Origin of the sequence: Frigoribacterium sp. PvP054 (assembly GCF_040547465.1) — a bacterium.
Taxonomy (GTDB): Bacteria; Actinomycetota; Actinomycetes; order Actinomycetales; family Microbacteriaceae; genus Frigoribacterium.
On the sequence record NZ_JBEPPU010000007.1, the window covers coordinates 57,525 to 112,929 of the forward strand.

Below are 55,405 nucleotides of genomic sequence, written 5' to 3' on the forward strand. Positions count from 1 at the left end.
TGGGCATGGAGTGCTCTCTTTCGTGGGGTCGGCGCCGAGGGGTGCCGGACGGGGTGGAGGGGGATGTGGTGGGTCAGTGGAGCTGGTCTACGGGGGCGGGCGCGTGGTCGGCCGACGCGACGGCGGCGGTCACGGCGGCGGTGTTGGCCCGGACGGCGGCGGCGAGCGCGGCGATGTCGGCCCGCAGCGCCTGGAGGTCGGTCAGTTCGAGGCCGGTCGCGCCGCAGATCTGGTCGGCGAAGCCGGCGGCCTGCTCGCGGAGGGCGGTGCCGGCGTCGGTCAGGGCGACGTCGACCGTGCGCTCGTCGGCCGCCGACCGGGTGCGCGTCAGCAGCCCGTGGGCCTCGAGCCGCTTGAGCAGGGGCGACAGGGTGCCCGACTCGAGCTGCAGCTGTCGACCGAGCTCGGTGACGGTGGTCGGCCCGCCCTGCCAGAGCACGAGCAGCACGAGGTACTGCGGGTAGGTCAGGCCGAGCGGGGTGAGCAGGTCGCGGTACCGGGCCGTGACGGCGCGCGAGGCGTTGTAGAGCGCGAAGCAGATCTGCTCGTCGAGCACGGGCGTGGGGCCCGGGGTCGTCGTCGCGGCTGCGGTGGTCATGTCGAGGACTGTAGCACGTCGCGCGCGATTGAGTTGTGCGCAACTCGTTTCGCGGACATCGGGCTGATCACCGAGACGCACCGCGTCAGTCGGCGTCGGCCCGGCGTTCGCGGAAGGCGACCATGTTGACCCGGTTGCCGCAGCGCACGCTGCAGAACCGCTTCGACCCGTTCCGCGACAGGTCGACGAAGACCCCCTCGCAGTCGTCCGCGGCGCAGGCCCGGAGCCGACCCGTCTCGTCGGTGCGGATCACGTCGACGAGGGCCAGCGCCGACTCGACGCGGATGCGGTCGGCGAGGGGCGCGTCGTCGCTCGTGGCGTGCAGGTGCCAGTCGAGAGCGTCGTGCCGCACGAGACGGGGCGACGACACGCTGTCGGCGAGCATGCGGTTGACCTCACCGGCCAGCAGGTCGCGCCCGAGCGTCCAGATGCGCCGCAGCTCGGCCCGCACCCCCTGCACCGCGGCCAGCTCGGCGTCGTCGCGGTCGAAGCGTCCGGAGAAGGCGAACGCGTCGAGCAGGGTCGTGAGCTCGGCACGGGTCGAGAGCTCGTCGTCGCCGGAACGACTGGCGCCGGCACCCGTGTTGACCAGGGCGACGTTGAACTCGAGGACGTCTTCGGTGTCAGGGGCGAAATGCAAGTTGACTCCTTGTTCTGGGCGGTCGTACGCTCACGACAGAGACGGCGCGTCACCACCCATTGTGCATGACGGCCCTGACAGAAGGACACCCCGTGAGCACTGGTGCGATCACGACCACGACGCCGACGACCCCCGTCGCCACGGGCCGCCCGGCCTCGACCACCGCAGGGCTGCTCGTCGCCCTGGTCGCAGCGGCCTCGTTCGGCTTCTCGGGCCCTTTCGTGAAGCCGCTGCTCGAGTCGGGCTGGAGCCCCGTGGCCGCGGTCACCGTCCGTGCCCTGATCGGCGGGGTGGTGCTCGCCCCCGTGGCGACGTTCGCCCTCCGGGGTCGGCTCGGTCCGATCTGGCGGGCCCGGTGGCGGGTGCTCGGCATGGCCGTGGTCGGCGTCGCCGGCACGCAGGTCTTCTACTTCGCCGCGGTCGTCCGCATCCCGGTCGGCACGGCGATCCTGATCGAGTACCTCGCCCCGCTGCTGCTCGTCGGGGTGGCGTGGGCGACCACGCGGCGCGTGCCGCAGGTCGTCGTGCTCGTGGGCTCCGTGATCGCCTTCGCGGGCCTCCTGCTCGTGGTCGCGCCGAGCGGCGGCGTGGCGCTCGACCCCGTCGGGCTGGCCCTCGCGGGGGCGGCCATGGTCTGCTGTGCGGCGTACTTCGTGATCGCCGCCCGCCCGAGCGGCGACCTGCCGCCGGTCGCCCTCGCGGCGTCGGGCCTGCTGGTCGGCTCGGGGTTGCTCGGGCTGCTCGGACTCACCGGTCTCGTGCCGTTCACCACGTCGGCGGCGGACGTGCCCCTCTTCGACGCGGTCGTGCCGTGGTGGGTGCCGATGCTCGTCGTCGGCGTCGTCGCCACCGCGCTCGCGTACGCCACGAGCATCACGGCCAGCAGCATGCTCGGCTCGCGCCTGGCGTCGTTCGTCGGCCTGCTCGAGGTCGCGGCGGCCGCCCTGTACGCCTGGCTGCTGCTCGACGAGGCCCTCACCCCGCTGCAGCTCGGCGGTGGCCTGCTGATCGTCGTCGGCATCGGGTTCGTCCGGGCCGAGCGCACCCGCGAGGCGGAGGTCGTGGGCGACGCGGTGGTGGTGGACGCGGCGGTCACCGACGGCCGTGGTGCGACCATGGGGTGATGGACTCCGTCGAGAACGCCGACCTGCACGCCCTGCCCCGCCCGCGGACGGCCCGCGAGGTCGCCGCGACGTTCGGTCGCCCCGTCTTCACGTTCGTCGACCAGCCACGCCTCGGTCTCACCCAGCCCGGCACGATCTCGCACGACGACGTGCTGCACACCGTCGCCCTGAACTACGTGTTCGTCGCCGACCCGTCCGACCCCGACGCCGCGTCGAACCTGGTCGAGGGGGTCGCCGAGATCGACACCCACGTCGCGAACGCCCTCGCAGCCGGACGACCGGACTGGTTCGTGGACGGGCTCCGGGCGTTCCGGCACCCGCTGCTCTGGGAGGCGGTGGTCACCATGGTCGCGCCCGCCGACCCGGCGCCGCCGGCCGTGCCCGCCACGGTGGCCGACCACCTCGCCCGGCACGTCGACCACGTGCTGGTCAACACCGCCGAGGGACGGAGCACCCGATCCGACGGCGCCGCGCCCGTCCTGGACGCCCCCGTGGCGGTCCACCACGCGCGGCCGGGAGCGGTGCTCGTCGTCGACGACGTCGAACGCGACGCCGTGCTGATCGACACCGACCCCGACGTCGTGGGCTGGGGCGCCGAGGTCGACGGCTCGATCGTGCTCGTGGTCGTGCCACGGGACCGGGTGCCGCTGCTCGACCTGCGGTTGACGTCCCTGTCGGGCTGACCCGCGCCTCCCGGGCGGGAACGTCGGGGGGCCGTGGCACGGGCGAAGGACGGGCATAGGGTCGGGGGGTGACCTCGACGACGCTGCCGCGCAGCACGCCCTCCGCCCAGGCCGTCGACGCGGCGGGAGTCTCCGCCTTCGTCGACGCCCTCGAGTCCACCGCCGGAGTCGAGCCGCACAGCATCATGCTGCTGCGCCACGGCCGGGTCGTCGCCGAGGGCTGGTGGGCCCCGTACTCGGCGGACCGCGTGCACCTGCTCTACTCGCTGAGCAAGAGCTTCACCTCGTCGGCGGTGGGCTTCGCCGTGGCCGAGGGCCTCATGAGCCTCGACGACACCGTGCTCAGCCACTTCCCCGAGCTCGACGCCGAGGTCACCGACCCGCGCAGCCGGTCGATGCGCGTCCGGCACGTGCTGGCGATGGCCAGCGGGCACCGGGCCGAGACGCTCGACCATGCACTGGCGATCGACCCCGTCGACGTGGTCCGCGGTTTCCTGCTCACCCCGCCCGACGACGAGCCCGGCACCGTCTTCGCCTACAACCAGCCCTGCACCTTCAGCGTGGGCGCCGTCGTGCAGCGGGTCACCGGGCAGTCCCTCACCGAGTACCTCCGCCCCCGACTGCTCGACCCGCTCGGCATCGGCGAGGTCGGTTGGCAGCGCGACGAGTCGGGCCGCGAGCTCGGCTACAGCGGACTCCACGCCACCACCCACGCGATCGCCGCCCTCGGGCAGCTGTACCTGCAGCAGGGCGAGTGGGACGGCGTCCAACTGCTGCCGCGCGAGTGGGTCGCCGAGGCCACCCGCGCTCACGTCTCGAACGCCGGGGAGGCGAACCCGGACTGGGCGCAGGGCTACGGGTTCCAGTTCTGGATCGCCCGGCACGGCTACCGCGGCGACGGCGCCTACGGTCAGTTCGCCGTCGTGCTGCCCGAACACGACGTCGTCCTCGCGCTCACCGGCCAATCGCTCGACATGCAGGCCGTGCTCGACGCCGCGTGGACGCACCTACTGCCCGCCTTCACGACGGACGCGTCACGGGTCGACGCCGGCGTCGACGGGCCGACGGCGGCCGACACCGCCCTGGCGACCCGCCTCGCCGGCCTGACGCTGCCCGGGGTGGCCGGTCCGACCGAGCACGACGCCGCCCCGGTCCGACCGTCGGCCGAGGAGGCGCGGGTCGGCGACCAGGACTCCCCCGGCACCGAGCGGCTCGTGTCGTTCACCGCGGCCGACGGCAACGACCAGCCCGGCCTGACCATGGTCGAACTGCGTGCCTCGCCCGACGCGGCGACCACGCTCACCCTCGTCGAGGGCGACGACCGCCTGGTGGCCCGGGTCGAGGCCGAGGACTGGGTCGTCACCGACGACACGAGCACGGGGACCGGCGCCGGGTCCGGGTCCGGCTCCGGAGGCGCCACCACCCCGGTCGCCACGAGCGCGACCCGGTCGGCCGACCTGCTGCACGTCGACCTCGTCTTCGTCGAGACGCCGCACCGCTTGCACCTGACGCTCGACGAGGCGGACGCCACCTTCACCGCCCTGTGGGAGACCCAGCCGCTGCACGCTCCCGCGCTGGCGCAGCTGCGGATGCCACGGAGCTGACGCACCCGCGGATGCCACCCGACCGACGCACCTGCGGACGCCGCGCGACCGACGCAGCTGCGGAAGGTACGCGACCGGCCCGGCCCGCGCCTCCTGCGGGGTCGTGTGGCCACGTACGACGGTGAACCCCTTTCGCGAAGACGAACCCCGATCTCTCGGGGTTCGTCTTCGCGTCCGGGGTTCGTCGGTCATCCGGTGCGAGGCGGCTCAGCCGAGGACGCCCGTGTGCTCGAGCACGATGTTCACGCCGATCAGGATGAGGATCACACCGCCGGCGATCTCGGCCGGCTTGCCGAACTTCGCGCCCACCCGGCGACCGACGAGCACGCCGACGAAGGTCAGCACGGCCGTCGTCACGCCGATCAGCAGGATCGCCCAGCCGATCGAGACGGGCAGGAACGCCAGCGTCACGCCGACCGCGAGCGCGTCGATGCTCGTCGCGATCGCGAGCACCGTCAGTTCGCGCAGGTTCAACCGGTCGGTGTCCTTCTCGTCGTCCTCGTGCGACGAGAACGCCTCGTAGAGCATCTTGCCGCCGATCAGGGCGAGCAGGCCGAACGCGACCCAGTGGTCGAAAGGAGCGATGTACTGCGCGAAGGTCGAGCCCAGCAGCCAGCCCAGCAGCGGCATGAGCGCCTGGAACGCTCCGAACGTGACGGCGATGACGAGCGCGTGCCGCGGGTTGAAGCGCGTCATGTGCAGGCCCTTGCCGAGGGCGACGGCGAAAGCGTCGGCGGAGACGCCGAGCGCGATGAGGAAGAGAGCCCAGAACGACATGGGGGCAGCGCCTTTCGAGACGGTCCGGTGGAGACGCCGTCGTCTCGGAACCTGACGATCCTGCCATGCCGAGCGCGCCTCCTGGACCGGAAAAGTGCTGATCAGAGGTATTCGGCGAGCCGAATCCGGGGTGTCGGCGGGCCGTCGCGCCGGGCGTCACGACCCGAACCGCCGCGACCCCCTGCACCGGCGCTCGACTATCTGCCTAGGCAGGGGGTTGACGCCGGTCGCGGGGGTGCGGCACGGGAACGCCCCGGCCACCCCCTGCACCGGCGCCCGACGATCTGCCTAGGCAGGGGGTCGGCGCCGGACGCGAGGGTGCGGCACGGGAACGCCCCGGCCACCCCCTGCACCGGCGCCCGACGATCTGCCTAGGCAGGGGGTCAGCGCCGGACGCGAGGGTGCGGCACGGGAACGCCCCGGCCACCCCCTACATCGGCGCTCGACGATCTGCCTAGGCAGGGGGTCAGCGCCGGACGCGAGGGTGCGGCACGGGGAACGCCTCGGCCACCCCCCGCATCGGCGCTCGACGATCTGCCTAGGCAGGGGGTCAGCGCCGATCGCGGGGGTGTGGGCACGACGCGCGGCGCGGGCAGGAGGCGCGGCGCCGGTCAGGCGGGGACGAGCACGTCGCGGGGCAGCACGGCGTGGACGCCCCAGGTGCGGTTCGCGACCTGCGTGACCCGCAGGTCGACGACCGTGCTCGCGAAGGCCAGCGCCGTGGCCGCGTCGAGCGAGTACAGCTGCTGCATCCACTCGACCATCGCGGCGAGCGCGTCACCGCTGGCGACGTTGAGGTCGGCGTCGAAGCCGAAGGTGATGCGGGCCTGGGGGGTCTCGGCGTGGATCGTCGAGAGCGGGCGGTCGGTGGCCAGGCCGACCCGCGCCTCCGTCGTCATGCCGGTCTCGATGGCGGTGCCGCCGACCTCGCCGTCGCCCTGGGCCGCGTGGCCGTCGCCGAGGTAGAGCAGGGCGTCGTCGACGGCGACGGGCAACCAGAGGGTGGTGCCCGCGACGAGGTCGCGGCAGTCGATGTTGCCGCCCACGGAGGCGCGGGGCGGGATGGTCGAGTGCTCGCCGGCCTCGGCGGGGGCGAGCCCCATGACGCCGAGGAACGGCGCGATCGGGCGGCGGAGGCCACGGCTCTCCGTGGCTGTGCCGGCCTCGCGGTCGATGCTCCAGAGCAACCAGGCGGCGTCGGCGTCGACCAGGCCGAGGTGGCGGGTGATCGGGGTGTCGGCGGCTGCGGCGACCGTGAAGCCCCAGTCGTCAGGGGTGAGCGAGAGCAGGTCGAGCTGCAGCATGTCGCCCGGGCGGGCCCCGCGGACGGCGATCGGGCCGGTCAGCGCGTGGCCGCGGCGGGTCGGGAAGAGGTACGGGGTCACCTCGCCGGGCACGGTCTGCGGCTCGAGGTGCCCCGACGCGTCGAGCGAGCGGACGACGACCGTGTCGCCGGGGTCGATCGTCAGCACGGGCGCGTGGTCGCGCGAGAAGACCTCGGCGGCGGTGTCGGTGCGGGGGTCGAGGCGGTGGGTCGTCATCGTCCGAGCGTAGGCGGCCCACCCCGCCCGCCGGGGATGCCACCCGGCGCGGACGCAGCCCGCCGGGGACGCGACCCGCCCAGGCTCGATCGGTACGATGGAGGCCCGTCGTGCCGACATCCCGCCGCACCCGATCACAGAGAGACCGACGCCGCCATGGTCCTGTTCTTCCACGTCCTCATCATCGCCATCACCGTCGTCGGCGCCGGGCTGATCACGGCCGCGTTCGTGGGGCTCGCCACCTCGAAGTGATCCGGGCCGCAGCGCCGACCGGCGTCGCCCGGGTCGGCCTCGACCCCCAAAGACCCGTTTGACGGTCGCCTGCGCGGCTTGCACGATGGCGGCATGTCCGCACTCGACGACCTCCGCGCCACGGCCCACCCGATCCGCCTGCGCCTGCTCTCGCTGCTGACCGGAGTGGCGATGAGCGCCGCCGAGGCCGGTCGCGAACTCGGGCTGTCACAGGCGACCGCGAGTTACCACCTGCGCGTGCTGGAACGGGTGGGACTGGTCGAGGTCACCGAGGTCGTCCGCATCCGGGGCGGCGAGGCGAAGCGCTACCGGCACCTGTCGTCGGCTCGACCGTTCGCGGTCGTGCCCGCCACGACCTCCGGCTCCGGCACCGGCGACGACTCGGACGACGGCGCCGCCGCCGACGAACGCGCCAGCTACGTCCAGGCCCTCGCCGACGAACTGTCGCGTCGCTCACCCCGGCGCACGACCGGGCCGCAGGTCTCGACCGACGCCGAGCTGTGGGTCGACGCCGAGACCTGGCACCGCGTGGTCCGTCACGTCGGCCACGCCTCGGCCTTGCTGCACGCCGCCGCGCGACGACCGCGTACGCCCGGGACGAGCCCGGTGTCGATGACCGCCGCGCTGTTCCCGATGAAGCGACCGTGACCCGGGACGCAGGAGGCGCCTCCACGGCCCGCGAGGCCGCTCACGACCGTCGCGGCCCCCTCGCGCACCGGGAGTTCCGCTGGCTGCTGTCGGCCCGGACGACCGGGGTGCTCGGCAATGCCGTCGCCCCGATCGCCCTCGCGTTCGCCGTGCTCGACCTGACGGGGTCCGCGGCGGACCTCGGGCTCGTGGTCGCGGCACGCTCGGTGGCCAACGTCGCCGTGCTGCTCGCCGGCGGAGTGCTCGCCGACCGCGTGCGGCGCGACGTCGTGCTGGTCGGGACGTCGGTGGCGGCGGCCGCGACGCAAGCCGTCGTCGCGGCGCTGGTCGTCACAGATACGGCGACGATCCCCCTGCTCGTGCTGCTCGGCGTGGTGAACGGGGCGGTGGCCGCCGTCAGCCTGCCCGCCGCGGCGGCCCTCGTACCCGAGACGGTGCCCCCCGACCTGCTGCGACCGGCGAACGCCCTGCTGCGGCTGGGACTGAACGGCGGCAGCGTCGTCGGCGCCTCGGCCGGCGCGGGCATCGTCGCGGTGGTCGGGCCCGGGTGGGGTCTGGCGATCGACGCGGCGGGCTTCGCCCTGGCGGGGGTGCTGTACTCGCGGTTGCGGCTCCCGGCCGGGCAGCGACCGGGCGCGGGCACGGGCGCGTCGGTCGGGTCGGGCTCGTCGGTGGTCGGCGACCTGCGAGAGGGCTGGCACGAGTTCACCCGTCGGTCGTGGGTGTGGATCGTCGTGGTGCAGTTCGCGGTGCTGAACGCCGCCTTCGTCGGGGCGACGACGGTGCTCGGCCCGGTCGTGGCCGACGGGTCGTTCGGACGGGCGGCCTGGGGGCTGGTCGTCGCGGCCCAGACCGTCGGCCTCGGCGCCGGGGCCGTCGTCGCCATGCGATGGCGGCCGCGGCGCGGTCTCGCCGTGGGCGTCGGACTCATGGTCGTGACGGCGGTGCCGGTGGCCACGCTCGGGCTGGCCCCCGTGGTGCCCGCGCTGGTGGTGGCTTTCCTGCTGGGCGGCATCGCCCTCGAGATCTTCGCCATCTCGTGGGACCAGTCGCTGCAGTCCCACGTGCCCCGCGCCTCCTTGGCTCGCGTGTACTCGTTCGACATGGTCGGTTCGTTCGTCGCCGTGCCGCTCGGCGAGGTCTTCGCCGGCCCGGCGTCGCAGCTGTTCGGCACGCGACCGACGCTGCTCGTCTGCGCCGCGGTCATCGTCGTGGCGACGACGGCGGCCGTGTCGACGCCGAGCGTGCGCGCCCTGACGACCGAGGAGGCGCGGCGGACGGCCTAGGGACCAGGCGCGTTCGACACGTCCTCCCCCGCGGCGCCCGACCGGACCATGACGTCGCGTGGCCGCGCGTCCGCCCTACCGGGCCTTCACCGTCGCCAGCTCGTCCCAGTGGGTGGTCGCGCGGGGCGAGACCATGTCGCGCTTCATCGACCAGCCGCGGCGGTGGCGGAGGCCTGCGACGCCGAGGCCGAGGGTGTCCTCGCCGAACTTGCCGGCGATGCGGTCGATGACCGCGCCGTAGGCCGGCGGCGTCGCGTCGCCGTCGCCGAAGACGTCGAGGCTGGCGTGCTCGTCGCGCGGGGTGAGCTCCATGAGGGTGACCCCGGCCCGGACGTAGCGCTTGCCGGCTTCGAGCTGTGGGCCGAGGGCGGCGATGGCCGAGCGGTACAACAGGGCGGCGTCGTCGGTGGGCTCGGGGAACGCCACCGACACCGAGTGGTTCGTGTGGGCGGCGCTGTCGGAGAAGGGCGACGTGGCCGTGAAGCAGCGCATCAGGCGCGTCAGCGAGCCCTGCTTCCGCAACCGCGCCGCGGCCCGCTGCGTGTAGACCGACAGCACCTCTTCGAGCTCGGTCACCGTCGTGATCGGCACCGCGAAGGACCGCGAGTGGTAGATCTGCTCGCGCTCGGGCTGCACCTGCTCGATCGGCAGGCAGTCGACCCCGCGCAGCTCGTGGACAACCCGGGCCTGCACGACGCCGAAGCGCGTGCGGATGCGGGCGGCGTCGGCGTCACGCAGGTCGGCCGCCGTGTGGACGCCGAGGGGCGCGAGCTTCTTCGCCGTCCGGCGGCCGATGCCCCAGACGTCGCCGACGTCGACGCTCGCCAGGATGGCGGTCTGCCGGTCGGGCGTGTAGCTGCCCAGGTTGCAGACGCCGGCCAGGGCGGCGTTCTGCTTCGAGCCGCGGTTGGCGAGCTTCGCCAGGGTCTTGGTCGGTGCGATGCCGATGCTGACCGGGAGGCCGATCAGCTTGCGCATCGCGCGTCGGATCTCGCGGGCCTGGGCGATCGTCTCGTCGAGCGTGCCGGTCAGCTCGATGAACGACTCGTCGATCGAGTAGACCTCTTGGTCGCTCGTGTACCGGCTCAGGATCTCGGCCGACCGCGCCGACATGTCCCCGTAGAGCTCGTAGTTGCTCGAGACCGCGACGACGCCCTGCATCGCCGCGATCGGGGCGATGCTGTGCCAGGGCGCCGCCATGTCGACGTTCAGGGCCTTCGCCTCTTGCGAGCGCGCGATGACGCAGCCGTCGTTGTTCGACAGCACGACCACCGGCTTGCCCTCGAGCGAGGGGTCGAACACGCGCTCGCACGAGACGTAGAAGTTGTTGGCGTCGACGATCGCGATGCTGCGCTCGGACGTCGTGGACCTAGACACGGTGCAGGCACCGCGTCACGACGCCCCAGATCGTGGCCTCGTCGAGCTCGGAGAGCACGATCTCGGGGTAGGCCGGGTTCTCGGGGCTCAGCACCATCTGCCCCTGCCGGTACGACAGGCGCTTGACCGTCAGCTCGGCGTTGACGACGGCGACGACCACGTTGCCGTCGTGGGCGTCGAGCCCGCGGTCGACGACGAGCTCGTCGCCGTCGAAGATGCCTGCGCCAGTCATGCTGTCGCCGCTCACCCGCACGAGGAACGTCGCGGTCGGGTCGCGCATCAGGTGGCGGTTGAGGTCGACCGGCCCGTTGTAGTACCCCTGGGCCGGCGACGGGAAGCCGGCGTGCACGGCCTCGGAGGCCTGCTGCGGCAGCAGGTGGTCGGGCCGTTCGTCGCCGCCGACGGGACCGACGACCACGGTCACGGCGCGACCACGCCGTCGGAGGCGGGCTCGGCGGAGCCCGAGGGGTCGCCGAGGAGGCGCGCGCCGGTTCGCGCGGTCGGCTGCCGGTGGTCTCTCATCACGCCTCCCACCGAGGACGCTACGTCACGCCACCGACATCGTCGGAGCCGGAACGGCTCACCGGGTGTGCGGGGGCCCGTCGGGACCGGCGACCGGGAGCACGGCTGCCAACCGCCCGAGCATCGAACCGACGAGCTCGAGCGTGACGTCGTCGTACTCGTCGAGTGCCGCCTCGAGGGCGGCCGCCGAGGGATCGAGGAAGACCGCCGCACGCTGCCGGGCCACCTCCGTGGTGCGGAGCGTGACGACACGGCGGTCGTCGCTCTCCCGACTCCGCGAGACGAGCCCCCGCGCCTCGAGCCTGTTGACGAGGGCGTTGGTCGCACCCGACGTGAGGCCCACGCGCGTCGAGAGTCGACCCGGTGAGAGCGCGGCTCCTTCGTGCTCGGCCCAGAGGATCTCGCCCAGGGCCGTGCCGTCCACCGTCGGAAGGTCCATCCGACGGGCGAGCTGACGGGTCGACTCCTGATAGCTGAGGGCGTAGTGCCGGAGCGCCTCGAGCAGGTGCCGTCTCGCGGTCGTCATGCTCGATCCTCTCATCGACGGGCGGCAGGCCGCGGCCCCGTCGGGCCTCAGGCCCGCAGGTGCGGGTAGTCCGCCAGGACCGGGACGTGCTTCTCGCTCGTCAGCAGGTTCGCCTGGAAGAACTTCCGGACCGGACTCGACGCCGCGACGCGGTGCGACACCCGGACCGCCGTCCGTCCCACGCCCGTCGAGGGGTGGAGCGCTCGGGCCCCGCCGCGCGGCAGGCCCTGGGCGCTGTCGGCGTAGCGGCGCAAGTGCCGTTCGTAGCTCGCGAAGGCCCGCTCGGGCTCGTCGGGGGTCGCCGCCAGCTCGCCCGCGAGGACGTGCGCGCCGACCAGCGACAGCGTCGTGCCCATGCCCGTCGGGCCCGACCCCCAGGCGGCGTCGCCGACGAGCGCGACCCGCCCCCTGCTCCAGGTCGACATGACGACCTGCTCCATCCGCTGCGTGTAGAACTCGTCGGGGCGCGCCGAGAAACCGTCGAGGATGCGCCCGGTCTGCCAGCCGGCACCTCGGAATCGTGCCCGGAGCAGGTGCAACTGGGCGTCGACGGGCAGGTTCTCGAAGCCCATGGGCTCGGACGCGAACGACATGCTCGCGCGGATCGTGCCCTCGTCGTCGGGCCTGACGGAGGCGACGCGCCCCCGCGTGCCCGTGAACCAGTCCCAGGTGTCGACGTCGTCGGGGTGCCGGTCGAGGGTGCCGTAGGTGATGCTGACGCCGAAGTCGCGCAGCTCGGTCTCGTCGGAGAAGAGGAGGCGCCGGGTGCGTGAGCTGCGCCCCTCGGCGACCAGCAGGAGGTCGAAGCGCTCCCGGGTGCCGCCGTCGAAGGTGACGTCCACGCCGGTCGCGTCCTGGTCGACGCCGCTCACGAAGTCGCCGTGGCGGCGCTCCACTTCGGCCGGGACGACGTCGACGAGGATGCCCGCGAGGCGGCCGCGCAGGATCTCGACCTCCGCGGTCGGGCCGTCCTGCCCCTCCTCGCGGGGGAACACGGCGTAGGGGCGTCCACCCTCGTCGACGAAGCGGGTCCCCTCCTCGCCGGTGAGGTTCGCGAGGACGACCTCCTCGACGCCCATGCGCGTCAGGATCTCGCGACCGAGGCCGCGCACGTCGATGTTCTGGCCCGTCTCGCGAGGGGTGGCGGACCTCTCGAGCAGGACGACGTCGAAGCCCGACTTCGCCAAACCCCAGGCGAGTGCGGGACCGGCGATGCTCGCGCCGGTGACGAGGACGCGAGGAGCGCGACGCGGGGTGGGACGCGGGGTGGGACGTCGGGTCGTGGACATGGGATGCCTTCCGTCGGTGGTGCCGTCCCGCCAACCTACCCCTTTAACTTCACCATGAAGTCACTTCACAGTGAATGAGGACTCGGTCAGCTCGTCACCGGCCACTCGTCGACGATCGGCGGGCAGGTCACCACCCGCCGGGCCGGTGGTGCTCAGCTCGCGAGCGCACCCCGGACGGCCGTCTCGTGCTCGGCCAGTCGGCCGGTCCGGGCGGGGCCCGCGGCGTCGTCGAGGCGCGCGATGAGGCGAAGCGCCGCCGCGAGCACGGCGGGCTGGTCGAGCGCGTAGGTGCGGACGGTGTCGAACAGCGAGTCGACGAGCTCGTCCACGGACGGCCACGAGACCAGGACGACCGGGGTGCCGTCGTCGCCGAGCAGGGCGGTGACCGGCTCGCCGCGGCGCCACAGCGGCACGAGCACCCCGGCCGACATGTCGAGCGCGCTGACGGCCGTGTACGGGTCGTTGCTGCCCGACGCCAGCCCGCGCACGGCGATCTCGACGAGCTGCTGCAGGGCGAAGGCGACGTCCTGGTGCGGCGTCCGGGCGGTGCCGAGCGTGACGGTGCGCCGGAGCTCACGGGCGGTGTCGGACCCCGGGGAGGCGCTGGTCACGACGAGCGGGTCGCCCACGATGACGTACCGGCCGGGCATCGCGACGACCTCGACCACGAGGCCGGCACGGAGGGCCACGCGGCGGAGCGCCTCCCACGCGACCGTCTGCACGTAGCCGTCGGCGTCGGCCCGGACGACCGCGCCGTCGGCCGGGACGGAACCGTCGCTCGCGAGGCCGGCCCGCGCCTCCTGGTCGACGTCGTCGGAGGGGCTCGTCGGGTAGACGAGCGCGGCGACGGCCCGGAGGTCGTCGAGCACCCTCGCCTGCAACGAGGTGATCTGCACCGACCCCGCGATGTGGTGGATGAAGAAGACCAGCACGCCGACGTCGAACACGCTCAGCAGCACCGCGACGTGGACGGCGATCACGGGGACGAAGGCGCTCGTGTCGTCGACCTCGGTGTGGACGGTGCGCATCACGACGATGCAGTAGAGGAAGGTCGAGGTGAAGGTGGCCAGCACGAACTGGTTGGCGCGATCGGCCATGAAGTTGCGGACCAGGCGGGGGCCGTAGGTCGACGAGGTCGTCGCGAGCACCGAGATCGTGATCGAGAACGACGTGCCGGCCACCGTCAGCATCGAGGTGCCGATGCCCGACAGCAGCGACCGCCCCCCGGAGGCGCTGAGGGCACCCAGCAGCGGCAGGCCCTCGGTCAGCGACGTCGGCAGGGTGCGATCGACGGTCACGAGGGCCTCGGCCAGCACGATCGCCACGAGGCCGAACACCGCGGGCAAGAACCAGAAGGACTCCCGCACGCGGGTCAAGGACAGCATGCCGCCGAGCGTAGACGGTGCCCCACGCTGCGACCCGCCCGGCCGCGCCCGGCCCGGCCGGGCCCGGTCGGACGGCGCGGACGGTCGGTCGGGGCGGGGTCAGCGGGCGGTCACCACGCGTCGCCCCAGCTCGGAGTCGAGCATGGTGTCCATGGCCGCGTCCACGAGGAGGTCGCCGGCCGAGCGATCGAGGCGACCGGAGGCGACGAGCGCCGCGATGCCCTGCATGGTCGCGGCGAAGAGCATCTTGAAGAGTTCGCGGGACTCGTCGGCGGCCCCGTCGGACACCGCAGGGCCGACGGCCGCGTCGAGCGTCGCGAAGAGGGTGGCGGCCGCCTCGCGCACGGTGCCCGGTTCGTCGGTCGTCTTCGCCTGGAACATGAGGTCCATCAGGGCGGCGTCGTCGACGGCGAAGTCGACGTAGGCGTGGGCGACGCGACGGAAGCGGTCCCTCAGCCCTCCTCCCCCGTCGAGAGCACGCCGGACGTCGGCGGTGAGCCTCTCGAAGCCGACCTCGGCGAGGGCGTCGAGGAGCGCCTGCCGGTGGACGAAGTGGCTTCGCGGCGCGCCGTGGCTCACCCCGGCCCGGCGCGCCAGGTCGCGGAGCGAGAGCCCGTCCACACCCGATTCGCGCACGACCGCGGCCGCCTCGTCCAGCAGGACGGCCCGGAGGTTCCCGTGGTGGAAGGGCCGCTGCGTCATGAACCCATCTTAGGCAGAAGTAGTCATTGCCTATTTAGTAGACATCGCCTAGTTTGGTGCCATGACGAATCGACGTTCCCTCCTGGTCTTCGGCGGCACGGGCCAGACCGGCCAGCACTTCACACGACTGGCGCTCGACGCCGGGCACCGGCTGCGCGTCCTGGCCCGCACGCCCGCGAAGGTCACCATCCAGCACGACGACCTCGAGGTCGTGCAGGGCGCCCTCGACGACGACCTCGACCTCGACGCCCTGCTCGACGGCGTCGACGCCGTGGTGATGATGCTCGGCGACGTCGCCGCGCAACGCGAGCGTCAGGTGAACACGGCGTTCGTCCGCGAGCTCGTCCCGGCCATGCGCCGCAGCGGCACCCGGCGACTGCTCTACCAGGCGGGCGGCCTGAGCGCGGCACCGGGCAAGCGACTCGCACTGCCGCTGCGGCTCGTCCGCAGCACGATCGCCCGGGGGTACGTCGGTCAGCACGAGGACAACGAGGCCGTCATGCGCTACCTGGACCAGCAGGCCCGAGACCTCGACTGGGTGGTCCACCGTGCCGGCATCGGCTCGGACGGCCCGTCGAAGGGAGAGCTGCACCGCTCGGCCTCGGTCATCAGCATCGGGACCTTCGTCGATTGTGCGACGTACAACCTGCGCCTGCTGTTCGACGACGCGGCGGTCCACACCTGCGACGGCAGCAGGTACCGCCGACGCTGATCCACCGCGAGCATGCCGCTCTTCGGTGCCTACGTCGGGTCGGCCGAGTCGGTCTGCTTCGCCCGCGACGTCTTACCCGTCGGGTCCGTCGGGTCCGTCGGGTCCGTCGATGCCGTCGATGCCGTCGGGCCTCGGGCTAGGGTTCGCACATGTCGACGCACAGCAACGAGCGGACCTACCTCCTCTGCGCCGCGGGCTTCGTCGTCGGCCTCGTCCTGCTGATCGTCCTCGACGGGTCGGCGGTCGTCTTCGCCTCCCTTCCCCTCGGCCTGTCGATCGGCATCGCCCTGCGGACCTGGTGGACTGCCCACGGCTGGAACCCGGGCATCACCGTCGTGGAGGACCGCCCTGACGACGAGACGCCCGACGGGCGCGACCAGAGCTGACCGGAGGAGGCGCGGTGCGGGTCCTCGAGGCCGGCACCGCGCCTCCTGCGCGTGCGCCCCGCGTGGGCCTGTCGGGTGGGGCCTGTGGGGTTGGCCCTCGTTCGGGGGTGAAGATCACGAGCGGATAACGAACCCGGGGTGCGACCCATCGTTCCGGGCCACGGCGGCGAACCCTGTACATCCCCACCGGGACCAACAGACAAGGAGCTTCACCATGAACGCCTTCACTCGCAAGCGCATCACGAAAGCCGCCTTCGGCATCGCCGCCTCGGGCGCCCTGATCTTCTCCCTCGCCGCCTGCTCGTCCAACTCGGGCACCGCGACCGACACCTCCTCGACCTCGACCTCCGCGTCGGCCGAGCCCACCGCCGAGGCCACCCCCCTGGCCACGATCGCCGACCTCAGCAACGGCGTCGACACCCAGGTCACCGTCGACGCGTCCTTCGTCGAAGCCCTCACCTCGCTCGGCCTCACCCCCGGCGTCGTCGGCTCGGCCACCTTCGACTCGGCCACGGGCACGTTCGCGTTCCCCATCACCGGCGGCAACGTCGACTACTACGACCCCAACGGCGACGTCCGCCCCTACGTCCAGGGCGAGATCGACCACGACGGCTCCGGCCTGTCGCTGACCGCCGGCGACACCGTCGTCGAACTCACCGACTTCCGCATCGACCCGGGCGAGAGCAAGCTCTACGGCACCGTCACCGCCAACGGCCAGGTCGCCGCCGAAGACGCCTACCTGTTCAACCTCTGGGGCGGCACCTTGAAGCCCATCCAGATGGAAGGCACCAACGCCGTCCTCGAGGGCACCACCGTCCACATCAGCCCCGACGCCGCAGCCCTGCTGAACCAGACCTTCAACACCGACGCCGTCCAGGACGAGATGCTCGTCGGCGTCGCGAAGATCACCGCCGCCACGGAGTAGTACCCGTCTGGCCGGCTCCGCCGGCCTGGCCCCCGGTTCACACCCTGCCCGCAGAGTGTGAACCCAGAACCCGGGTCGTCTCCGTGACGACGCACCGGCCCCGCCCCGCTCGGCGGGGCCGGCGATCCCGGTGGACCCCGCCTCGTGCCCCCGCACGAGGCGGGGTTTTCCCGTTCCCCCAGAACGACCCGACGCCCCGAACCCCGTTCACGAAGATGAACCCCGACAAAACGGGGTTCATCTTCGTGAACGGGGTTCTCGGCGAGCAGCGCGACCAGCCAGCAACTGATCCGGCACGTACCGGATCACCCCCGCCCGACCACCCCGCGCCTGCCCCGCGCCCCGCGCCCGGCGCCCGGCGCCCTGCGCCCCGCGCCCGGCGCCCCGCACCCCGCACCCCGCACCCCGCACCCCGCACCCCGACCAGTCTCGAACCCGGTTTCGAACGATGAACCCCGTTCCTTCTGGGTTCATCGTTCGAAACCGGGTTCATCGCGCGTCCGCACCGCGCCCGCATCCCGTTTCTGGCACCGGGCGCCCGGCACCCCACACCCCGTACCCGGTGACCCGAACCCCGTTCACGAAGACGAACCCCGAGAAAACGGGGTTCGACCTCGTGAACGGGGTTCTCGGTGAGGGTCACGACCGGAGGCGGAGGCGAGAACGGCGGCAGATCCGCGCCCTGTCCCCCGTTCTGGGGGCGACCACTTCGATTCAGACGCATACAGTCCAGGCAGTGCCGTCGGGGGCACGCCACCCGACCGCCGATCCACCTGGACGTCACTCCATGCCTCTCGCACCTCCGCTGCCCCCGGGTACCGAACGCTCCGACGACGACCTGCTCACCCTCGTCGCGGAGGGCGACCGCGACGCGTTCGCCCTCTTCTACGACCGCACGGCACCCCGCGTCGCTGGTCTGGTCCAGCGGGTCCTGGTCGACCCGGCGCAGTCCGAGGAGGTCACGCAGGAGGTCTTCCTGGAGGCCTGGCAGACCGCCCCCCGCTTCGACCGGGCACGCGGCAGGGCCACGTCGTGGTTGCTGACCATGGCACACCGCCGCGCCGTCGACCGGGTGCGCGCCTCCCAGTCCACCCGGGACAGGGACCTCCTCGTGGGCATCAGGGAGTTCGACGCCGACCGCGACGACGTCGCCGAGACCGCCGAGACCCGGGTCGAACTCGACCGCGTGACGAGAGCCATGCACGCCCTGACGGACCTGCAGCGACAAGCCCTCGAGTCGGTGTACTTCGGGGGGCTCACCCAGGGCGAGGCCGCACGCGACGCCGGCGTGGCGATCGGGACGATGAAGACCCGCATCCGCGGCGCCCTCGTCTCGCTCCGACGAGTGCTCGCCGAGACCGAGACCGAGGCGGCCTGACGGACGGGGGGCGGGCCGGACCCCGACGGCGCGTGGGCGACGGACCGCCGACCGTGGGTCAGCTGCCCGGGTCGTCGGGCACGAAACGGTAACCCATGCCCTGGACGGTCTGCAGGTAGCGGGGGCGGGCGGGCACGGCCTCGAGCTTCTTCCGCAGCTGGGACACGTAGAGGCGGAGGTAACCCCCGTCGCTGCTGTGCGCCGGGCCCCAGATGCGGGTGAGGATGTCCTCCCGGGTCACGAGCCGGCCGGGGTTCCGGACGAGGATCTCGAGGATGCGCCACTCGGTCGGCGTCAGCCGGACGGCCTCGTCCGGCTCGCGGACGACGCTCTTGGCGACGAAGTCGACGCGGATGTCGCCGAACGTCTCGGCCGGCTGGTCCGGCGTCGGCGACGTCCGACGGGTCAACGCCCGGAGACGCGCCAGGAGCTCGTCCATGGCGAACGGCTTGGTGATGTAGTCGTCGGCGCCGGCGTCGAGCGCCTCGACCTTGTCGGCGGCGCCGGCACGGCCCGAGACGACGAGCACGGGGACGTTCGACCATCCGCGGAGCCCCTCGATGACCTCGAGGCCGCCCACCAGGGGCATGCCGAGGTCGAGCATCACGACGTCCGGGTGCTCGTCGACGGCGGCACGGAGGGCCTCGGCCCCGTCGCCCGCCGTCGCGACGTCGTAGCCCACGGCGCCCAGGGTGAGAGTGAGCGCCCGGACGATCTGGGGGTCGTCGTCGGCGACGAGGATCTTCACGCGGACGCCCCTCCGGTCCGCACGCCGACCACCGGCAGTGCCACGACCACGGTGAGACCGCCTCCCGGGGTCTCCTCGGCGGTGAGGTGGCCACCCATCCCCTCGGTGAACCCCTTGGCTATGGCGAGCCCCAGGCCGAGGCCCGCCGTGTTGTCGGTGTCGCCCAGGCGTTGGAAGGGGACGAAGACGAGGTCGAGGCGGTCGGGGCTGATGCCCGGCCCCCGGTCGGCCACCCGGATCTCGACCACGGGGCCGAAGGTGCTGGCGGTGAGACGGACGGGCACGTCGGCGGGGGCGTACTCGACGGCGTTGTCGAGGAGGTTGACCAGGACGCGTTGCAAGAGGACCGGGTCCGCGGCGACCGGCGGCACCTCGCCGGCGATCTCGACGTCGAGTCGCCCCGGTCCGGGCTGCAGCTCGTCCACGGCGGCGAAGAGGACGTCACCGACGTCGAGCGCCTGACACGAGACCGCCAGGGCGCCGGCTTGCACGCGACTGACGTCGAGGAGGTTGGTGACCAGGCTCGAGAGTGCGTCGAGGCTCTCGCGGGCCGTCGTCAGCAGCTCGTCGCGATCGCGTTCGCCCCAGACGACTTCGGTCTGCTGCAGGCCGGTGACCGCGGCGGTGGCCGAGGCCAGGGGGCGTCGCAGGTCGTGTCCCACGGCCGCGAGCAGCGCGGTCCGCACCTGGTCGACCTGGGCCATGGGTCGGGCGGAGTCGGCCGTCGCGGTGAGCGCCCGGTGTTCGAGGGCGGTCTCGACCTGGGCCGCGATGACGGTCAGGAGGCGCCGTTCGGAGGCGGCGACGGGCGGCCCGACCATCTCGAGGCGCGCCCCGTCGCCCGCCGGGACGACCGTCGTCTCACCGTCACCGGCGGACGAGCCGTCCGACGGTCCCACGGTGTCGACGACGTCGCCGTCCCGTCCGACCACGCTGACGGACCGGAGGCGGAACGCCTCCCTCGTGCGGGACAGGAGGGCGTGCAGGGCGTCCTGCCCGCGGATGACGCCCCCGGCGACGGTCGCGAGCAGCTCGGACTCCGCGAGCGCCCGCGCGGCGGAACGGGACCTCCGGGCGGCCTGGTCCACCACGTAGCTGACGAGCAGGGCGATGACGACGTACAGGACGAGGGTCAGCAGGTGCAGGGGCCGGCCGACGGTGATGCTGTCGTAGGGCTCGACGAAGAAGTAGTCCAGCGTAACCCCCGAGAGCACGGCCGCGAAGAGGGCCGGCCAGATCCCGCCGACGAGGGCGACCACGACGACGAGCAGCTGGTAGACGAGCACGTCGCTCGTGAGCGACTCGTCGCTGCGGGACATCACGAGCAGCCACGTCACCAGCGGACCCAGCACGACGGCGAGGGCGGCGCCCAGCAGCCGACGCCGCAGCGTCAGGGCGCCTCCTGCCCGGGGCAGGGTGAAGCGGCCCCCGGCGGCGGAGTGGGTCACGATGTGCACGTCGATGTCACCCGACTCGCGGACGACCGTGGCGCCGATCCCCGGGCCGGTCAGGGCCGCGGCGACGCGGCTCCGACGACTGACCCCGATCACGAGCTGGGAGGCGTTCATCGCCTTCGCGAACTGGACCAGGGCGACGGGCACGTCGCCACCGACGACCTCGTGGTGGGTGCCTCCGAGCTTCTCGGTCAGGGCGCGCTGCGCGGAGAGGGCACCCGGGTGAGCGTCGCGGAGGCCGTCCTGGGCGATGACGTGCACGGTGACGAGTTCTCCCCCGGACGACCGGGCGGCGATGCGGGCACCACGACGGATGAGGGTCTCGCCCTCCGGTCCGCCGGTGAGGGCGACCACGACCCGTTCGCGCGCCTCCCACTTGCTGTCGATGCCGTGCTCGACCCGGTAGGCCTTGAGGGCGCTGTCGACCTCGTCGGCCAGCCACAGCAGGGCCAGCTCGCGCAACGCCGTGAGGTTGCCCAGGCGGAAGTAGTTCGACAGGGCGGCGTCGATGCGGGCCGCCGGGTAGACGTTCCCCTCGGCGAGACGGTCGCGCAGCGCCTGGGGGGCGAGGTCGACGACCTCGATCTGGTCGGCGCTCCGGAGCATGCTGTCCGGGACGGTCTCGCGCTGGGCGGCCCCGGTGATCTTCTCCACCACGTCGTTGAGCGACTCGATGTGTTGCACGTTGACGGTCGAGACGACGTCGATGCCCGCGTCGAGGAGGACCTGGACGTCCTGCCACCGTTTCTGCCGGACGGAGCCCGGCGCGTTGGTGTGGGCGAGCTCGTCGACGAGAGCGAGGTCGGGCCGCCTCGCGAGGACGGCGTCCACGTCCATCTCGGTCAGCTCGACGCCGCGGTGCAGGGTCGTCGTCCGCGGGACGATCTCGAGGTCGCCGAGCAGGGACGCCGTCGCCACGCGGCCGTGCGTCTCGACGACGGCGACGACGACGTCCTTGCCCTCGCGGGCGAGCCGTGCTCCCTCTTCGAGCATCGTGTAGGTCTTGCCGACGCCGGGGGCGGCGCCGAGCAGCACCCGGAGCCGCCCCCGTCTCACGGCCTCAGCGTCCCGTCTCGGCCAGGGCCGCGTTGAGCTCGAGCACGTTCACGGTGGGCTCGCCCAGGTAGCCGAGGTCACGGCCCTGGGTGTGCGCCTCCACGAGCGCCTCGACCCGGGCGACCGGGAGGTCTCGTGCCGCGGCGACGCGCTCGACCTGGATGCGCGCGTACTCGGGGCTGATGTGCGGGTCGAGCCCCGACGCGGACGCCGTCAGCGCGTCGACGGGGACGTCCTCCGGGTCGACGCCGTCGCTCTCGGCGATCGCGGCACGGCGTTCGTCGATCGCGGCGACGAGGTCGTCGTTCTCGGGTCCGAGGTTGCTGCCGCTCGACGCCGAGGCGTCGTAGCCGTCTCCGGCTGCGGAGGGCCGTGACTGGAACCACTCGGGCAGGGCGGCACCGTCGGCGTCGGTGAAGGACTGCCCGATGAGCGACGAGCCCACGACCTGCCCGTCGACGCTCACGGCGGAGCCGTCGGCCTCGCCGCGGAGGGCGAGCTGGCCGATCCCGGTGACGACCGCCGTGTAGGCCACGCCGAGGACGACGGTGAAGACGAGCATGGCGCGGAGGGCGACGCCGTACTGACGGAGGAGGGTGCGTGTGTTCATGGTCTCTTTCTCGCTTCCTGGTCGTCCGGCCTAGAAGCCGGGGATGACGCTGACGACGAGGTCGATGATCTTGATGCCGACGAAGGGGGCGACGACGCCGCCGAGCCCGTAGACGAGGAGGTTGCGCGACAGGATCGACGACGCCGAGGCCGCCCGGTACCTGACGCCCCGGAGGGCGAGCGGGATGAGCACGACGATGACGAGCGCGTTGAAGACGATCGCCGAGAGGATCGCCGACGCGGGCGAGCTCAGCTGCATGACGTTCAGCAGCCCCAGCCCCGGGAACACCCCGGCGAACATCGCGGGGATGATGGCGAAGTACTTCGCGACGTCGTTCGCGATCGAGAAGGTCGTCAACGCGCCGCGCGTGATGAGCAGCTGCTTGCCGATCCGGACGATGTCGATCAACTTGGTCGGATCGCTGTCGAGGTCGACCATGTTGCCGGCCTCCTTGGCGGCCGAGGTGCCCGTGTTCATGGCCACGCCCACGTCGGCCTGGGCGAGCGCCGGCGCGTCGTTCGTGCCGTCGCCGGTCATCGCGACGAGCGCGCCTCCTTCTTGCTCGCGGCGGATGAGGGCGAGCTTGTCCTCGGGGGTGGCCTCGGCGAGGTAGTCGTCGACGCCGGCCTCGGCCGCGATCGCCTTGGCGGTCAGCGGGTTGTCGCCGGTGATCATGACCGTGCGGATGCCCATGCTGCGCAGTTCGGCGAAGCGTTCGCGCAGACCGGTCTTGACGACGTCCTTGAGGTACACGACGCCGAGGACGCGGGCGTCGGCGGACGTGGTCTTGATCGCGACGACCAAGGGGGTCCCTCCGGCGTTCGAGATCTCGTCGATGCGGGTCTGCAGTTCGTCGTGCTCGGTGCTGGCGAGACGACGGTCCTCCTCGACCCAGGCGATGAGGGAGTTGCCGGCGCCCTTGCGGATCTGCGTGCCGTCGGGCAGGTCGAGTCCGCTCATGCGCGTCTGGGCGGTGAAGGGCACGATCTCGCCGTGCTGACCCTCGGCGTCGTGCCAGCCCGTCGTCAGGGCGAGGTCGACGATGGACTTGCCCTCGGGGGTCGGGTCGCTGAGCGACGACCGGGCGGCCGCGTCGACGAGTTCCGCCCGGGCGACGCCCTCGAGGGGCGTGAACTCGGCCGCCTGCCGGTTGCCGTAGGTGATGGTGCCGGTCTTGTCGAGCAGCAGCGTCGTCACGTCGCCGGCGGCCTCGACCGCGCGCCCCGACATGGCGAGCACGTTGCGCTGCACGAGGCGGTCCATGCCGGCGATGCCGATGGCGCTCAACAGGGCTCCGATGGTGGTCGGGATCAGGCAGACGAGCAGGGCGATCAGCACCGGGATGCTCACCGACGCGTCGCTGTAGGCCGCGATGGGGTTCAGCGTCAGCGTCACGACGACGAAGACGATCGACAGGCTGGCGAGCAGGATGTTCAGGGCGATCTCGTTCGGCGTCTTCTGCCGGGCCGCACCCTCGACGAGGCGGATCATGCGGTCGACGAACGTCTCGCCCGGCTTGCTCGTGATGCGCACCACCACCCGGTCGGAGAGCACGCGGGTGCCGCCGGTGACGGCGCTGCGGTCGCCGCCCGACTCGCGGATCACCGGGGCCGACTCGCCGGTGATGGCCGACTCGTCGACGCTCGCGATGCCCCAGACGATGTCGCCGTCGCCCGGGATCAACTCGCCGGCGGTCACGACGACCGTGTCGCCGAGCGTGAGGTCGGCCGACGAGACGGACTCCAGGGAGGCGCGCTCGGCACCCGCGTCGGACGTCGCGTCGTACGACGCCACGCGCTGGGCGGTGGTGCTGGTGCGGGTGGCCTTGAGGGTCTCGGCCTGCGCTTTGCCGCGGCCCTCGGCGACGGATTCGGCGAGGTTGGCGAAGACGACGGTGAGCCAGAGCCAGATCGCGATGGCCCAGGTGAAGGAGCCGGGGACGGGCGAGCCGCCCGAGGCCTCGGGACCGGTGAAGAGGCCGGCGATCGCGAGGATCGTCGTGTAGGCGGCGCCGAACTCGACGATGAACATGACGGGGTTGTGCCACATCTCGCGCGGGTCGAGCTTGCGGAGGGCGCCGGGCAGGGCCGCGACGAGCTGGGCTGCGCCGAACGCGCCGCCTCGGTTCGTCGGGGCGTGGTCGCCCTCGTGGTCGGTGGTGGGTGTGTCGGTGACGACGGACATGGTTACTGCAGCCCTTCAGCGAGCGGTCCCAGTGCGAGGACGGGGAAGTAGGTCAGCGCGGTGATGATCACCGAGACGCCGGTGAGCAGGCCCACGAACTGCGGGCGGTGGGTGGGCAGGGTGCCGGCGGTGGCGGGGACCTTGTCCTGAGCGGCGAACGAGCCGGCGAGGGCGAGCACGAGCACGATCGGCACGAACCGGCCGAGCAGCATCGCGACGCCGAGGGTGGTGTTGAACCACGGGGTGTTCGCGGTCAGTCCCGCGAAGGCGGAGCCGTTGTTGTTGGCGGCGGAGGTGAAGGCGTAGAGCACCTCGCCGAAGCCGTGGAGGCCCGCGTTCCAGATCGACGTGCCCTCGACGTCGGCGCGCACCGCGGGGATCGCGAAGCTCAGCGCGGTGAAGGCCAGCACGATCGTCGGCGTGACCAGGATGTACAGGCTGGCGAGCTTGATCTCGCGCGGCCCGATCTTCTTGCCGAGGTACTCGGGGGTGCGCCCCACGAGCAGGCCCGCGATGAACACGGTGATCACGGCGAGGACGAGCATCCCGTAGAGACCGGACCCGACACCGCCGGGGGCGATCTCGCCGAGCATCATGTTCAGCATCGCCATCATGCCGCCGAGGGCGGTGTACGAGTCGTGCATCGAGTTGACGGCACCCGTCGACGTCAGGGTCGAGGTGGAACCGAAGAGGGTCGATCCCCAGATGCCGAACCGCGCCTCCTTGCCCTCCATCGCGCCGCCGGCGAGCTGGGTCGCCGTGCCGGCGCCCCGCAGCTCGAACCACGTCATGGCGCTGAGCGAGACCGCGAAGATCGTCGTCATGACGGCGGCGATGGCGACGCCCTGCTTCGTCGAGCCGACCATGCGCCCGAAGGTGCGGGGCAGCGAGAACGGGATGACGAGCATGAGCAGGACCTGGAGGACGTTCGTCCAGGGGGTCGGGTTCTCGAACGGGTGCGCGCTGTTCGCGTTGAAGAAGCCACCGCCGTTCGTGCCGAGCAGCTTGATCGCCTCCTGCGAGGCCGTGGGCCCGCCGGGGATCGTCGCGGTGCCACCGGTGAGGGTCGTGACGTCGGTGAAGCCCGCGACGTTCTGGATGACGCCTCCGGCGAGGAGGACGACGGCCGCGATGACGGCGAGCGGAAGGAGCAGCCGCGTGATCGACCGGGTCAGGTCGACCCAGAAGTTGCCGAGCGTGCCGCTCTTCGCCCGGGCGAGCCCGCGGATCAGGGCGACGGCCACGGCGATGCCGACGGCCGCCGAGACGAAGTTCTGGACGACGAGGCCGAGGACCTGCACGGCGTAGCCCATCGTCACGTCGGGCGAGTACGACTGCCAGTTGGTGTTGGCCACGAACGAGGCGGCGGTGTTGAACGAGAGCCCCTCGGGGACGGCCGGGAAGCCCAGCGAGTACGGCAGGAACGCCTGGAGGCGCTGGATCGCGTAGACGAAGAGGACCCCGACGAGCGAGAAGGTCAGGACGCCGCGCAGGTAGGCGGGCCAGGTCTGCTCGGACGCGGGATCGACCCCGACGAGCCGGTAGAAGCCGCGTTCGACGCGGGCGTCCCTCGCGGTCGTGAAGATGCGGGCCATGTGGTCGCCGAGCGGCCGGTACACGACGACCAGCACGACGACGACCGTGAGGATCTGGAGGACGCCGGACAACGCGTCCATCAGAACTCCTCGGGCTTCACGAGCGCGTACACGAGGTACGCCAGGGCGGCCACGGCGAGGACGGCGGCCCCGATGCTGAAGACGATCACAGCTTCTCGACCCCCTTCGCGACGAGGGACACCACTGCGAACACAGCGATGACGGCGAGCACGTACACGATGTCGAGCACTACGACTCCAAGAGGAAGGACGATCGGCGGGCCGAGCGGCCCGGTGCCCCTCATGGGCACAGCGAGTCAGTAGACACCCCGGTGGGGGCCGTCCCGGCGCTCCTCACGACTTCCTCACGCTCGACGCGCCGATCCTCACGGACACCACACGGGTGCCCGCCCCGAGGTCGTCGAGCGGCGGTCGAGCGGCGACCGTCAGTCGCGCTTGGCGCAGGTGACCTGGTCGGCGGACTGGCCGGTCACGCTGTCGGGCAGCGCGGCCGCGGTCGGGGCCGGCGTGCCGGTCGCCGTGTCACCGGTCGCGTCGCCGGTCGGCGTCGTGGGCTCGTCGGTCGGTTCGTCGGTCGGCGTCGCCGACGGGCTGCTCGGGGCCGACGACGCCGGTGCGTCGGGGTCGAGCACCGCCGAGCGGCCCAGGCTGTCGGCCGACAGGGTCAGCGGCAGGTTGCGCTGCAGGGCGTCGTTCAGCACCGCCGCCGGACCCTCGTCGGGGATCACCTTGTTGCGGTTCCACGGGGCGTCGACCGCCGGGTACTGCACGAACACCATGTTCGACAGCCCGACCGTGTTGACGGCGAGGCCGAGCTTGGCCAGCGTCGCCGCGTCGGCCAGCGTGTCGCTGAGGGTCATGTTCGCGAACGCGACCCGGGCGATCGCCAGCACCTTCGTCGGGTCGGTCAGGGTGCCCGCCGACACGGTCTGCCTCGCCAGCGCCGACAGGAAGGTCTGCTGGTTGCTGATGCGCCCGAGGTCGCTCGCGTCGCCGACCCCGTGCCGCGAGCGCAGGAACGACCCGGCCTCGGCGCCGGTCAGGTTGACGGTGCCCGCCTCGAGGTCGAGGGCCGGCACGACGTCGTCGTCCTTGATGGGCGTCGCGAGGCACACGTCGACGCCGCCCACCGCGTCGGCCATGGCCACCACGCCGTCGAACTTGATGGCCCCCGCGTAGTCCACCTGGACGCCGGTGAGCTCCGAGATCGTCCGGGCGACGCACGAGAGGCCGTTCTGCTCGCCGCCGCGCCGCAACGCCTCGTTGAGCGGTGCCGCGTCCGTCGCCGGCGTCACGCTGCCGTCGTCGCCCTCGCACGCGGGGATGGGCACGATCAGGTCGCGGGGGAAGCTCACGACGGCCATGTTGGTGTGGTCCTCGGAGATGTGGACGAGCAGGTTCGCGTCGTTGTTGCCGACGCCGCTGCTGGCCTGCAGGTTGGCCGGGTCGTCGAAGCCGGCGCCCTGGCCCTCGCGGGTGTCGGTGGCGATGAGCAGCAGGTTGACCTCGCCGGTCTGCGCCGTCAGCTGCGGCACGGGGGTCGCCGTCGACCCGTCGGGGCCGGTCAACGAGACGGTCGGTGCCGCGGTCTGCAGCACCTGCCAGGTCGCGATGGCGGCGACGGACGTGGTGCTCACCAGCACGACGGCCAGCGCCGCGGCCGTCACCTTCGCGGCGAAGGCCACGGGGTGCCCCCGGCGGAGGCGACCGTGGCGGGCGATGCCGCCGGCCCGCACCGCGCCTCCGTCGTCGGGAGCGTCGTCGAGCGCGGGGCCCCGTCGTGCGTCGTCCGCCATCGTCACTCCCTCGGTGGGCGGTGGCCCGGCCGGCCCCCGTCGTCAAGCATCCTAGGAGGCGCGGGCCACGAGGACCCGGAGGTCGCGTCGCCGGCGACCCCGGTCGGGTGCGCTCAGCCGGCCTCGCCGAGGGTGACGGGTGCGACCGCGGGCAGAACGTCCTCGGTCCAGTCGACCCGCAGCGACCCGGACCCCGACCAGCCCCGCAGCTCGGCACCGACCGTGTCGCGGAACGTCTCGGCCTCGGCACGGTCGCCCACGACGACGTCGAGGCGCAGCCGGGCGAGCTGCTCGGTGACCCGGACGGGCAGGCCCCAGGCCTGCAGCACGAGCACCTCGGACGCGGCGCTCAGCGCCGGGAAGTGCCGCCGGAGCTTCTGCTCGACGACGTGCAGCACGGCCACCTCGTCGGTGGGGCGGATCACTCCGGTCAGCGAGATCATGTCTGATGGTCCGCCCGGCAGGTTACGGGAGTGTGGCCACGCGCTGTGAAAGCACCTCGGGCACGTCTCGCCCCCACCCACGGCTGTCCCCCGGTCGGTCCCCCGTCGCCGGGGTCGTGTTGGCAGATCGACGTGGGGTGGGCATGATCGTCCCATGGCGAAAAAGCTCAAGACGGCCCACCGCGACCTCGTCGAGGCGCTCGACCACCACCGCAAGGTCATGCAAGAGAAACCGTTGTCGAGCAAGCGCGCCGGGCGGGCCACCGCCAAGCTGCGACTCGCCGTGTCGGCGTACTCCGCCGTCGTCGCCGACAAGACGGGCCAGCCCGACCCGTTCGTCGACTACGACGCCCTCGATCCGGCCACGGTCGCGTCGCTCGCCGCCGAACGCGACGCGATCGCCCACAAGAAGTCGTCGGACCAGGGCAAGCTCGACTGACGCGCCGGCGGGTGCGTCCCCACGGTCAGCGCTGACCTACGGGTGCGTCCCGCACGGTCAGCGCGGGACGCCCGGCCCGTCGACGAGGGCCCAGCCCCCGTCGTCGGTGCGGCGCACGGCACCCTCGCGCTCGAACGCCTCGAGCCAACCGCCCATGGGCCACTCGCCCCACCGCTCGGCGAACAGCCCTCCGTTGCGGACGACGTCGGGCAGGTGCCGCCACGGCGGCGACGAGGTCGGATGGTGCTGGTGGTACGCATGGGCGCCGCCGACCCAGACGAGCGGCACGTCGAGCGAGCGGGCCGTGTAGGCGAAGTCGGTGTCCTCGCCACCGTAGCCCTCGTAGCGCTCGTCGAAGCCGCCGATCCTCGCCCACGTGGCCGGTGTGACGGCGAACGACAGCGACCAGAAGAGCGGGTAGTCGTCGGCCCCGGCGACCACCGTCGAACCCGCGGGAGGCGCGGGCCGCGCCGCGTGCGGCGCCGTCGCCTCGTCGAGGCCCTCACCCGTGCCGAGCACGAAGCCCTCGGGCAGGTAGGTGACCGGACCGCTCAGCAGCGCGCCGGGGTGCGCGTCGGCGGCGCGCTCGTAGAGGGGGAACAGGTCGTCGCCCGGCACGCAGTCGGCGTCGAGGAAGACCACCAGGGTCGCGCCGCGTCCGATCGCCGTGTCGGCCCCGCGGTTGCGGCCGGCGGCGAGGCGGAGCCCCTCGGGGCCCGGGGGCACGTGCAGCGTGGTGACCCCGGCGAGGGCCGGGACGTCGGGGGCCGGCGTCTCGTCGAGCCAGACCACCACGTGGCCGGCGTCGGGGGCGACCCGACGGACGAAGCGGATCTGGTTGGCGACGTGCTTCATGCGGGTGGCCGAGGCGAGGGTCACGACGACGACGGTCACGAGAGGGCTCCGGCCAGGGCGTCGGGGTGGGCGACGGGGTCGCCGGCGGGTCGTGCCGCGTCGCGCCCGGCGACCTCGGCGACGACGGCCGCCGCCCGGGCGGCCGCACCGTCCACCTGCCACGTCGACCAGTCGGGGCGCAGCCCGCGGGCGCGCTCGATCAGGGCCGGCCACTCGTCGTCGGCGGGCCACGACGAGGCGACGACGGCGAGCCCGGCGCGGTCGAGCGCCCGGGCGGTGGTGAGCTGTTCGTCGAAAGGACGGCTCTGCGGCACGACGACGGCCCGGGCCCCGAGGGCGGCGAGGTCGGCGACGGTGTTCTGTCCGGCCCAGGTCACGATCACCTCGGCCGCGGCCATCTCGGCCCGGGGGTCGTCGACCCACCGGTCCAGCCCGAGGGTGGACCAGGTCGTGCCGGGAGTCGCGCGGGCGGCCCGGGCGAGCGACGCCGCGAGGTCGTCGTGGTCGCTGCCGCCGGCGCCGCCGACGAAGAGCACGCTGCCGGGCACCACCGACGACGATCCCGACTCCTCGGCCCCGCGCCCGTCCTGCCGCGAGATGCCGCCCACCCAGCGCACCTTCAGGGCGAGGCGGTCGAGGGCGGTCGAGTCGTGCGAGCCGGCGGGCCAGGGCGCGATCACGCGCGAGGCGGCGTCGTAGGCCAGGCGGTGCGGCTCGTCGGTCCGGTCGCCGGGCTGCGACACGACGACGACCTCGACGCCGAGCAGACGGGCGAAGACAGTCACCTCGACCGAGACGTCGACGACCATCGCGTCGAAGGGGCGGCCGTCGGCGGCGGCACCGGCGACGGCAGCCGCGATGCGGCCGAGGCGGGCGGTGTGGCCGGGGTGGGCGACGGGGGCCCAGTGCAGCAGGCCGCCCACGGTCGGCGAGGCGTCGGCGGGGTGACGCACCACCCCGTCGGCGCCCGTGGTCGGGGCGTCGTCGCGCTCGAGCTCGACCCAGGTCGTGTCGTCCGGCAGGGCGGCCGGGGCCCCGAGCGAGCTGAAGACCACGACGTCCGCGTCGAGGTGGGGTCGGACGGCCGAGAACCGGGTGCGGTGGCCGGCACCGTGGTGGTGCACGTACCAACCGACCAGCGGGCGGGCGGTCACGCCGTCACCACGCGTCGGCCCGATCCCACCGGCCGGACGGTGGACAGTCCGCCGGCGAGGGACGAGGAGGCGCGCTGCCGGCCCCCGACGGTCGTCGCGTCCGTCGGCACCCCGGCCGCTGTCACGACCCCGGGCACCCGGACGTCCGAGGCCACGACGTCGGCGTACAGGCCCTCGAGCACGGCCGCGCGGGCCCGGAGCGAGAACCGGTCGACGGCGTCCTGCCGCACCGTGCGGCGGGCGGCGGCGTCCGTCCCGACGCGGCGCAGGAGGTCGTCGGCGGCACGGGCCATGCCGTCGAGGTCGCCGGCGGGGACGAGGGCGGCCCCGACCGAGCCCGCCACGACCTCGGGGACTCCCCCGACGGCGAACGAGACGACCGGCGTGCCGGTGACCAGCGCCTCCGCGATCACGAGGCCGAAGGGCTCTTCCCACACGGGCGTGACGAGGGCGCAGCCGCTGTGGCCGACGAGGGCCGCCAGCTCGGGCTGGCGCAGTTCGCCGACGTAGTGGGCGGTGACGCCGAGGTGCGGTGCGACCTCGGTCTCGAAGTAGTCGACGTCGCCGATGCGGCCGGCGATGACGAGTCGTCGTCCGGCGCGACGAGCGACCTCGAGGGCCAGGTGCAGGCCCTTCTCGGGGACGATGCGCCCCGACCAGACGAGGTCGTCGCCGCCCGGGCCGAAGCCCCAGCGGTCGGTGTCGACCCCGTTCGGCAGCACGGTCGCCTCGACGCCCTCGGTCGCCCAGGCGGCCGCGGTGTGGCCGCTGACGGCGACGAAGCGGCTGCGCGGCCCGTCGGACGAGCGGTGCGCGGCGAGCATGTCGGGCAGCGTCGGCGTGTGCAGGGTGCTGACCATCGGCACCCCGATGCGGTCGGCCCGGGCGAGCGGGACGCCGTGCAGGCTGTGGTTGTCGACCAGGTCGTAGTCGTCGGCGTGGTCGGCGACGTACTGCAGGGCCCGCTCGAGGGCGGGCAGGGCCCGCTCGAGGTACCCGGCCGGGTAGGTCGTGTCGGTCGCCTCGGCGGGGTCGTCGAAGACCACGGCGGGCAGCACGAACTCGGGCGGGCTCTGGTCGAGGTGGTCCGAGCCCTCGGTCGCGATCAGGGTCACGCGGTGGCCGCGCTCGCGCAGGGTGCGCACCTGGTGGTGGACGCTCGACTCGAGGCCGCCGGCGAACGGTTCGCGGATCGGGTAGCGCAGCGGCGCCACCACGACGATGCGCAGGGGCCGGGAGGCGCGGGTCACGCCGTCACCGCCGCGACCGTCGCGAGGGCGCGCTCGTACACCGCGAGGTGCGCGGCCGCCACGTCGTGCCGCTGCTGCCGTCGCAGCCGGCGGTGGCGTCGTCGCAGCTCGACCCGGTGAGCCGTGCCGCGGCGCGAGGCCGGGACGCGGGTCGGGTCGTCGTGGGCGTCGGCGGTCTCGTCGAGGGCCCGCGGGCTGACCAGGGCGATCACGGCGGCCGCCAGCGAGGCGGGGTCGCCGAGGTCGAACGACGCGGTCGCCCCGGCTTCGGGGTGCTGCGAGGCGGCGTGGCCGACGCGGGGCGCGGCGACCGGCACGGCGAGGTCCCAGCACAGTTCGACCCAGCCCGAGTGGGTGCCGTGGCGGTAGGGCAGCACCGAGACGTCGAGGTCGGCGAGCGAGCGCTCGAGTGCGGCGTCGTCGAGGCGGGGGTGCTCGACGAGGGTCGCCCCGGGGCCCGCGGCCCGGACGAGCTCGCGCACGCGCGCCGCCTGCTCGGGGTCTCGCACCCGCTCGTTCAGGTCGACCCGCGCCTCCACGGGGGCACCGGTGGCGCGCAGGGCGGCGACCGCGGCGAGCAGGGTGCGGACGGTCTCGTCGCCCGCGACGTTCGGCCGCAGGTCGCGCAGGTGGACGCCGACGACGATCTCGTCGCCCGGGGTGCCGACGGGCAGGTCGACGTCGGAGGCGTCGTCGAGCCCGGGGTCGACGATGGCCGGGTGGGCGATGACGGTGGGGCGGCGACCCCAGCGGGCCTCGACCTCGTCGGCCGCCGCGTCCGTCAGGGTGATCAGTTCGTCGGCGGCGGGCACGAGCACGTCGAGGTGCTCGAGGTGGGGCGCCTGGTCGACGAGCTGCGGGTTGGTCAGGTCGTGCACCGTGTACACCAGCGGCAGGCGCAGCTCGCGGAGGGCCTCGACGACGGCGACGAGGTGCCCGGTCGGGTACGACTCCGTGCCGAAGTGGACGTGCAGCAGGTCGACCTCGTCGGCGTGCGCCCGCAACCAGTCGGCGTCGAGCACGACCGGAGGCCACCAGCGGGTCGGCTCGGCGGGGTCGGGCAGCGGGTCGTCGAGGTGGACGACGCGGCCCGCGGCGTCGCCGGGGTCCAGCAGCGAGCGGACGTAGGGGTGGCCGGCGGGCACCGAGGCGACCCGGATCGGACCGGCGTGCGACGAGGCGACGCGGGGCCGCTCGGCGGCTGCCGTGGCCGTGGTCGACGGCGACATCGGGGCGTCGTGGGTCATCGGAGCCTCCTCGGCGTGATCAGGTCGCCCGCCGCGGCCCGACCCCGGCGCGCGGGGCCTGGACCGGAGGGACGACGAGCACCCGCGGCGATGCGGGCGGGGTGTGCCGGGGCTGGCGGCGGGAAAGGATGACGCGACCGGGGAAGTCGCTGTTGACTCAACATAGGCCCGCGCGACCCCCTTTGTCCGTTCCGAGTCCGGGCCGGAGGGAAGCATGTCCGAACAGCGAACCGAACCCGACGGCCGCACCCGCCACTACGGCGACTTCTACGGCCTGAGCGAGCCGGAGGGCGACGGCGCGATCGCCCTCGTGGTGGGCAACTGCCAGGCCGAGTCGCTGCGGATCTTCCTCGACGGGGCGGGGCTCACGACGGTGCGGACGCCCCCGGTCCACGAGCTGACGGCCGCCGACCTGCCGCAGCTCGCCCGGTGGCTCGGGCGCGCCGGCCTGCTCGTCTCGCAGCCGGTGCGCGACGATTACCACGGCCTGCCGCTCGGCACGTCCCAGCTGGCCGCGATGCTGCCCCGGGAGGCGCGGGTCGTCCGGGTGCCGGTCGTCCGGTTCGCGGGCCTCTACCCGGCGCACGTCATCGTCCGCCCGCCGAGCGACGTCTCGCTCGTGCCGCCCGTGGTCGAGTACCACGACGTCCGGCTGATCGCCGAGGCCGCCGGGCGGCCCCTCGCCGCCGACGCCCTGACCCCGGCCGTCGTGCGGTCGGTCGCCGAGCTGTCGCTGGCCGAGCTGCGGAAGCGCGAGGCGGCCCACGACACGGTCGTCGCGTCGGACCTGTTCGAGGTCGGCCCCGGCACGGGCGGGCCGGGCGACGACGGAACGGGCACGCCCCGCTTCGACCAGATGCGCACGCTGAACCACCCGGGCAACCCGGTCTGGACCGCCCTGGCCACGCGCGTGCGGGAGCGGCTCGGCCTGCCCGAGCACGTCGTCGACCCGGGCCGACCGGTGCTGTCGAGCGTCCACGCCCCCCGCGAGCAGGCCGTGATCGACGCCTGGGGCCTCGACGACGAGCCGACGGACCACTGGGTCGTCGGCGGCGAGCGCGTCGACGCCGACGAGGTCCGGCGGGCGCACCTCGCCTGGTACGCCGAGCACCCGGACGCGGTCGAGGCCGCCCTGGCCCGGCACGCCGACACGTTCGCCCTGTGGGGTGCGGCGTGAGCGTGGGGTCCGGCACGGGCGGCACGGGGGCCGGTCGTCCGGTGACCCACGACGTCGCCGGGGACCGCCACTCGGCCCGGTCCGCCGCGACCGGCGGCGCGGCGGCCACCCTCGACCTCGCCGAGCTGCCCGTGATCGTCACCCACGACGATCCCCAGCACGGGGTCTCGGCCTACGCGGCACGGATCGCCGCGACCGTCGAGGCGCGCACCGGTCGGCACCTCGCCCTCGACGTCGCCGACCTGCTCGACGTCGCCGAGCCGCACGACGGCCCCGAGGCCGGGTCGGCCACCCCGGTCGACCCGTACCTGCTCGACCCCGAGCTGCTGACGACCACGGCCCTGCCCCCGGTCGTCGGCGGCACACCGGCCGACCCGGCGCCCGTGGACGTCGTCGTGCCGCGGGCCCACCTGCAGTTCACGGACCGCCTCTGGGGGCCGTCGCCCGCGGCGGCCGCCGACGTCGTCGAGCACCTGGCCGACGGCACCGCCCTGACCGTGACCCTGCACGACCTGCCGCAACCGTCCGACGGCGAGCGCAACCTGAGGAGGCGCGGCGAGGCCTACGCCCGCGTGGTCGCCGTCGCCCGGGGCGTCGTCGTCAACAGCGAGCACGAGCGCGCCCTGCTGCGCGAGACGATCGGCTTCGAGGGCCCGGTCGAGGTGATCCCCCTGCCCGTCGACCCGCATCCGCTGCCCGCCGGACGGCCCGAACCGGACGGCGACGTCGCGGTCGTCGGGTTCTTCTACCCCGGCAAGGGGCACGCCGAGGTCGTCGCGGCCGTGGCGGGACTCGCGGCTGGTCGGCCCGCGGCCGAGGCCGGGCGGGTGGGCGACGACGCGACGCGACCGGTCGCGGACGTGACCGGCGTCGTGGCGCTCGGCCGCGCCTCCCCGGGTCACGAGGGCGAGCTCCGGCAGCTCGTCGACGAGGCCGCCGCACTGGGCGTGCCCTTCGGCGCGACCGGTTACCTCGACGACGCGACCCTCCTCGACCGGGCCCGCCGCGCGTCGGTGCCCGTGGCGGCGCACCAGCACGTCTCGGCCTCCGGGTCGATCGCGACCTGGGTCGCGGCCGGGCGGCGCCCGCTCGTGCCCGACACGCGCTACTCCCGCGAGATGGCGACGCTGAGGCCCGGCACGCTCACGCTCTACCCCGAGGGCGGGCTCGCGACGGCGATCGCCGCGGCTCTGGCAGACCCCGCGTCGACCTGGCTCGACGAGGACGCGGTCACCCGGCCGGGACTCGACGAGGTCGCCGACGCGTACGCCGCGTTGTGGACCGACGGGGTGCGCTGGTGAGCCGCGACGCCGGGTCGTCGGCGTCCGGCGTGACCGGCACCGCGCCTCCTGCGGGCGGGCGGTCCGTGGTCGGCAATTCGTGGGACGCGCTCGACGGGGTGTGGCCCGAGCTGCCGCCGCTCGTGTCGGTGATCGTGGTGCACTACCGCCAGCAGGCGGAGCTCGATCGGACGCTCGCGGCACTGGCACGACAGAGCTACCCCGCCGACCGGCTCGAGGTGATCGTGGTCGACGACGGGTCGCCGACGGCTCCCACCGTGCCCGACGGGGTGCGCCTGATCGTGCAGGAGGACCGCGGCTTCCGCCTGTCCGCCGCCCGCAACGTCGGCGTCGCCGCGTCGTCGGGGTCCGTGCTCTGCTTCGTCGACGCCGACACGTCGCCCGAGCCGGACTACGTGCTGCGCCTCACCCGACTGCCCGCGCTCGCTCCCGAGGCCGTCACGGTGGGTCAGCGGAAGCACGCGGACTTCGCCGGGGTGCTCGGCGACGGGGGCGGCCGGGGTGCCGGTGCCGGTGCGGGTGCCGGTGCCGCCGTGCCGGTGTCGGAGCCGGTCGAGGTGGCCGGGCCGGCGCACGAGCTCGAGCAGCCGCGCTGGCTGCGGCAGGCCTACGGCTGGTCGGCCGACCTGTTGCACGCGGACGACCGCTCGTACCGCCACCTGATCGGCGCCGTCACCTGCTGCACGCGCTGGTTCTTCGACGAGGTCGGCGGCTTCGACGAGTCGTTCACGACATACGGCGGCGAGGACTGGGAGTGGGCCCACCGGGCCTGGCTCGCCGGCGCCGTGTTCGCCCACGTGCCCGGCGCGGTGGCGTGGCACGACGGACCGGACTGGGCGGGGCGCGGGGTGGGTGGCGACGGCGGCACCGACTCGGAGTCGTCGCCGACCGCGCGGGCTGCTCGCGAGGCCGAGGAGGCGCGGCGCCAGGCCGAGAAGAACGTCGAGACCCTGCGCCTCGCCGACCTGATCGCGGTGCGCGGCTCTCGCGGCGTCGGGGTGCGCAGTCGGGCGGTCGACGTGTGCGTCGAGCTGGTGGCGTCGGCCGGGACTCCGATGTCGACGGGTGCGGCGTTCGTCTCCGTGGACAGCGTCTTGGCCTCCGCGCCGGACGTGACCGTCGTGGTGCCGGACGACGTCGCGTCGGCGTTCACGGCCGACGCCCGGGTGCTCGGTCGGTCGACGGACGCCGCCGAGGCCGCACTCGCCGAGGCCCGGGTGGTCGTGACGGTCGACGGTCCCGTGCGGGTGCTGCCCCCGGTCGACACCGGCGGCTCGGACGACGCCCCGGCACGGTCCCTGGCCGCGGCGGTCGGGCTCGGCGACGACGTCGCGCGTGACCTCCGCGCGGCGACCGACGCGGTCGGCGTCGGGTCGCTCGGCACCGTCGAGCTGCTCGGCCCGTCGGACCGCGTGCTCGTCACCGTCGAGTCGCGTCGGGCCCGTCTCCGCGCGCGCCGCTGGGGGGCGGGCGTCGCGTTCGTCTCGCACCGCGCCTCCGTGGACTGGCTGACCCCCGTGGTGGGCGAGCCCAGCGTCGCCGCCTACCTCGGCGGCTGGGGCTGACCCCGGCGGCCCGGGCCGCATCCGACGCCTCGGTGGTGGCTCGGCGCCGGTCGAGCCGCCGCCGAGTGGGCGGAAGGTGCTCTCCGTCCAGCGACGAACGACATCATCCGCCCACTCGACCGCCGTCAGACATCCCGGTCGAGCGCCCCATCGACCCGTCCGGCGTCGAGTGGTCCCGAATCGTCCTTCGACGACCGTCGAAAGACGGTTCGGGACCACTCGATCGTCGTTCAGGGGGTCGGGGCGACGAGGGTGAGCCAGGTCTCGTCGACGACGTAACCGAGGGTCGCATTGGCCGCGATGATCGCCGGGTTGTCAGCGGAACCGCCCGTGCGGAAGCGGACGACACCCGCGTCGAGCAGAGCCAGCACCGACGCGGACTTGACGGCCGCTGCGAGACCCCGACCTCGATGGTCCGGGTGGACGACGGTGACGTCCGTCTCGGCGACGCGCTCGCCGAGGTCGACGAACGTGAGGGCGACGAGACGCTCCGTCGACGTCCGAGCGCCCCAGGCCCTGCGAGTCGGCCATGGCGTCGCCGACGACCGGTCGAAGGGCTCGTGACGCGTCGCGACGCTGCCCGGGTAGTCCGCGGCGGTCATCGAGTCGAGGGCGAGGACGTCGTCAACGTCGTCCGGGCAGAGCTCACGGATCGTGACGTCGGACGGTCCGGCGACTGCCAGGGCCCGGAGCCGGGCGCGGTCGACGTGGTCGGCCTCTAACAGGGCACCGAACGACCGGGCCTCGACGGTCCATCCTTCGACGAGGAGGGCGGCGGCCTCGGGTGAATCCTGACGGAGGACGACCGTGGTCTGCACGGGACGATCTTACGACGGGGGACTCGTGGCGCATCCGTGATCCCAGGGGCACCGTTGGCGTCGATAGGGTGACAGGGTCGCGGTGGGCGGCACGGACGAGGGGGATCTCATGACCGATCGGAACGACGGGGCGGAACGGCAGGGCGGGGCGGTGCCGCCGTACGGGCAGCCGGAGGGGCAGGCGACTCCTCCGCCCTACGGCCAGCAGCCGCCCTACGGCCAGCCGATCCCTCCGCCCCACGGCCAGCAGCCGTACGGTCACCAGCCGTCCGGCGGCCAGTACCCGCCGTACGCCCAGCCACCCCAGGGCCCGCCCTACGGCTCGGGCGGGGTGGTCCCCCTCTGGGCTCCGCTGTACGGCGCGGGTCCGGTCGACGCGGTCAAGCGGTTCTTCCGGAAGTACGCCGACTTCTCGGGGCGGGCGAGCCGCAGCGAGTACTGGTGGGTGGTCCTGGCGAACGGCGTGCTGTTCTTCGCCCTCAGCATCGTCGGCTTCGCCGCGGGCTACCCCGGCAGCACCACCGACGTCGACGGCACGATGAACCCGGGGCCGGGTTTCATCCCGTTCGGAATCGTGCTCGCGATCTTGTTCTTCGGCACGTTCGTGCCGTTCCTGTCGCTCGGCGTCCGTCGACTGCACGACGTCGACCTCAGCGGCTGGCTGCTGCTCATCAGCCTCGTCCCCTACCTCGGCGGGTTCGTCATCTTCATCTTGTCGTTGCTCGGACCGAAGCCGCGCGGTGCTCGCTTCGACCGTCCGACGACCTGACGACACCTCGCCGCACCACCCGCCGGCGACTCAGGCGAGCAGCGCCTCGACCTGCTCGACGACGAGGTCTCACGGGACCTGGAGGGGCTGTCGCATCGAGCCCCGACAGCACGACCGCCGTGACGCCGCCGGTCGCGCCACGGTAGTTTCGCGAGCATGAGCGCTCCCGACGCCCGCCGACCCGACGACCGACGTGCCCTCGTGCAGCCCGAGCTGCGCCCCGGTGAGCGCCTGCTCTGGTCGGGTGGGCCGGACGAGGCCGTGACGTTCGGCCGCAACGACCTCTTCCTCGTGCCCTTCAGCCTGCTCTGGTGCGGGTTCGCGATCTTCTGGGAGGTCTCGGTGCTCCGCGAGGGCGCCTCCGTGTTCTTCGTCCTGTTCGGCGGCGTCTTCGTCGCGATCGGGCTCTTCTTCGTCGTCGGCCGGTTCCTGCTGAAGCGGGCGCGGAAGGCGAAGACGGGTTACGCCGTCACCGACCAGCGGTCGTTCCTCGTGGTCGGGTCGACCGTCCACCAGGCGCCCGCGAAGCAGCAGAAGACCGAGGTGTCGTGGTCGCGCGACCGCACTCACGTCAGCGTCGACTGGACTGACTCGACCACCGGCGCCATCCCGTTCGGCGCGCGGCAGCGCGGTCTCACCAACACGGGTCTCGACGGCGTCATGTCTCCCCTGCCGATGACCTTCGTCGACGTGCGCGACGGCGAGGCGCTGCTGCGCGCCCTCGACGAGGCGGGCCGTCCGGAGGCGCGGTGAGGGCCTCCGACGGAGCCCGACGTCCCCGAGGCGCGGACTCGGGAGAGCCCCGCCGCAGCCAGGCCTGGCGGGACCTCGTCGACCGGGTGCTCGTCGAGCTGAACGCCCTCGACCCGTACGGGCTCGAGCCCGGCACCGAGGGCGGCGCCCCGTGGGACGAGTACGAGCTCGAGGCCGTCCCGATGGTCGGCCGGCTCGTGAGGTCCGGCGCGATCAGCGCCGCCGAGGTCGACGCGATCTGGACGAGGTGGTTCGGCGAGACGCTGAGCGGGCGCACCGACCCGGCCCGGTTCGAGGCCTTCCTCGCCCGGCTGGACGACCTGAGCCCTGCCTGATCCGGCACGAACCGGATCAGCGCGGGGGCGACATCTGCTGCTGGGCGGGCGACCGGAGTTCGTCGAGGGTGTCGCTCAGCGTGCGGACGCGAGCAGCGTGGTGATCGCCGTCCAGGCCCGGGCGCCGAGCTCGCGATCCGCGGCCTCGGTGCCACCGCGGCGCATGGTCGTGCCTCCTCGCACCACCGACTCCCCCGGCAGCACCGCCCGGTGCCCGGCGTCCGCCCCCGCGACCACGACGGTCTCGACCCCGTGCTCCGCCCGTCGGCGCCTGACGTTCTCGGCGTGCACCGTGCTCGGCCAGACCTCGTCGTCGCCGCCCGCGACCACGACGACGCGCGCGATGCGCTCGACCTCGATCGTCGCCGGTCCCACCCGGTCGGCGAACGTCAGCCGGGACCGTTCGTGGACGGGCGAGAACCGCGGAGGCGCCTCGGTCGGCCAGCCGTCCGGGTCGATCGGCACGAACGGCAGGGGCACCCCGCCCCACGTCCAGTGCGAACGTTCGGCACCCGTCCGGTCGTAGCCGGCCCAGACGACGTCCGACGGGGCGAAGGCGACCACTCCCGCCACCCCGGGGGCCCGGGCCGCGGTGGCCAGCGCCGCCTCGGCCCCGAAGGACGTGCCGACGATCCAGACCCGGTCGCACTCGCCGGCCAGGGCGTCCAGGCGGTCCGTGAAGGTCTCGAGCGGCACCTCCCACGGCCCGGCGCTCTGCCCGTCACCACCGAACCAGCGGACGGACTCGGCCAGGCAACCGTGGCCGGCGAACAGACGGGCGCGCTCGTCGTCGATCCGCCCGCTCGACCCCGCCAGCACGAGGACGCCGTCGCCGGAGTGCCGCGTCGGCAGCCACCGCGCGCCCTCGGGCCGGACGAGGTCGACGCGCCGCACACCGTGTCCGGGTCCGGCGGCTCCTGCGTGCACGACCGTCACAGCCGGGCGAACCCGTCCAGCGCGGCGCTGAGCGCCTCGACCTGGCGGGGGCCGCCGTGCCCCTCGTCCTCGACGACGGTCAGGGTGCTGGCCGGCCAGGCCCGGTGCAACCGCCACGGCGTGACGGCCGGACCGCTCACGTCACGGCGACCGTGCACGAGGGCGGCGGGGATGTGCGTGATCCGAGGCAGCCGGGACACGATCGCGCGCTCACCCGCCAGGAACCCGTCGTTGCTCCAGTAGTGGGTGACGAGCGTGGCGAACGCCTCCCGCCGCTCCGGGCCCAGGTGGCCCCGCCCGCGCGAGTCGGGGTCGTCGAGGCTGACGTGGACGCCCTCCCACCGGTCCCAGCTCGCCGCGGCGGCCTCACGATCGGCCACGTCGTCGGACGCCAGCCGTCTCGCGTACGCGTCGACCGGTCTCTCGTCGACGCGCCTCCTGCTGTCGTGGTCGAAGACGGCCCACTCCTCGGGGAAGAGCCGCCCGACCCCCTCGGTGATCCAGTCGACCTCGTCGCGGCTCGTGGTCGTGACCGCCATCAGCGCCAGGGCGCGGACGCGGTCGGGGTGCTCCTCGGCGTAGGCGAGCGCGAGCGTCGTGCCCCACGACACGCCGCCGACGACCCAGGTCTCGATGCCGAGCCGGTCACGGACCTCCTCGAGGTCGGCCACCAACCGCTGTGTCGTGTGCCGCCCCAAGCCGGTCAGGTCGTCCACGACGTTCGGGGTGCTCCGGCCCGAACCGCGCTGGTCGACGCCGACCAGCCGGTAGGCCCGCGGGTCGAACGCGCGTCGGTAGCCGCCCCGGCCGAGCGAACCACCGGGCCCGCCGTGCAACCAGAGGGCGGGGACGCCGTCGGGACGGCCGGACTCCTCGACGTACAGGGAAGGGAGGCACCGTCCTCCGTCTCGAGGAAGCCCGTCCGGTACGGGTCGTGCGCGGGGTGGGTCATGCGGCCACCGTAGTCAGCAGCCCGCCGCGAGCGTGGCAAGCCCCGCGCAGCCCTGTGCGGAAGCGACTCGTGCACCCGGAGCGGAGACCCGAGCGGGCGATTCCTGCTTCCCGTCGCGGGCGGGGCCGCCCCACGCCGATCTCGGCACCCGGCCGCAGCACCAGCCCGGAATTGCCGACGCGCGCACCAGCCTCGACACCCGCCTCCCTCCTCGGGCGCCCCGCCGAGCTCCACGCGACGCACGGCACCCGCCCGCACAGCGCCTGCCCTGTCGGACCCCACCCCCGAGCGGGCAATTCCTTGTTCTCGACGCGGGCGGGGCCGCCCCACGCCGATCTCGGCACCCGGCCGCGGCACCAGCCCGGAATTGCCGACACCCGCACCAGCCTCGGCACCCGCCACCCTCCTCGGGCCGACGCGACGCACGGCACCCGCCCGCGCACCGCCCGCCCTGTCGGTCCCCACCCCCGAGCGGGCAATTCCTGGTTCCCGACGCAGGCGGGGCCGCACCACGCCGATCTCGGCACCCGGCGCAGCACCAGCCCGGAATTGCCGACACCCGCACCAGCCTCGGCACCCGCCACCCTCCTCGGGCGCCCCACCGAGCTCGACGCGACGCACGGCACCCGCCCGCACTCCGTCCGCCCTGTCGGACCCCACCCCCGAGCGGGCAACTCCTTGTTCTCGACGCGAGCGGGGCCGCCCCACGCCGATCTCGGCACCCGGCCGCGGCACCAGCCCTGAATTGCCGACGCGGACGCGGACGGCAAGGCCGGGACCGACAGCGACGGCGACGGCGACGGCGACAGCGACGGTGACCGCGACCGCGACCGCGACGGCGACGGCGACCGCGTCAGTGACGGCGTCGGCGACAGTGACGGCGACGGCGACGGCGACCGCGTCAGCGACGGCGTCGGCGACGGCGACAGCGACGGCGACAGCGCGGGCGGGACGCGGCGGAGGGTCACATCAGCAGGAGAGGCAGGGCCGCGTAGGCGACGACGAGCACGACCGACAGGACGACGACCGACCCGGCCGCGACGACGGGGACCCACGGGGGTGCTGACCTCCGGGTGCCGACCGTGCCCCGGACGAGGAACGCCGCGCCGAGCACCATCTGCAGCACCCACCAGACGTCCTGCAGGCCCTGGCCGAGGACGACGAGCCCGTAGAGCCCCTCGCCGACGAGCACCGTCGACAGGGGCGCGACCGCGAGGGTCCGCCAGGTGGGCGACGACGAACGGACGAGGGCGGCGCTGACGCCGATGACCGGGCCCACGAGCAGTCCGATGACCGTGAACTCGTTCTGGAAGGGCTCGTCGTAGTAGAAGCCTCGCCACCCCGACACCATGCGGTAGCCCTCGACGAGCAGCACGAAGGCGACGGCCCCGAGCACGGCCGACAGGGCGGGGCGGCTGCGCACGGCCCAGACCATCGCGAAGACGAGGATCGACCAGCCACCGGACGAGTTCGCGAACCCCCCGATCCACTGAGGCAGGAGGGTCTGTGCCGGGCTCGTGAGACCACCGAGCACGAGGGCTGCGGCCGCCACGACGGCCGTGCGGCCCGCGGCGCGAGCGACGATGGCGGCCACCGACGGGGTGGGCACGGCTCCGGGGGACGGACGGGTGGGAGGGGCGAGTCGGGTCTCGGTCACGGTGGGTCTCCTTCGACGGGGAGCCAGCGTACGAACGGGCGGCGGCGCGCCGCGTCCTCCCCCGGTCGCGGGCCGTGCCCCGGGAGGATGACGCCCGACCCCGCCCGACGCCCGACCCCGCCCGACGCCGGCCTCACCCGACGTCGAGCACGACGGCACCCGGTCGCGCGGGGCCACCCGGGGCACCGACCGACAGGACGCACGCCCCCTCGGCCCGGGCGTCGTCGACCACCGACCAGACCACCTCGGCGCTGGCCGGGTCCAGCTCGCTCGTCGGGTCGTCGAGGCAGAGCACCGAAGGCCGCGTCACGAGGGCCCGCGCCACGGCGACCCGCTGCTGCTGCCCGCCCGAGAGCTGCTCGAGCAGGTTGTGCCGACTCGCCTCGGGGACGCCGAGCCGCCCGAGCAGCGCGTCGACCTCCGACCAGTCGCCCAGCCGGGCCCGCCCGCGGTCCGGTCGAGCGAGCAACGGCACCGCCACGTTCTCGGCGGCCGTGAGCGACCCGAGCAGTTCGTGCTGGCGGGTCACCGAACCGACCGTCGGGTCGGTCGCACCGAACGACACCCGCCCGGACACCGGGTGCTCGAGCCCGGCGACGACGCGCAGCACCGCGGACGGCACGCCGTCCGGCTCGCCGCGCAGCTCGGCCGCGCCACCCGCCGGCACGACGAGGTCGAGGGGCGCCGAGGGCGAGCCGTCGGGCCGACGCACCACGAGACCGACGAGACGCAGCCCGGGCGAGGCGACCCGCGCCTCCTCGTCCCGTCCCCCGCCGCCGGCCACGGCCTCACCCTCAGCCACGGACGCCGCCCTCGTCGTCGGTCACGCGACGCACCCGCAGCTCGCCCGGTGCGACCTCGTCGACCGACACGAGCGCCCCGTCGGGCCAGTCGGTGCGCAGGCCCTGTGGCAGCTGCAGCGAGCCGTCCGTGCCGAGGACCGACCAGCGCCCCTCGGCGGTGGCCTCCTCGCCGACGCGACCGTCGCGCAGGTGCACCATGCGCTGCATGCGGGCGGCGACGGCGTCGTCGTGCGTCACGACGAGCACGGCGGTGCCCGCGGCGTCCGCCGTGTCGACCAGCAGGTCGAGCAGCGCGTCGCGGGCCGTCTCGCCCAGGCGGCTGGTCGGCTCGTCGGCGAGCAGCAGGCGGGGCCGGGGCGCGAGGGCGACGGCGAGGGCCACGACCTGCTGCTCGGTCGGGGTCAACCGGCCCACGGGGCGTCGATCGCCCAGCACGCCGCCCGCGCGCAGCACCCGGCGCCCCACCCGCACGGCCTCCCGCGAGCCGCCGACCGCCCGGTCGAGGTTGCCCGCGGCGTCCTCGTGGGCCAGCAGGTTCGCCGGCGCGCCCTGCATCATCAGCCCGAGGGTGCCCCGGCGCAGGCGTCGCACGTCGGCGGGCCGGGCGGTCGCGAGATCGGTGCCGAACACCTCGGCACGCCCCGCCGACGGCCTCGTCACCCCGGCCACGATCGAGAGCAGCGTCGACTTGCCCGACCCGGACGGCCCGAGCACGGCGACGCGCTGGGCGGCGGGCACGACGAGGTCGACCCCACGCAGGGCGGCGACGTCGGTGCCGGCCTCGCGGTAGACGTGCACGAGGCCCTGGCAGAACAGGGCGAGGTCGCTCATCGGGGGCCCACCGTCCGGTCGGCCGCCCGGGCCTCGAGCCGGGTCGCGACGCCGACGATGCCGGCGAGCAGGGCGAGCGTCCCGACGCCGAGGGCCAGCAGGGGCCAGGCCGACGGGGCCAGGTCGGGCGGCGGCGTCCGGCCGGCCCCGACGACGAGGGGCAGCCCGGGCACGGTCAGCAGGTAGGCCAGGAGGCCGGCACCGACGCCGAGCACGACCCCGGCCGCCGGGGGCAGGAACGCTTCGAGCAGCGCGACCCGACGCAGGCGCCCGGGCGTGATGCCGGCCGTCGCGAGGGCCCGTCGGTCCTCGCGCCGCCCGGTCGCGGACACCGCCCGCAGCGCCGCGGTGGCGGCGAGGGTGAGCAGCAGCGCCGCGGCCGCCACCACGAGCGTGGCCGAGGAGGCGCGGGTCGTCTCCGAGCGCCGGTACCCGTCGGCCACCGTGGCGAGCGACCGGGAGGCGACCACCTCGACGCCCCGACGGGACAGGTCGTCGACGACCCGCGCCTCCTCGGCTGCGCTCATCGGGGCGAGCCACACCTCGTGGCTCGCCTCGGAGCGGGCCGGGTCGGTCACCCGGTCGAGCACGCCGAGGTCGACGAGCACGCCCTCGCCGCCGACCCGCGGCAGGACGCGCGCCGCGCCGACCCGGGCGAGGGCGCGTTCGCTGAGGTCGGGTCCGAGCCCGACGATGCCGTCGCGGACGCCGGCCAGCGGGGTCACCGGGGTGCCCCGGGCGACGAGGGCGGGGATCGGTTCGGGGGTGTCGAGCGGCGCGATCGACGCCGTGCCCGCCCCCTGTTCGTCGATCAGGACGAGCGCGAGGCCCCGACCGTCCGAGAGGTCGGCCAGGGTCGCCCGTGCGGGCCGCTGCGGGTCGACGCCGTCGCCGATGCGGTCGCGCCAGCGGTCGGCCGAGACCCACCCCGCGAGCTCGTCGGCGGGCTGGCGGTCGGTCGAGAGCGAGGTGACGGTCAGCCGCAGGCCGAAGGGGGGCGTCGTCGCCCGCGAGCTCGTCGCCCCGAACCAGACCACGCGGCACCCGTCCGCGCACGGGAACCGGCCGGGGACGCTCGTCAGGGTGCCGTCGCGGGGCTCACCGAGGTCGACCGTGTGCCAGCCGTCGTCGGCCTGCACGACCAGTCGCACCGACACGTCGGCGAGGTCGGTCGTGAAGTCCTCGGCCGAGAAGCCCTCGGGCACGGTCGTGGCGACGTCGGCCAGGTCGATCGAGACGCTCGTCCCCGTGAGGGTCAGGGCCTCGCCGCCCCGGGGTGCGAGGGCCCGGGCGAGCCGGTCCGCGTCGCCGAGGTCGCTCCAGGCGGGCGACCAGGACGAGACGGCCCCGAGACGCGACGCGTCGACGGCGACGAGCCGCCCGACGCCCTGGCCGCGGGTGTAGACGTCGGCCGCCATCGCCCGGCGACCGTCGGGGTCGGCCGCCCGGACCGCGTCGACGAACGGCACGTCGGAGGGCACGCTGACCGTCAGGGCGGTCGAGGCCCCCACGGAGGCGCGGGCCCGGTCCACCTGCAGGCGGTCGGCGGTCACGGCCACCTGGGTCGACCACGAGGCGAGGGCGACGCCGACGCAGACGAGCACCGCCGCCGTGAGGACCGACGGGGTCCGACCGAGCCGACGGGCGACGAGCAGGGACGACAGCGACCGGGGCGGACGTCGGGTCGACCGCCCGACGGCGAGGGCGGCGACCCGGAGGGCGACGACGCCGACCAGCACGGCGACGAGTCCCGGTGCGAGCAGGGCCAGGCCGGGGCCGGTCACCTCGCCCTGGGTGACGGCGGCCACGAGCACGGTCACGGTCACGAGCGCGAGCCCGGACTGCACGACGACCGCGAGGCGGCCGAGGCGGCGGGGCTCGGCGGTGCGGGCGAGCAGCTGGTCGAGCGGCACGACGGCGGAGCGGACGCTCGCGGCGACGAGGGCGACGACCGAACCGACGAGGGCCAGCGCGGCCGAGGCGACGACGACGGGATGGGTCGGCTCGACGGGGACCGACGGTCCGAGGGCCGACCGGACGACGGCCGCCGCGATCGCCCAGCCCGCCGACCCGCCCGCCACGCCGCCGACGACCACGGCCAGCACGGGCTCCGTGAAGACGACGGCGAGCCACCGCCCGCGGGTGGCCCCGCGCAGGCGCGCGAGTCCCCACTCGGCCGACCGCACCCGGGCGAGCCGTTGCACCACCAGCGCCACCACGAACCAGGCCAGGGCGAGCGCCTGAAGGGCCGTCACCGCGGCCAGCACGGTCGCCGCGTCGCCCTGCCGCCCGACCCGGTCGAGCACGCCGGGCAGGCCGGTGCGCAGCTCGACGTCGGACTCGGCCCCCGCCGTCCCGAGGGCGGACTCACGGGCCGTGGCGACGTCCGTCAGGGCGGTGTCGACGTCGTCCAGGGCCAGGGGGCCGCTCAACACGAGCGCGCCGTAGGCCTTCGACGTCAGCAGCAGGGCGTCGAACCCGTCCGACGACACGACGAGGTCGTCGGTCGTGGGCACGTCGACGCTGACCGCGCGCGAGGGCGCGGCGAAGAACCGACCGTCGCCCTGCCGGGGGTCGTACCGGCCGACGACCGTCGCCTCGACGACGGAGCTGCCGGTGTCGAGGTCGAGCAGGTCACCGGTGGCGACGCCCTCGATCGTCGACGGCACCATCACCTCCGCCGCCGCGGCAGGGCAGCGTCCGTCGACGGGGACGACGTCCCCGCAGTCGTTGCCGTAGAGGCCCGCGACCCGAGCGCTGCCGGTGACGTCGGGGTCGGCCGGCGAGACCCAGGTCGTGTCGCCGCCGCTCTCGGCCGCCGTCACGGGGGCCCGCCACAGCGAGGCCCCGCCGGCGTCGTGCGCGGAGTCGACCGACTGCACCACCGAGCGGACGTCGGACGCGGCGACGAGCATCCGCCCCGGCTCGACGTCGGCGATGCTCACGACCGCGGTGTCGTCGAGGTGTGACCGCCCCGTCGCCTCGGCGAGTCCCACCTGCTCGACGGCCCGCAGCAGCAAGGGGGCGAGCACCGACACGAGCACGGCGAGCGCCGAGAGCAGCACGAGCGAGACCGCCCCGGCGGGCCGGCGGCGGACGCTGGTCAGCCAGGCGGGCCGGACGCGGGCGGGCCGCGCGCCGTCGCCGCGCCGGGCGTGGTCGGCGTGCTCGGCCCGCCCGCCAGGGGGGCGCACGCGATCGGTGCGCCCACGGGCACGATGCGCCATCGCACCTCCTCGTGCCGGTCGTCTGTGCAGACAGTAGCGCCGATCGACCGCCCGGACGGGCACTCGACGCGACGCGACGCGAGTCGGCGTCGGGGCGGCCGGGCCGTCCGGCCGGGTCCGGTCAGAAGGTGGCGAGCGCGCTGACCGTCATCTGCTGCACGGCCGCGTTCGAGCAGGCGTCGAAGATCGTGCCGGACGTCGGGACGAAGATCGACTCGAGCGAACCGGGTGGGTAGACCCGGAAGCCGTCCGTCGCCTGGGGCGAGCACTCGTCCGCGGGGTAGTTCGCGGCCTGGGCGAGCCGCACGATCGTCTGCACCTCACCACCGGGGGCGAGGGTGTGGCTCTCGTGCGGGGTCGACCGGTCGAGCGCCGCCGAGGCGCCGATCTGAGTCCCGTTCCCGTCGCCGACGAACGAGACGCCCGGCCAGCCCTGCAGGGTGCACGAGCGCTGCCCGCCGTTCGTCAGGATGATCGCGACGCCGTAGCTACCGGCTGCGCCCCCGCCCCCGTCGGCGATCTCGGCCGTGAGCTCGTCCACGGTGCACCTCGACGAGGCCGCGCCCGTGGCGCCGTCGCCGAGGTCGCCTCCACCGCCCGACGCACCGTCCGGCCCCGGGGTCGCCGTCGGCGTGGACGTGCTCGACGGCGAGGCCGTGACGGTCACGGTGGGGGTGGTCGCCGCCTCCGTGTCGCCGGGTGACGAACAACCCGAGAGCACGACGGCGGCGGACGCCGCGAGGGCGGCGACGGTGACCAGGGACGAGACGGAACGCTTCATGCCTCCACCGAAGCACCGCCGATGAAAACGTGCACACTCTGCACGAATCCCTCGAGTCGGCCGGGGCGTCGCCCCCCGGTGGCGCGACGAAGGGCCCGGCATCCGTGGATGCCGGGCCCTTCGTGGATCGACGCCGGGGTCAGTTGCCGCCGAGGTCGTCCTTGGCCTTCTCGGTCTCGAGGCGCTCCTCGCTCATGTGCTGGTCCTTGTGGCCCTGCTTCGTGAGCTCCTCGTCGTCCGTGCGCTTGCCGACGGCCTCTTCGGCCTTGCCGGCTGCCTTCTGGACGAAATCTTTTGCCTTGTCTCCGACGGACATGCCGTACCTCCTGGTTGTGGTCGACCGGAAGGGCCCGGTACCAGGCACACGGTAGGCCGCACTCCTCGACCGGGTCGATGTTCACAGGCTGTTCCGGGTCGCGGCCCCATCCTGTGTGCCCCGCCCGACGGCGGCAGGCGCTGCGCGTAGCGTCCACGACATGGACACCACCCCCCAGACCAGCCCCATCATGGACGGCAGCGACGACGCCACGAACGCCGAGCGGCTCGCCGGCCTGCAGCAGCAGGTCGACAGCGACCTGGCGGGCGCGACCGACGACGAGAAGGCGGAGCACCTGCGGGTCCGCATGGCCGAGACGGACGTCCAGGACGAGCCCGACGCCGAGCGACCGGACGCCCCCGCCGCCGAGGTCGACCCCGGCCGCTGACCCGGCCGCCGACGTGACGGCCGGCCGGTCGGCCCGGGTCGAGACCGATCGGTCTCGACCCGGCCGACGGCACCCCCTAGGATCATCGCCAGGGGGGCACCATGGCACGGCACACACCAGGGGCGGACGACGACGACGGTCTGACGCCCGGGCACGAGTTGTTCGCTCCATCTCCGCCGCCGCAGGATTCGGCGACGGCCTCCGAGTCGAGCACCGACGCCGACACCGGGCCCCGACTCGTCGCCTGGACCCACCGCGACGCCCGCACCGACGACGAGGGCCCCTCGGCGGTCGACGGGGCCGACGGGACCGACGGCGACGACACCGCACGCTCCGGGCGCCGGCGGTTCGCCGTCGTCGGGGCCGTCGTCGCGGGCGCCGCCCTCGTCTCCGTCGTCGTGAGCGCCGTCCTGTTCACGACCGGTTCGTCCCCGTTCGCGGCCGGCTCCCCCACCGACGCACCCCGCCCGACCACGGTCGCCCGGACGTCGACGCCCAGCGCCAGCGCGTCCCCGTCCCCGTCCCCCCTGCCGACCGCCTCGCCGACGCCCTCGCCCCGCGCCGCGACCCCACCGCCGCAGGACGCGTCCGTGCCCGCCCCGTTCGTCACCCCGGTCGCGGCCGGCACCGTGGTCGCCGAGGCCGACGTCGCATCGCCCAAGGGCAGCGTCCACTTCCACTACCGCGTCGTGGCCGTCGGCGACGACACGTACTCGGCCGAACTGACGGACGCCACGTCGAGCCTGCCGGTCCCGGTGACCGCCGCGTTCTTCGAGATCGCCCCCTCGGTGGGCGACGGCATCACCTACGGCGGCGACGGCGTCGTCAGCATCCCCGGCCTGACCTCGACGCCGACCTCGGCGTCGGGCGGCTTCGGGTCCCTCAGCCAGCCCTCGTACCTCTCGACCCTCGTCGTCTACTCGGCCAGCACCTCCTCGGACGTCCCCGTCGAGCTCGCGACCGGCAAGGTCCTCGCGGTCGCGCCCGTCGCCTGGTCGGTGCCCCCGCGCCAGACGAACATCGCCCCGGTCGACTCGGGTGCGACGACCTTCGCCACGGGCACGCTCGAGGCGACGACGGCTCGCGGGGCCCCCAAGCGCTACACCGTGGCGCCCGACGACCTGATCGACGTCGTGGCCCGGCGCTTCGGCATCTCGGTCTCGGCCCTGCTCTACATGAACCAGGGGCTGCAGGTCATCGACGACGAGCAACACCTGTTCGCGGGCACGACGCTCGTGCTCGACCCCGACAGCATCTGACCCGGCGCACCGGCGACCCCGACGCCTAAGGTCGAGGGATGCCCTCGATCGACCCCCGGCGGCTCGTCCGTCACGCCGTCTGGTGGCTCGAGGACTACGCCTACGCCGCCGTCTGGCAGGTGCGGGCCGTGACGAGCCCCCGCGACCCCGAGCGCTACCTGGGCGGTGCCGGTCGACCGGTGCTGGTGATCCCCGGCGTCTGGGAGACCTGGTCGTTCCTCCGACCGATGATCGAACGCCTGCACGCCGAGGGGCACCCCGTCCACGTGCTCGACGACCTGCGGTGGAACAGCCGACCGGTCGAGGCCACGGCCCGGGACGTCGCGGCCTACCTCGCGACGCACGGACTCGGCGACGTCGTCATCGTCGCCCACAGCAAGGGCGGCCTCATCGGCAAGTACGTCATGGCCCTGCTCGACGAGACGCGTCGCGTGCGGTCGATGGTCGCCGTGTGCTCGCCGTTCTCGGGCTCGCGGTACGCCACCTGGCTGGTGCTGCCCGCCCTCCGGGCCTTCTCGCCGCGCGACGCGACGACGATGCTGCTGGGCCGAGACGCGTCGGTCAACGGACGCATCACCTCGGTCTACGGCGAGTTCGACCCGCACATCCCCGAGGGCAGCGAACTGCCCGGCGCCGTGAACGTCCGGCTGCACGCCGGCGGCCACTTCCGCGTGCTGGCCCACCCCCGCACGATCGCCACCGTGCTGGCGGCGGCCGCCGAGCCCGACGAGACGGCCCGACCCGACGACGCCGGCCCCGCCTGACGCCTGCCCCGCCTGACGTCGGCCCCGCCCGACGCCGGCCCCGCCTGACCTCGGCCCCGGCCGCCGCCGCCCCCGACCGACGGCTCGCTGCAGGTCAGGCCGGCGTCAGCAGCTCGTGGGCCAGCACGTCCGCGACGGCCAGCACCTTGTAGCCCTCGCTCTCGAAGAACACCGTCATGCGGTCGTCGTCCGTGCTCATCACCGTGCCCGCGCCCCAGGTCGCGTGCGTGACGCGGGCCCCGTTCGCGAACGCGGGAGGCGCGGTGTCGGTGCGGTCGTCCTGCCCACCCTCGCGCCCCTCCTCGGTGTGCTCGGCCGCCCGGCAGCCGTCGCAGTTGCCGCAGCGCTCGGGCGAGTCCTCGCCGAAGTAGCCGAGCAGGAAGTGCCGGCGGCAACCGGGAGCCTCGGCGAAGGTGCGCATCATCTCGATGCGGGAGTGCTCGACGCGCTCCCGGGTCTCGGCCACCCGACGTGCGGCCTCGGCCGCCGCCTTCGCGTCGAACGAGTCGACGGGCTCGAACCCCTTCGACGACTCGGTCAGCGTCCCCGCCTCGAGCAACAGGTCGATCAGGCGGGAGACCGTCCGGGCCCCGAGCGAGAGCTGGTCGGCGACCTCCGACCGCCGCACCGGCCGACCCGCCGCCGAGAGCGCCGTGAACACGCCGCGCAGGTCGGCCCGCCCCGGCAGCCCCGAGGCGAAGAACGACCGCAGCGACAGGTCTTCCGGGCGGTAGTGCAGCGTCGCGGAGGCCGGGTCGCCGTCGCGTCCCGCACGGCCGATCTCCTGGTAGTACGAGTCGAGCGAGTCGGGCACGTCGGCGTGCACGACGAACCGCACGTCGGGCTTGTCGATGCCCATGCCGAAGGCGCTCGTCGCCACGACCACGTCGACCTCGCCCGCGTGGAACCGCTCGTGCAGCTCACCGCGTTCGGCGGAGCGCTGGCCGCCGTGGTAGCCGACGACCGTGCGGTCGGGGCACCGCTCGGCGATGGCGCGGGCGTAGTCCTCGGTCGCCTTGCGCGTGGCGACGTAGACGATGCCGGGGGTGGTCAGGGCCGCGACCTGGTCGACGACGGCGCGGGCCTTCTCGTCGTCGTCCTCGTGCCGGACGACCTCGAGCGAGAGGTTCGGCCGGTCGAAGCCGTGACTCAGCACGAGGGGGTCGTCGAGCCGCAGGCGCTCGACGACCTCGTCGCGCACGGGGCCGGAACCGGTCGCGGTCAGCGCCAGCACCGTGGGCCCGCCGAGGCGTTCGACGACCTCGCCCAGGTGCAGGTAGTCGGGCCGGAAGTCGTGGCCCCACGACGAGACGCAGTGCGCCTCGTCGACGACGAACAGGGCGACGCCGGCGTCGCGCAGGCGCTCGACGGTCTCGTCGCGGGCGAGCTGCTCCGGGGCGAGGAACACGTAGGTGACCTCCCGCTCGGCCAGTCGTCGCCAGCCCTCGTCGTTCTCGGCGTCGGTGTGGCCCGAGTTGATCGCGACGGCGGGCGGGGCGTCGGGTCGTCCGACCAGGCCGGCGACCTGGTCGGCCTGCAGCGCGATGAGCGGCGACACGACGACGGTCGGACCGTCGAGCACCGCGCCCGCGACCTGGTAGATCGCGGACTTGCCGAAGCCGGTGGGCATGACCGCGAGGGTGTCCCGCCCCGCGACCACCGCCTCCAGGGCCTCGAGCTGGGCGGGGTGGAGGTCGTCCCAGCCGAACAGGTCGGCTGCGGCACGGACGACGTCGTCGGTGCCGACCGTGGCGTCGGCGCGGCGGTCGGTGTGGTCGGTGGGGTGCGTGGTGGCGCTCATGTGGTCCTCGGTCCTGGTGGGGCAGGTCTCCATCCCAGGCACGCGTCGGGCGACACGCGCGGCGCTGACAGGCGATGCCCGGCCCTCGCGTACCCCGGCCCCGTCGGGCCGCGCATGCTACCCCTCGGCCACCCGACCCACCCGGCCGGGGTCGGGGTCGCCGACGCCTCCAGGCGGACGCGACCCCCGCGGCGTAGCGTCCGACCCATGAGCGACGAGAAGCAGACCGAACCCGTCATGGACGGCGCCACCGAGGCGACCGACCACGAGAAGCTGAGCGGCCTGATCGAACAGGTCGAGGCCGACCACGGCGACGAGGGGGCCGCCTCGATGGCGGACCACCTCCGCGACCGCGTGGACGAGACCGCCCAGGCGGACGAGAGCCCCGCCGACGCCGAGGAGTGAGACGGGCGGCTCCGTCGCGAGGCGGAGCCGCCCGCTGGCGGCCGTGGCCTAGCGTGGGACGATGACCTACGGCCCCGGCTTCGGCTTCTCGTTGATCGACGTCCTCTACCCCGTGCTCGTCCTGGTGGTCGTCGCCCTCGTGATCACGCTGGGGGTGCTGCTGATCCGCACCCTGCTCTGGGTGATCCGGGCCCTGTCGGCGATCACGCGTGAGCGCGAGCTGCGCATCGACCTGCTCCTCGCCGACGACGTGACGTCCGGGCCCACCGGCCCCACCGGCCCCGCCACGCCGCCCGCGGACGGCGGCCCCGTCGGCCCCACCGCCTGACGCCCGGGAGGCGCGGGTGCGGTCCGCCTCTTCACCTGGCGCCCCGAGGTCGCTACAGTCGTCTCAGGCCCAGACCCCGCCTCCCCGCCCGGCCCGTCGTCGACCGCACGTCGACGGCCGCCGTGGCACCGGGGGTCCGGCGACCTGAACCCGCCGGGCTCCCGCCCGGGCGGGTCACCCCGCTCGGACCACCTCGTGGTCAGACGCGCTGTTGTCGCGGCACCACGACGCGCTCGAAGACGACCACGCCGGCCGTCGCGATCGGGATCGCGACGAGGGCGCCCAGGATGCCGCCCAGCGCCCCGCCGCCGAACGCCGCCACGATCACGAGGGCGCCGGGCACGGCCACGGCCTTCGACATCACCCGGGGGGTCAGCACGTAGGCCTCGACCTGGGCGTAGACGAGCAGCACGACGCCCACGACGATCGCGGTCACCGGCGAGACCGTGATGGTCGCGGCGATGATGATCGAGTAGGCGACCACCGTGCCGACCACCGGGATGAGGGCTCCCAAGAACGCCAGCGTCGCGAACAGCACGGGCACGGGCCCCCCGGCGATCTCGAGCACGACGAAGACGAAGACGGCGTTGATCGCCGCGAGCGCCACCTGCCCCGCGACGTAGCGGCCGACCGACAGGAAGATCTCGTCCGCGATGCTCATCACGTTCTCGCGGTGGCTCCGCGGCACGGCGCGGCTGAGCGAGCGCAGCATCTGCGGCAGCGTGACGGCGAAGTAGAGCGTCAGGATGGCGACCACGATGACGGCGGTGATGCCGTTGGTGATGCCCCGCCCGACGGCCAGCAGCCCGCCGCCCAGCGCGAGCAGCTGGTCGGGGTCGAGCAGGTACGACGTCACGGCCCCGACGGCGTCGTCGATGTCCAGGTCGAAGCCGATCGTCTCGACCGCCTGTTGCACCCAGGGCTGACGCGAGAGGTCCTGCAGCGCGGCCGGGGCGGTCCGCACCACGTCACCGATCTGCTCGATCAGCCGCGGCACGACCGCGGCGACGATGCCGACGACCACCCCGACGAC

General features: G+C 74.0%; 56 protein-coding genes (2 of these 56 only partly in view). 21 read left to right on the forward strand and 35 right to left on the reverse strand.

Translation table 11 applies throughout. The features are described from left to right. The 3 genes from ABID81_RS10560 to ABID81_RS10570 all read right to left on the reverse strand — a co-directional run. Positions 1–7 carry the beginning of an OsmC family peroxiredoxin gene (locus ABID81_RS10560; protein WP_354594766.1) on the reverse strand. Its footprint begins 434 nt before the window's first position, so the window shows 7 of its 441 coding nt (coding positions 1–7); it begins with the start codon at positions 5–7; its stop codon lies beyond the left edge, outside the window. Positions 8–73: 66 nt separating this feature from the next. Continuing rightward, the gene (locus ABID81_RS10565) at positions 74–598 is read right to left on the reverse strand and encodes a MarR family winged helix-turn-helix transcriptional regulator (protein ID WP_354594767.1); all 525 of its coding nucleotides are present in this window, start codon (positions 596–598) and stop codon (positions 74–76) included. 85 nt (positions 599–683) lie between these two features. After that, complete coding sequence (locus ABID81_RS10570) at positions 684–1,238, reverse strand: CGNR zinc finger domain-containing protein (RefSeq protein ID WP_354594768.1); 555 nt, start codon at positions 1,236–1,238, stop codon at positions 684–686. 92 nt (positions 1,239–1,330) lie between these two features. Between ABID81_RS10570 and ABID81_RS10575 the strand changes: the two genes are divergently transcribed. From ABID81_RS10575 to ABID81_RS10585, 3 genes are all read left to right on the forward strand, one after another. After that, positions 1,331–2,362, forward strand: a complete 1,032-nt coding sequence (locus tag ABID81_RS10575; RefSeq protein ID WP_354594769.1) for an EamA family transporter — start codon at positions 1,331–1,333, stop codon at positions 2,360–2,362. Further along, complete coding sequence (locus ABID81_RS10580; protein ID WP_354594770.1) at positions 2,362–3,045, forward strand: hypothetical protein; 684 nt, start codon at positions 2,362–2,364, stop codon at positions 3,043–3,045. Before ABID81_RS10575 ends, ABID81_RS10580 begins: the two co-directional genes overlap by 1 nt. A 68-nt stretch (positions 3,046–3,113) precedes the next feature. Further along, positions 3,114–4,649, forward strand: a complete 1,536-nt coding sequence (locus tag ABID81_RS10585; RefSeq protein WP_354594771.1) for a serine hydrolase domain-containing protein — start codon at positions 3,114–3,116, stop codon at positions 4,647–4,649. A gap of 207 nt (positions 4,650–4,856) precedes the next feature. On the opposite strand, the gene ABID81_RS10590 is transcribed toward ABID81_RS10585, so the two are convergent. Beyond that, on the reverse strand, positions 4,857–5,426 hold the full coding sequence (locus ABID81_RS10590; RefSeq protein ID WP_354594772.1) for a manganese efflux pump MntP: 570 nt from the start codon (positions 5,424–5,426) through the stop codon (positions 4,857–4,859). A gap of 611 nt (positions 5,427–6,037) precedes the next feature. Next, entirely contained in the window at positions 6,038–6,967 is a 930-nt protein-coding gene (locus ABID81_RS10595; RefSeq protein ID WP_354594773.1) for an acetamidase/formamidase family protein, read from the reverse strand. A gap of 345 nt (positions 6,968–7,312) precedes the next feature. Here ABID81_RS10595 and ABID81_RS10600 point away from each other — a divergent pair, with 345 nt between their 5' ends. Beyond that, positions 7,313–7,867 (forward strand): ArsR/SmtB family transcription factor, encoded by a 555-nt coding sequence (locus ABID81_RS10600; RefSeq protein ID WP_354594774.1) that lies wholly within the window; start codon positions 7,313–7,315, stop codon positions 7,865–7,867. After that, positions 7,864–9,153: an MFS transporter gene (locus ABID81_RS10605; RefSeq protein ID WP_354594775.1), complete on the forward strand. Its 1,290-nt coding sequence runs from the start codon at positions 7,864–7,866 to the stop codon at positions 9,151–9,153. Before ABID81_RS10600 ends, ABID81_RS10605 begins: the two co-directional genes overlap by 4 nt. Before the next feature lie 75 nt (positions 9,154–9,228). Here the strand turns inward: ABID81_RS10605 and ABID81_RS10610 are convergent, their stop codons facing one another. The 6 genes from ABID81_RS10610 to ABID81_RS10635 form a co-directional block, all read right to left on the reverse strand. Then, positions 9,229–10,530, reverse strand: coding sequence for a Y-family DNA polymerase (locus ABID81_RS10610; protein ID WP_354594776.1), 1,302 nt, complete (start codon positions 10,528–10,530; stop codon positions 9,229–9,231). Further along, positions 10,523–10,954, reverse strand: coding sequence for a LexA family protein (locus ABID81_RS10615; RefSeq protein ID WP_194594501.1), 432 nt, complete (start codon positions 10,952–10,954; stop codon positions 10,523–10,525). Before ABID81_RS10615 ends, ABID81_RS10610 begins: the two co-directional genes overlap by 8 nt. A 156-nt stretch (positions 10,955–11,110) precedes the next feature. After that, on the reverse strand, positions 11,111–11,578 hold the full coding sequence (locus tag ABID81_RS10620) for a MarR family winged helix-turn-helix transcriptional regulator (RefSeq protein WP_354594777.1): 468 nt from the start codon (positions 11,576–11,578) through the stop codon (positions 11,111–11,113). A gap of 47 nt (positions 11,579–11,625) precedes the next feature. Next, positions 11,626–12,867 carry an FAD-dependent monooxygenase gene (locus tag ABID81_RS10625; protein WP_354594778.1) on the reverse strand — a complete coding sequence of 414 codons (1,242 nt, stop codon included), beginning with the start codon at positions 12,865–12,867 and terminating at the stop codon, positions 11,626–11,628. Positions 12,868–13,019: 152 nt separating this feature from the next. Next, positions 13,020–14,252 carry a DUF2254 domain-containing protein gene (locus tag ABID81_RS10630; RefSeq protein WP_354594779.1) on the reverse strand — a complete coding sequence of 411 codons (1,233 nt, stop codon included), beginning with the start codon at positions 14,250–14,252 and terminating at the stop codon, positions 13,020–13,022. A 99-nt stretch (positions 14,253–14,351) separates the two neighbouring features. Then, positions 14,352–14,954 (reverse strand): TetR/AcrR family transcriptional regulator, encoded by a 603-nt coding sequence (locus ABID81_RS10635; protein ID WP_354594780.1) that lies wholly within the window; start codon positions 14,952–14,954, stop codon positions 14,352–14,354. 61 nt (positions 14,955–15,015) lie between these two features. Between ABID81_RS10635 and ABID81_RS10640 the strand changes: the two genes are divergently transcribed. The 4 genes from ABID81_RS10640 to sigK all read left to right on the forward strand — a co-directional run bounded on the left by ABID81_RS10640 (position 15,016) and on the right by sigK (position 18,355). Continuing rightward, positions 15,016–15,666, forward strand: a complete 651-nt coding sequence (locus ABID81_RS10640) for an NAD(P)-dependent oxidoreductase (protein WP_354594781.1) — start codon at positions 15,016–15,018, stop codon at positions 15,664–15,666. Positions 15,667–15,815: 149 nt separating this feature from the next. Continuing rightward, positions 15,816–16,052, forward strand: a complete 237-nt coding sequence (locus ABID81_RS10645) for a hypothetical protein (protein ID WP_354594782.1) — start codon at positions 15,816–15,818, stop codon at positions 16,050–16,052. A gap of 214 nt (positions 16,053–16,266) precedes the next feature. Beyond that, positions 16,267–16,977: a hypothetical protein gene (locus tag ABID81_RS10650; protein WP_354594783.1), complete on the forward strand. Its 711-nt coding sequence runs from the start codon at positions 16,267–16,269 to the stop codon at positions 16,975–16,977. Between the two features lie 787 nt (positions 16,978–17,764). Beyond that, positions 17,765–18,355 carry an ECF RNA polymerase sigma factor SigK gene (gene sigK / locus ABID81_RS10655; protein ID WP_354594784.1) on the forward strand — a complete coding sequence of 197 codons (591 nt, stop codon included), beginning with the start codon at positions 17,765–17,767 and terminating at the stop codon, positions 18,353–18,355. 58 nt (positions 18,356–18,413) lie between these two features. On the opposite strand, the gene ABID81_RS10660 is transcribed toward sigK, so the two are convergent. The 9 genes from ABID81_RS10660 to ABID81_RS10700 all read right to left on the reverse strand — a co-directional run bounded on the left by ABID81_RS10660 (position 18,414) and on the right by ABID81_RS10700 (position 28,261). Next, positions 18,414–19,103 (reverse strand): response regulator transcription factor, encoded by a 690-nt coding sequence (locus ABID81_RS10660; RefSeq protein WP_354594785.1) that lies wholly within the window; start codon positions 19,101–19,103, stop codon positions 18,414–18,416. Then, positions 19,100–21,613, reverse strand: a complete 2,514-nt coding sequence (locus tag ABID81_RS10665; RefSeq protein WP_354594786.1) for a DUF4118 domain-containing protein — start codon at positions 21,611–21,613, stop codon at positions 19,100–19,102. Before ABID81_RS10665 ends, ABID81_RS10660 begins: the two co-directional genes overlap by 4 nt. 4 nt (positions 21,614–21,617) lie before the next feature. Then, entirely contained in the window at positions 21,618–22,223 is a 606-nt protein-coding gene (kdpC, locus tag ABID81_RS10670) for a potassium-transporting ATPase subunit KdpC (protein ID WP_354594787.1), read from the reverse strand. Between the two features lie 30 nt (positions 22,224–22,253). Beyond that, positions 22,254–24,407 (reverse strand): potassium-transporting ATPase subunit KdpB, encoded by a 2,154-nt coding sequence (gene kdpB / locus ABID81_RS10675; RefSeq protein WP_354594788.1) that lies wholly within the window; start codon positions 24,405–24,407, stop codon positions 22,254–22,256. Positions 24,408–24,409: 2 nt separating this feature from the next. Then, positions 24,410–26,083 carry a potassium-transporting ATPase subunit KdpA gene (gene kdpA / locus ABID81_RS10680; RefSeq protein ID WP_354594789.1) on the reverse strand — a complete coding sequence of 558 codons (1,674 nt, stop codon included), beginning with the start codon at positions 26,081–26,083 and terminating at the stop codon, positions 24,410–24,412. Then, a complete protein-coding gene (locus ABID81_RS10685; RefSeq protein ID WP_354594790.1) occupies positions 26,083–26,172 on the reverse strand; it encodes a potassium-transporting ATPase subunit F in 90 nt (29 codons plus the stop codon). Before ABID81_RS10685 ends, kdpA begins: the two co-directional genes overlap by 1 nt. Then, a complete protein-coding gene (locus ABID81_RS10690; RefSeq protein ID WP_354594791.1) occupies positions 26,169–26,306 on the reverse strand; it encodes a hypothetical protein in 138 nt (45 codons plus the stop codon). Before ABID81_RS10690 ends, ABID81_RS10685 begins: the two co-directional genes overlap by 4 nt. A gap of 141 nt (positions 26,307–26,447) precedes the next feature. Next, on the reverse strand, positions 26,448–27,818 hold the full coding sequence (locus tag ABID81_RS10695) for an LCP family protein (protein WP_354594792.1): 1,371 nt from the start codon (positions 27,816–27,818) through the stop codon (positions 26,448–26,450). 113 nt (positions 27,819–27,931) lie between these two features. Beyond that, positions 27,932–28,261, reverse strand: a complete 330-nt coding sequence (locus ABID81_RS10700) for a hypothetical protein (protein WP_354594793.1) — start codon at positions 28,259–28,261, stop codon at positions 27,932–27,934. A 154-nt stretch (positions 28,262–28,415) separates the two neighbouring features. Between ABID81_RS10700 and ABID81_RS10705 the strand changes: the two genes are divergently transcribed. After that, positions 28,416–28,700, forward strand: coding sequence for a hypothetical protein (locus ABID81_RS10705; protein ID WP_194594512.1), 285 nt, complete (start codon positions 28,416–28,418; stop codon positions 28,698–28,700). A 57-nt stretch (positions 28,701–28,757) separates the two neighbouring features. On the opposite strand, the gene ABID81_RS10710 is transcribed toward ABID81_RS10705, so the two are convergent. From ABID81_RS10710 to ABID81_RS10725, 4 genes are read right to left on the reverse strand one after another with little or no spacing between them, the layout of a single operon-like run. Next, positions 28,758–29,594, reverse strand: coding sequence for a glycosyltransferase family 2 protein (locus ABID81_RS10710; protein ID WP_354594794.1), 837 nt, complete (start codon positions 29,592–29,594; stop codon positions 28,758–28,760). Continuing rightward, positions 29,591–30,709 carry a glycosyltransferase gene (locus ABID81_RS10715; RefSeq protein ID WP_354594795.1) on the reverse strand — a complete coding sequence of 373 codons (1,119 nt, stop codon included), beginning with the start codon at positions 30,707–30,709 and terminating at the stop codon, positions 29,591–29,593. The genes ABID81_RS10710 and ABID81_RS10715 overlap by 4 nt, the downstream gene beginning before the upstream one ends. Continuing rightward, positions 30,706–31,959: a glycosyltransferase gene (locus ABID81_RS10720; protein ID WP_354594796.1), complete on the reverse strand. Its 1,254-nt coding sequence runs from the start codon at positions 31,957–31,959 to the stop codon at positions 30,706–30,708. Before ABID81_RS10720 ends, ABID81_RS10715 begins: the two co-directional genes overlap by 4 nt. After that, positions 31,956–33,206 (reverse strand): glycosyltransferase, encoded by a 1,251-nt coding sequence (locus tag ABID81_RS10725; protein WP_354594797.1) that lies wholly within the window; start codon positions 33,204–33,206, stop codon positions 31,956–31,958. Before ABID81_RS10725 ends, ABID81_RS10720 begins: the two co-directional genes overlap by 4 nt. Positions 33,207–33,420: 214 nt before the next feature. On the opposite strand from ABID81_RS10725, the gene ABID81_RS10730 reads away from it, so the two are divergent. Genes ABID81_RS10730 through ABID81_RS10740 form a run of 3 tightly spaced genes read left to right on the forward strand, consistent with a single transcriptional unit; the run spans position 33,421 to position 37,249 of the window. Then, positions 33,421–34,383: a WcbI family polysaccharide biosynthesis putative acetyltransferase gene (locus ABID81_RS10730; RefSeq protein WP_354594798.1), complete on the forward strand. Its 963-nt coding sequence runs from the start codon at positions 33,421–33,423 to the stop codon at positions 34,381–34,383. After that, positions 34,380–35,684, forward strand: a complete 1,305-nt coding sequence (locus tag ABID81_RS10735) for a hypothetical protein (RefSeq protein WP_354594799.1) — start codon at positions 34,380–34,382, stop codon at positions 35,682–35,684. Before ABID81_RS10730 ends, ABID81_RS10735 begins: the two co-directional genes overlap by 4 nt. After that, positions 35,681–37,249 (forward strand): glycosyltransferase family 2 protein, encoded by a 1,569-nt coding sequence (locus ABID81_RS10740; protein ID WP_354594800.1) that lies wholly within the window; start codon positions 35,681–35,683, stop codon positions 37,247–37,249. The genes ABID81_RS10735 and ABID81_RS10740 overlap by 4 nt, the downstream gene beginning before the upstream one ends. A 230-nt stretch (positions 37,250–37,479) precedes the next feature. Here ABID81_RS10740 and ABID81_RS10745 read toward each other — a convergent pair whose 3' ends face one another. Then, positions 37,480–38,067, reverse strand: coding sequence for a GNAT family N-acetyltransferase (locus tag ABID81_RS10745; protein WP_354594801.1), 588 nt, complete (start codon positions 38,065–38,067; stop codon positions 37,480–37,482). 109 nt (positions 38,068–38,176) lie between these two features. On the opposite strand from ABID81_RS10745, the gene ABID81_RS10750 reads away from it, so the two are divergent. From ABID81_RS10750 to ABID81_RS10760, 3 genes are all read left to right on the forward strand, one after another. Further along, positions 38,177–38,836, forward strand: a complete 660-nt coding sequence (locus ABID81_RS10750; protein ID WP_354594802.1) for a DUF805 domain-containing protein — start codon at positions 38,177–38,179, stop codon at positions 38,834–38,836. A 156-nt stretch (positions 38,837–38,992) separates the two neighbouring features. Further along, the gene (locus ABID81_RS10755) at positions 38,993–39,589 is read left to right on the forward strand and encodes a hypothetical protein (protein ID WP_354594803.1); all 597 of its coding nucleotides are present in this window, start codon (positions 38,993–38,995) and stop codon (positions 39,587–39,589) included. Next, positions 39,586–39,924 carry a hypothetical protein gene (locus ABID81_RS10760; RefSeq protein WP_354594804.1) on the forward strand — a complete coding sequence of 113 codons (339 nt, stop codon included), beginning with the start codon at positions 39,586–39,588 and terminating at the stop codon, positions 39,922–39,924. The genes ABID81_RS10755 and ABID81_RS10760 overlap by 4 nt, the downstream gene beginning before the upstream one ends. 75 nt (positions 39,925–39,999) lie before the next feature. Here ABID81_RS10760 and ABID81_RS10765 read toward each other — a convergent pair whose 3' ends face one another. From ABID81_RS10765 to ABID81_RS10800, 8 genes are all read right to left on the reverse strand, one after another. Then, entirely contained in the window at positions 40,000–40,860 is an 861-nt protein-coding gene (locus tag ABID81_RS10765) for an acyl-CoA thioester hydrolase/BAAT C-terminal domain-containing protein (protein WP_354594805.1), read from the reverse strand. Further along, complete coding sequence (locus tag ABID81_RS10770) at positions 40,857–41,696, reverse strand: alpha/beta fold hydrolase (protein ID WP_354594806.1); 840 nt, start codon at positions 41,694–41,696, stop codon at positions 40,857–40,859. Before ABID81_RS10770 ends, ABID81_RS10765 begins: the two co-directional genes overlap by 4 nt. A gap of 1,080 nt (positions 41,697–42,776) precedes the next feature. Next, complete coding sequence (locus tag ABID81_RS10775; RefSeq protein ID WP_354594807.1) at positions 42,777–43,469, reverse strand: DUF6518 family protein; 693 nt, start codon at positions 43,467–43,469, stop codon at positions 42,777–42,779. Positions 43,470–43,602: 133 nt separating this feature from the next. After that, the gene (locus tag ABID81_RS10780; protein WP_354594808.1) at positions 43,603–44,271 is read right to left on the reverse strand and encodes an ATP-binding cassette domain-containing protein; all 669 of its coding nucleotides are present in this window, start codon (positions 44,269–44,271) and stop codon (positions 43,603–43,605) included. Further along, entirely contained in the window at positions 44,264–45,103 is an 840-nt protein-coding gene (locus ABID81_RS10785) for an ABC transporter ATP-binding protein (RefSeq protein WP_354594809.1), read from the reverse strand. Before ABID81_RS10785 ends, ABID81_RS10780 begins: the two co-directional genes overlap by 8 nt. Beyond that, positions 45,100–48,330 carry an FtsX-like permease family protein gene (locus tag ABID81_RS10790; RefSeq protein ID WP_354594810.1) on the reverse strand — a complete coding sequence of 1,077 codons (3,231 nt, stop codon included), beginning with the start codon at positions 48,328–48,330 and terminating at the stop codon, positions 45,100–45,102. Before ABID81_RS10790 ends, ABID81_RS10785 begins: the two co-directional genes overlap by 4 nt. A 121-nt stretch (positions 48,331–48,451) precedes the next feature. Next, positions 48,452–49,111, reverse strand: a complete 660-nt coding sequence (locus ABID81_RS10795) for a DUF4232 domain-containing protein (protein ID WP_354594811.1) — start codon at positions 49,109–49,111, stop codon at positions 48,452–48,454. A gap of 139 nt (positions 49,112–49,250) precedes the next feature. Beyond that, positions 49,251–49,427 (reverse strand): CsbD family protein, encoded by a 177-nt coding sequence (locus tag ABID81_RS10800; RefSeq protein WP_354594812.1) that lies wholly within the window; start codon positions 49,425–49,427, stop codon positions 49,251–49,253. 160 nt (positions 49,428–49,587) lie between these two features. Here ABID81_RS10800 and ABID81_RS10805 point away from each other — a divergent pair, with 160 nt between their 5' ends. The 3 genes from ABID81_RS10805 to ABID81_RS10815 all read left to right on the forward strand — a co-directional run bounded on the left by ABID81_RS10805 (position 49,588) and on the right by ABID81_RS10815 (position 51,838). Beyond that, positions 49,588–49,815 carry a hypothetical protein gene (locus tag ABID81_RS10805; RefSeq protein ID WP_354594813.1) on the forward strand — a complete coding sequence of 76 codons (228 nt, stop codon included), beginning with the start codon at positions 49,588–49,590 and terminating at the stop codon, positions 49,813–49,815. Between the two features lie 101 nt (positions 49,816–49,916). Then, positions 49,917–51,074: a LysM peptidoglycan-binding domain-containing protein gene (locus tag ABID81_RS10810; RefSeq protein ID WP_354594814.1), complete on the forward strand. Its 1,158-nt coding sequence runs from the start codon at positions 49,917–49,919 to the stop codon at positions 51,072–51,074. A gap of 38 nt (positions 51,075–51,112) precedes the next feature. After that, positions 51,113–51,838 carry an esterase/lipase family protein gene (locus tag ABID81_RS10815; protein WP_354594815.1) on the forward strand — a complete coding sequence of 242 codons (726 nt, stop codon included), beginning with the start codon at positions 51,113–51,115 and terminating at the stop codon, positions 51,836–51,838. A gap of 94 nt (positions 51,839–51,932) precedes the next feature. Here ABID81_RS10815 and ABID81_RS10820 read toward each other — a convergent pair whose 3' ends face one another. Further along, entirely contained in the window at positions 51,933–53,639 is a 1,707-nt protein-coding gene (locus ABID81_RS10820) for a RecQ family ATP-dependent DNA helicase (RefSeq protein ID WP_354594816.1), read from the reverse strand. A 207-nt stretch (positions 53,640–53,846) separates the two neighbouring features. On the opposite strand from ABID81_RS10820, the gene ABID81_RS10825 reads away from it, so the two are divergent. Further along, complete coding sequence (locus ABID81_RS10825) at positions 53,847–54,044, forward strand: hypothetical protein (RefSeq protein ID WP_354594817.1); 198 nt, start codon at positions 53,847–53,849, stop codon at positions 54,042–54,044. A gap of 61 nt (positions 54,045–54,105) precedes the next feature. After that, positions 54,106–54,372, forward strand: a complete 267-nt coding sequence (locus ABID81_RS10830) for a hypothetical protein (RefSeq protein ID WP_354594818.1) — start codon at positions 54,106–54,108, stop codon at positions 54,370–54,372. 199 nt (positions 54,373–54,571) lie between these two features. On the opposite strand, the gene ABID81_RS10835 is transcribed toward ABID81_RS10830, so the two are convergent. Next, positions 54,572–55,405, reverse strand: partial view of an AI-2E family transporter gene (locus ABID81_RS10835; RefSeq protein ID WP_354594819.1) — the 3' portion only. It continues 291 nt past the right edge of the window; the window shows 834 of its 1,125 coding nt (coding positions 292–1,125); its start codon lies off the right edge, out of view; its stop codon occupies positions 54,572–54,574.

Bases quoted from the DNA above. Each gene is read 5' to 3' on its own strand.
- ABID81_RS10690 (WP_354594791.1), bottom strand. From the start codon at position 26,306: ATGAGGGGCACCGGGCCGCTCGGCCCGCCGATCGTCCTTCCTCTTGGA.
- ABID81_RS10790 (WP_354594810.1), bottom strand. From the start codon at position 48,330: ATGGCGCATCGTGCCCGTGGGCGCACCGATCGCGTGCGCCCCCCTGGC.
- kdpB (WP_354594788.1), bottom strand. From the start codon at position 24,407: ATGTCCGTCGTCACCGACACACCCACCACCGACCACGAGGGCGACCAC.
- ABID81_RS10805 (WP_354594813.1), top strand. From the start codon at position 49,588: ATGGACACCACCCCCCAGACCAGCCCCATCATGGACGGCAGCGACGAC.
- ABID81_RS10795 (WP_354594811.1), bottom strand. From the start codon at position 49,111: ATGAAGCGTTCCGTCTCGTCCCTGGTCACCGTCGCCGCCCTCGCGGCG.
- ABID81_RS10595 (WP_354594773.1), bottom strand. From the start codon at position 6,967: ATGACGACCCACCGCCTCGACCCCCGCACCGACACCGCCGCCGAGGTC.
- ABID81_RS10645 (WP_354594782.1), top strand. From the start codon at position 15,816: ATGTCGACGCACAGCAACGAGCGGACCTACCTCCTCTGCGCCGCGGGC.
- ABID81_RS10825 (WP_354594817.1), top strand. From the start codon at position 53,847: ATGAGCGACGAGAAGCAGACCGAACCCGTCATGGACGGCGCCACCGAG.
- ABID81_RS10800 (WP_354594812.1), bottom strand. From the start codon at position 49,427: ATGTCCGTCGGAGACAAGGCAAAAGATTTCGTCCAGAAGGCAGCCGGC.
- ABID81_RS10590 (WP_354594772.1), bottom strand. From the start codon at position 5,426: ATGTCGTTCTGGGCTCTCTTCCTCATCGCGCTCGGCGTCTCCGCCGAC.
- ABID81_RS10815 (WP_354594815.1), top strand. From the start codon at position 51,113: ATGCCCTCGATCGACCCCCGGCGGCTCGTCCGTCACGCCGTCTGGTGG.
- ABID81_RS10705 (WP_194594512.1), top strand. From the start codon at position 28,416: ATGGCGAAAAAGCTCAAGACGGCCCACCGCGACCTCGTCGAGGCGCTC.
- ABID81_RS10785 (WP_354594809.1), bottom strand. From the start codon at position 45,103: ATGAGCGACCTCGCCCTGTTCTGCCAGGGCCTCGTGCACGTCTACCGC.
- ABID81_RS10580 (WP_354594770.1), top strand. From the start codon at position 2,362: ATGGACTCCGTCGAGAACGCCGACCTGCACGCCCTGCCCCGCCCGCGG.
- ABID81_RS10730 (WP_354594798.1), top strand. From the start codon at position 33,421: ATGTCCGAACAGCGAACCGAACCCGACGGCCGCACCCGCCACTACGGC.
- sigK (WP_354594784.1), top strand. From the start codon at position 17,765: ATGCCTCTCGCACCTCCGCTGCCCCCGGGTACCGAACGCTCCGACGAC.
- ABID81_RS10565 (WP_354594767.1), bottom strand. From the start codon at position 598: ATGACCACCGCAGCCGCGACGACGACCCCGGGCCCCACGCCCGTGCTC.
- ABID81_RS10625 (WP_354594778.1), bottom strand. From the start codon at position 12,867: ATGTCCACGACCCGACGTCCCACCCCGCGTCCCACCCCGCGTCGCGCT.
- kdpA (WP_354594789.1), bottom strand. From the start codon at position 26,083: ATGGACGCGTTGTCCGGCGTCCTCCAGATCCTCACGGTCGTCGTCGTG.
- ABID81_RS10650 (WP_354594783.1), top strand. From the start codon at position 16,267: ATGAACGCCTTCACTCGCAAGCGCATCACGAAAGCCGCCTTCGGCATC.
- ABID81_RS10830 (WP_354594818.1), top strand. From the start codon at position 54,106: ATGACCTACGGCCCCGGCTTCGGCTTCTCGTTGATCGACGTCCTCTAC.
- ABID81_RS10750 (WP_354594802.1), top strand. From the start codon at position 38,177: ATGACCGATCGGAACGACGGGGCGGAACGGCAGGGCGGGGCGGTGCCG.
- ABID81_RS10640 (WP_354594781.1), top strand. From the start codon at position 15,016: ATGACGAATCGACGTTCCCTCCTGGTCTTCGGCGGCACGGGCCAGACC.
- ABID81_RS10700 (WP_354594793.1), bottom strand. From the start codon at position 28,261: ATGATCTCGCTGACCGGAGTGATCCGCCCCACCGACGAGGTGGCCGTG.
- ABID81_RS10635 (WP_354594780.1), bottom strand. From the start codon at position 14,954: ATGACGCAGCGGCCCTTCCACCACGGGAACCTCCGGGCCGTCCTGCTG.
- ABID81_RS10620 (WP_354594777.1), bottom strand. From the start codon at position 11,578: ATGACGACCGCGAGACGGCACCTGCTCGAGGCGCTCCGGCACTACGCC.
- ABID81_RS10600 (WP_354594774.1), top strand. From the start codon at position 7,313: ATGTCCGCACTCGACGACCTCCGCGCCACGGCCCACCCGATCCGCCTG.
- ABID81_RS10695 (WP_354594792.1), bottom strand. From the start codon at position 27,818: ATGGCGGACGACGCACGACGGGGCCCCGCGCTCGACGACGCTCCCGAC.
- ABID81_RS10630 (WP_354594779.1), bottom strand. From the start codon at position 14,252: ATGCTGTCCTTGACCCGCGTGCGGGAGTCCTTCTGGTTCTTGCCCGCG.
- ABID81_RS10725 (WP_354594797.1), bottom strand. From the start codon at position 33,206: ATGACCCACGACGCCCCGATGTCGCCGTCGACCACGGCCACGGCAGCC.
- ABID81_RS10810 (WP_354594814.1), top strand. From the start codon at position 49,917: ATGGCACGGCACACACCAGGGGCGGACGACGACGACGGTCTGACGCCC.
- kdpC (WP_354594787.1), bottom strand. From the start codon at position 22,223: ATGAACACACGCACCCTCCTCCGTCAGTACGGCGTCGCCCTCCGCGCC.
- ABID81_RS10755 (WP_354594803.1), top strand. From the start codon at position 38,993: ATGAGCGCTCCCGACGCCCGCCGACCCGACGACCGACGTGCCCTCGTG.
- ABID81_RS10820 (WP_354594816.1), bottom strand. From the start codon at position 53,639: ATGAGCGCCACCACGCACCCCACCGACCACACCGACCGCCGCGCCGAC.